General features: G+C 60.6%; 41 protein-coding genes. 21 read left to right on the top strand and 20 right to left on the bottom strand.

Annotated elements, in window-relative coordinates; all coding sequences use genetic code 11:
• Window positions 1-140 precede the first annotated feature (140 nt).
• Window positions 141-1,220, bottom strand: coding sequence for a class I SAM-dependent methyltransferase (locus Q0C28_RS09755; protein ID WP_293575230.1), 1,080 nt, complete (start codon window positions 1,218-1,220; stop codon window positions 141-143).
• Window positions 1,221-1,606: 386 nt separating this feature from the next.
• Between Q0C28_RS09755 and Q0C28_RS09750 the strand changes: the two genes are divergently transcribed.
• A complete protein-coding gene (locus tag Q0C28_RS09750; protein ID WP_293575228.1) occupies window positions 1,607-2,680 on the top strand; it encodes a PfkB family carbohydrate kinase in 1,074 nt (357 codons plus the stop codon).
• A 64-nt stretch (window positions 2,681-2,744) separates the two neighbouring features.
• Here the strand turns inward: Q0C28_RS09750 and eda are convergent, their stop codons facing one another.
• The 4 genes from eda to pgi all read right to left on the bottom strand — a co-directional run bounded on the left by eda (window position 2,745) and on the right by pgi (window position 8,392).
• On the bottom strand, window positions 2,745-3,392 hold the full coding sequence (gene eda, locus Q0C28_RS09745) for a bifunctional 4-hydroxy-2-oxoglutarate aldolase/2-dehydro-3-deoxy-phosphogluconate aldolase (RefSeq protein ID WP_293575226.1): 648 nt from the start codon (window positions 3,390-3,392) through the stop codon (window positions 2,745-2,747).
• 3 nt (window positions 3,393-3,395) lie between these two features.
• The gene (gene edd / locus Q0C28_RS09740; RefSeq protein WP_293575224.1) at window positions 3,396-5,207 is read right to left on the bottom strand and encodes a phosphogluconate dehydratase; all 1,812 of its coding nucleotides are present in this window, start codon (window positions 5,205-5,207) and stop codon (window positions 3,396-3,398) included.
• A gap of 61 nt (window positions 5,208-5,268) precedes the next feature.
• Window positions 5,269-6,729, bottom strand: coding sequence for a glucose-6-phosphate dehydrogenase (zwf, locus tag Q0C28_RS09735; RefSeq protein WP_293575222.1), 1,461 nt, complete (start codon window positions 6,727-6,729; stop codon window positions 5,269-5,271).
• 19 nt (window positions 6,730-6,748) lie between these two features.
• Entirely contained in the window at window positions 6,749-8,392 is a 1,644-nt protein-coding gene (pgi, locus tag Q0C28_RS09730; protein WP_293575220.1) for a glucose-6-phosphate isomerase, read from the bottom strand.
• A gap of 438 nt (window positions 8,393-8,830) precedes the next feature.
• Here pgi and Q0C28_RS09725 point away from each other — a divergent pair, with 438 nt between their 5' ends.
• The gene (locus Q0C28_RS09725; RefSeq protein WP_293575218.1) at window positions 8,831-9,961 is read left to right on the top strand and encodes a CaiB/BaiF CoA-transferase family protein; all 1,131 of its coding nucleotides are present in this window, start codon (window positions 8,831-8,833) and stop codon (window positions 9,959-9,961) included.
• Window positions 9,962-9,985: 24 nt separating this feature from the next.
• Here the strand turns inward: Q0C28_RS09725 and Q0C28_RS09720 are convergent, their stop codons facing one another.
• A complete protein-coding gene (locus Q0C28_RS09720) occupies window positions 9,986-10,771 on the bottom strand; it encodes a helix-turn-helix transcriptional regulator (RefSeq protein WP_293575217.1) in 786 nt (261 codons plus the stop codon).
• Window positions 10,772-10,928: 157 nt separating this feature from the next.
• Between Q0C28_RS09720 and Q0C28_RS09715 the strand changes: the two genes are divergently transcribed.
• The 5 genes from Q0C28_RS09715 to Q0C28_RS09695 all read left to right on the top strand — a co-directional run bounded on the left by Q0C28_RS09715 (window position 10,929) and on the right by Q0C28_RS09695 (window position 16,831).
• The gene (locus Q0C28_RS09715) at window positions 10,929-12,917 is read left to right on the top strand and encodes a CocE/NonD family hydrolase (RefSeq protein WP_293575216.1); all 1,989 of its coding nucleotides are present in this window, start codon (window positions 10,929-10,931) and stop codon (window positions 12,915-12,917) included.
• A 209-nt stretch (window positions 12,918-13,126) separates the two neighbouring features.
• The gene (locus Q0C28_RS09710) at window positions 13,127-14,161 is read left to right on the top strand and encodes a glycosyltransferase family 2 protein (RefSeq protein WP_293575215.1); all 1,035 of its coding nucleotides are present in this window, start codon (window positions 13,127-13,129) and stop codon (window positions 14,159-14,161) included.
• Window positions 14,158-14,559 carry a GtrA family protein gene (locus tag Q0C28_RS09705; protein ID WP_293575214.1) on the top strand — a complete coding sequence of 134 codons (402 nt, stop codon included), beginning with the start codon at window positions 14,158-14,160 and terminating at the stop codon, window positions 14,557-14,559. The genes Q0C28_RS09710 and Q0C28_RS09705 overlap by 4 nt, the downstream gene beginning before the upstream one ends.
• Before the next feature lie 17 nt (window positions 14,560-14,576).
• Entirely contained in the window at window positions 14,577-15,362 is a 786-nt protein-coding gene (locus Q0C28_RS09700; RefSeq protein ID WP_293575213.1) for a methyltransferase domain-containing protein, read from the top strand.
• Window positions 15,359-16,831 (top strand): hypothetical protein, encoded by a 1,473-nt coding sequence (locus Q0C28_RS09695; RefSeq protein WP_293575211.1) that lies wholly within the window; start codon window positions 15,359-15,361, stop codon window positions 16,829-16,831. The genes Q0C28_RS09700 and Q0C28_RS09695 overlap by 4 nt, the downstream gene beginning before the upstream one ends.
• Before the next feature lie 109 nt (window positions 16,832-16,940).
• Here Q0C28_RS09695 and nadC read toward each other — a convergent pair whose 3' ends face one another.
• The 3 genes from nadC to nadA all read right to left on the bottom strand — a co-directional run bounded on the left by nadC (window position 16,941) and on the right by nadA (window position 20,527).
• Window positions 16,941-17,795: a carboxylating nicotinate-nucleotide diphosphorylase gene (nadC, locus tag Q0C28_RS09690; protein ID WP_293575209.1), complete on the bottom strand. Its 855-nt coding sequence runs from the start codon at window positions 17,793-17,795 to the stop codon at window positions 16,941-16,943.
• Window positions 17,792-19,402 carry an L-aspartate oxidase gene (locus tag Q0C28_RS09685; RefSeq protein WP_293575207.1) on the bottom strand — a complete coding sequence of 537 codons (1,611 nt, stop codon included), beginning with the start codon at window positions 19,400-19,402 and terminating at the stop codon, window positions 17,792-17,794. The genes nadC and Q0C28_RS09685 overlap by 4 nt, the downstream gene beginning before the upstream one ends.
• A 72-nt stretch (window positions 19,403-19,474) precedes the next feature.
• Entirely contained in the window at window positions 19,475-20,527 is a 1,053-nt protein-coding gene (gene nadA / locus Q0C28_RS09680; protein ID WP_293575205.1) for a quinolinate synthase NadA, read from the bottom strand.
• Between the two features lie 399 nt (window positions 20,528-20,926).
• On the opposite strand from nadA, the gene Q0C28_RS09675 reads away from it, so the two are divergent.
• Genes Q0C28_RS09675 through Q0C28_RS09665 form a run of 3 tightly spaced genes read left to right on the top strand, consistent with a single transcriptional unit; the run spans window position 20,927 to window position 23,144 of the window.
• On the top strand, window positions 20,927-21,631 hold the full coding sequence (locus Q0C28_RS09675) for an ABC transporter permease (protein WP_293575204.1): 705 nt from the start codon (window positions 20,927-20,929) through the stop codon (window positions 21,629-21,631).
• Window positions 21,628-22,344: an ATP-binding cassette domain-containing protein gene (locus Q0C28_RS09670; RefSeq protein ID WP_293575203.1), complete on the top strand. Its 717-nt coding sequence runs from the start codon at window positions 21,628-21,630 to the stop codon at window positions 22,342-22,344. The genes Q0C28_RS09675 and Q0C28_RS09670 overlap by 4 nt, the downstream gene beginning before the upstream one ends.
• Window positions 22,341-23,144 (top strand): substrate-binding domain-containing protein, encoded by an 804-nt coding sequence (locus Q0C28_RS09665; RefSeq protein ID WP_293575202.1) that lies wholly within the window; start codon window positions 22,341-22,343, stop codon window positions 23,142-23,144. Before Q0C28_RS09670 ends, Q0C28_RS09665 begins: the two co-directional genes overlap by 4 nt.
• 127 nt (window positions 23,145-23,271) lie before the next feature.
• On the opposite strand, the gene Q0C28_RS09660 is transcribed toward Q0C28_RS09665, so the two are convergent.
• From Q0C28_RS09660 to Q0C28_RS09625, 8 genes are read right to left on the bottom strand one after another with little or no spacing between them, the layout of a single operon-like run.
• Window positions 23,272-24,006: an SDR family NAD(P)-dependent oxidoreductase gene (locus Q0C28_RS09660; protein WP_293575201.1), complete on the bottom strand. Its 735-nt coding sequence runs from the start codon at window positions 24,004-24,006 to the stop codon at window positions 23,272-23,274.
• On the bottom strand, window positions 24,003-24,734 hold the full coding sequence (locus tag Q0C28_RS09655) for an SDR family NAD(P)-dependent oxidoreductase (protein WP_293575200.1): 732 nt from the start codon (window positions 24,732-24,734) through the stop codon (window positions 24,003-24,005). Before Q0C28_RS09655 ends, Q0C28_RS09660 begins: the two co-directional genes overlap by 4 nt.
• 1 nt (window position 24,735) lies before the next feature.
• Window positions 24,736-25,284: a DUF3833 domain-containing protein gene (locus Q0C28_RS09650; protein ID WP_293575199.1), complete on the bottom strand. Its 549-nt coding sequence runs from the start codon at window positions 25,282-25,284 to the stop codon at window positions 24,736-24,738.
• The gene (locus tag Q0C28_RS09645; protein ID WP_293575198.1) at window positions 25,281-26,504 is read right to left on the bottom strand and encodes an MFS transporter; all 1,224 of its coding nucleotides are present in this window, start codon (window positions 26,502-26,504) and stop codon (window positions 25,281-25,283) included. Before Q0C28_RS09645 ends, Q0C28_RS09650 begins: the two co-directional genes overlap by 4 nt.
• Window positions 26,504-27,151, bottom strand: a complete 648-nt coding sequence (locus Q0C28_RS09640; RefSeq protein WP_293575195.1) for a chalcone isomerase family protein — start codon at window positions 27,149-27,151, stop codon at window positions 26,504-26,506. The genes Q0C28_RS09645 and Q0C28_RS09640 overlap by 1 nt, the downstream gene beginning before the upstream one ends.
• Window positions 27,144-28,301, bottom strand: coding sequence for a cyclopropane-fatty-acyl-phospholipid synthase family protein (locus Q0C28_RS09635; protein WP_293575194.1), 1,158 nt, complete (start codon window positions 28,299-28,301; stop codon window positions 27,144-27,146). The genes Q0C28_RS09640 and Q0C28_RS09635 overlap by 8 nt, the downstream gene beginning before the upstream one ends.
• Window positions 28,301-29,053 (bottom strand): DUF1365 domain-containing protein, encoded by a 753-nt coding sequence (locus Q0C28_RS09630; protein ID WP_293575192.1) that lies wholly within the window; start codon window positions 29,051-29,053, stop codon window positions 28,301-28,303. Before Q0C28_RS09630 ends, Q0C28_RS09635 begins: the two co-directional genes overlap by 1 nt.
• Window positions 29,050-30,339, bottom strand: coding sequence for an FAD-dependent oxidoreductase (locus tag Q0C28_RS09625; protein ID WP_293575190.1), 1,290 nt, complete (start codon window positions 30,337-30,339; stop codon window positions 29,050-29,052). Before Q0C28_RS09625 ends, Q0C28_RS09630 begins: the two co-directional genes overlap by 4 nt.
• A gap of 147 nt (window positions 30,340-30,486) precedes the next feature.
• Here Q0C28_RS09625 and Q0C28_RS09620 point away from each other — a divergent pair, with 147 nt between their 5' ends.
• Window positions 30,487-31,137 (top strand): sigma-70 family RNA polymerase sigma factor, encoded by a 651-nt coding sequence (locus Q0C28_RS09620; protein ID WP_293575231.1) that lies wholly within the window; start codon window positions 30,487-30,489, stop codon window positions 31,135-31,137.
• The gene (locus Q0C28_RS09615; RefSeq protein ID WP_293575188.1) at window positions 31,134-31,769 is read left to right on the top strand and encodes a ChrR family anti-sigma-E factor; all 636 of its coding nucleotides are present in this window, start codon (window positions 31,134-31,136) and stop codon (window positions 31,767-31,769) included. Before Q0C28_RS09620 ends, Q0C28_RS09615 begins: the two co-directional genes overlap by 4 nt.
• Before the next feature lie 97 nt (window positions 31,770-31,866).
• Here Q0C28_RS09615 and gap read toward each other — a convergent pair whose 3' ends face one another.
• Window positions 31,867-32,874: a type I glyceraldehyde-3-phosphate dehydrogenase gene (gap, locus tag Q0C28_RS09610; protein WP_293575186.1), complete on the bottom strand. Its 1,008-nt coding sequence runs from the start codon at window positions 32,872-32,874 to the stop codon at window positions 31,867-31,869.
• Between the two features lie 543 nt (window positions 32,875-33,417).
• On the opposite strand from gap, the gene Q0C28_RS09605 reads away from it, so the two are divergent.
• From Q0C28_RS09605 to Q0C28_RS09585, 5 genes are all read left to right on the top strand, one after another.
• Window positions 33,418-35,562: a methyl-accepting chemotaxis protein gene (locus Q0C28_RS09605; RefSeq protein ID WP_293575184.1), complete on the top strand. Its 2,145-nt coding sequence runs from the start codon at window positions 33,418-33,420 to the stop codon at window positions 35,560-35,562.
• A gap of 318 nt (window positions 35,563-35,880) precedes the next feature.
• Window positions 35,881-37,131, top strand: a complete 1,251-nt coding sequence (locus Q0C28_RS09600) for a sarcosine oxidase subunit beta family protein (RefSeq protein WP_293575182.1) — start codon at window positions 35,881-35,883, stop codon at window positions 37,129-37,131.
• Between the two features lie 12 nt (window positions 37,132-37,143).
• Window positions 37,144-37,452, top strand: coding sequence for a sarcosine oxidase subunit delta (locus Q0C28_RS09595; protein ID WP_293575181.1), 309 nt, complete (start codon window positions 37,144-37,146; stop codon window positions 37,450-37,452).
• Entirely contained in the window at window positions 37,449-40,418 is a 2,970-nt protein-coding gene (locus tag Q0C28_RS09590) for a sarcosine oxidase subunit alpha family protein (RefSeq protein WP_293575180.1), read from the top strand. Before Q0C28_RS09595 ends, Q0C28_RS09590 begins: the two co-directional genes overlap by 4 nt.
• Complete coding sequence (locus Q0C28_RS09585; protein ID WP_293575178.1) at window positions 40,411-40,974, top strand: sarcosine oxidase subunit gamma; 564 nt, start codon at window positions 40,411-40,413, stop codon at window positions 40,972-40,974. The genes Q0C28_RS09590 and Q0C28_RS09585 overlap by 8 nt, the downstream gene beginning before the upstream one ends.
• Window positions 40,975-41,138: 164 nt before the next feature.
• Here the strand turns inward: Q0C28_RS09585 and Q0C28_RS09580 are convergent, their stop codons facing one another.
• The gene (locus Q0C28_RS09580; RefSeq protein WP_293575176.1) at window positions 41,139-42,146 is read right to left on the bottom strand and encodes a helix-turn-helix domain-containing protein; all 1,008 of its coding nucleotides are present in this window, start codon (window positions 42,144-42,146) and stop codon (window positions 41,139-41,141) included.
• Complete coding sequence (locus Q0C28_RS09575) at window positions 42,143-43,039, bottom strand: LysR family transcriptional regulator (RefSeq protein ID WP_293575175.1); 897 nt, start codon at window positions 43,037-43,039, stop codon at window positions 42,143-42,145. Before Q0C28_RS09575 ends, Q0C28_RS09580 begins: the two co-directional genes overlap by 4 nt.
• Before the next feature lie 121 nt (window positions 43,040-43,160).
• Between Q0C28_RS09575 and Q0C28_RS09570 the strand changes: the two genes are divergently transcribed.
• The 4 genes from Q0C28_RS09570 to Q0C28_RS09555 all read left to right on the top strand — a co-directional run bounded on the left by Q0C28_RS09570 (window position 43,161) and on the right by Q0C28_RS09555 (window position 48,002).
• Window positions 43,161-44,612: an aldehyde dehydrogenase family protein gene (locus tag Q0C28_RS09570; protein WP_293575174.1), complete on the top strand. Its 1,452-nt coding sequence runs from the start codon at window positions 43,161-43,163 to the stop codon at window positions 44,610-44,612.
• Window positions 44,609-45,595, top strand: a complete 987-nt coding sequence (locus Q0C28_RS09565) for a membrane dipeptidase (RefSeq protein WP_293575173.1) — start codon at window positions 44,609-44,611, stop codon at window positions 45,593-45,595. Before Q0C28_RS09570 ends, Q0C28_RS09565 begins: the two co-directional genes overlap by 4 nt.
• Window positions 45,596-45,663: 68 nt before the next feature.
• Window positions 45,664-47,355: a hypothetical protein gene (locus Q0C28_RS09560; protein ID WP_293575172.1), complete on the top strand. Its 1,692-nt coding sequence runs from the start codon at window positions 45,664-45,666 to the stop codon at window positions 47,353-47,355.
• Window positions 47,352-48,002, top strand: a complete 651-nt coding sequence (locus tag Q0C28_RS09555) for a DUF3726 domain-containing protein (protein ID WP_293575171.1) — start codon at window positions 47,352-47,354, stop codon at window positions 48,000-48,002. The genes Q0C28_RS09560 and Q0C28_RS09555 overlap by 4 nt, the downstream gene beginning before the upstream one ends.
• Window positions 48,003-48,207: the final 205 nt, after the last annotated feature.

The following is a 48,207-nucleotide window of genomic DNA, read 5'->3' as shown; positions in this document are numbered from 1 at the left end:
GCGAATACACGTCTTCGAACTTCATAAGTCGAACTTCCTGTAACACTTCTGTCCGCTTCATAACGCCTCCTTTCGGAGACATGATAAAACCGGACAGATCGCATGTTACCTACACCGGACATATCGCTTGTTAGCGACAGTCAGATGCAACAGACCTTGACAAAGTCGAGCTCCCGCGCGGCCAACTGCGCGGTAATTTCGTTCTGGTAGGCCGGGTTTGCGATGGCCAGAACATCCCCAGGTTGGGCATCTTCAAAAAAGGCCTCTGGCGCGCGAATTGCAATTTTTGAGCCAGGCAGCCAGCGCCCTTGTTTTTTCGGATTGATATCGATTGCGTACGGCACGTGCCGACCGATTGAGCGCAGTCGGTCGGCATGCAGCAGGAACATGCATCCCTTGGTTGCAGCGCCCCACAGGAAACATCTGCCATTTTCGCCGACAGCCGCGGTCAGACTGTCGATCTGTGTTTCAAGTTGCGGGAACAGTTGATCAAAGCTGAGATCGCGCCATAGTTTGGCGTCATAGGCTGTCGGAAATTGCGATCCAAGATCGGATAAACTGGCAATAACAAACTGATACTGTTCATCAAAACATAGCTCAGCAGTTTTCACGGATTGATCAAAAAGCGCGGCAAGCGCATGCTGGCTGAAGTAGTTCACGTGTTCGTAGGTGATGTCGAAGAAGGTGTTGTTCTGCAGGATCCAGTCGAGGTTTGGGACCTCAATGTAGATATCTGCTGCACCAAATACCTGGGCCAGCATGGAGAGGAATTTATGCGGTTGCGGAATATGTTCGAGGACATGGCGCAAAACCACGATATCTGCAGTTTCCTTGTCCTGCGCGGTTAGGTAGCGTTTTTCTATGAATGGGGCAGAGCCATCATAGGTGGTGTCATAGCCCTTGCACTGAAAATGCCCGGCTGTTTGCGCGAGCTCAAGAAAATCGCCTTTGCCACAGCCAACTTCAACCAGCTTGCTGCCTGCAGGATAGCGCGCCTTCAGCGTATCGTGGACATGGGCCATATGCGCTAGGAACTGTTTGGAATGGGCCTGGCTGTTTTCATAGTTGGGATCATAATCCGTCGCACTGGGATCGAAGGCTGCGTTTTCGATGAAGTGCAAAGTTGTGTTTTCCCGCAGCTGCATTGGACCCATTGCATCATGCGCCTGTGCTGACACGAGCGGATTGTTCGGCGTTGTTGGCAAAAGCAGAGAGGTCATAAGGACGATTTCCTTTTCGGCGCGGGGCACGCGGGGGACGATGGGCCCAGCCTCTTCTGTTTGGTTCAATATTTCGTAAATCTGCACCGTTTTTCGCAGGGCTATTGAGTGGGCGGGCGGCCACCATGCGTCGCCTCAGGTCAGCTTAACGCCGACCTTGTGAGATGCTTCATGAACCGAAGGATTACGCGCGTTCAGTTTGGTTTGACGTGCGGCATTGTTAGACTGAGCCTTGGTCTGTGTTTGCTCAGTGGGTTGGCTTATTTTTTTGCTGATCCGGATGTCGCGCGGCTCAATTGCAGTATCTGCAGCTGGACGACCCTGTCTGCCACGGGATAAATCAGGGCAGTGTTTTGGGGCCTGAGACAGACGAAAGGACCGGTGGAATGATCCTGTGTTGTGGGGAAGCGTTGATCGATATGATACCTGTCGCGGTCGCTGGTTCGGCAGCGGTGGCGGGCCCTGCTGCGGCGCTGACATCTGCATCGGCAGAGAGTGGCGCGCAGATGGCGCCGACGCTGGGCTACCGGCCGCACTGTGGTGGTGCGGTGTTCAACACGGCCATTGCTCTGGCGCGATTGGGGCAGGGCGGGCGCTTGCAGGCTGGGTTGTTCACAGGTCTCTCGCGGGATCTGTTCGGTCAACACTTGGTGGCGGCGCTGGAGGCCTCATCGGTGGATCTCAGCCTTGCGGAGCGTTCCGATCTGCCGACGACATTGGCCTTTGTGCAGCTTACAGACGGGCACGCGACCTATCATTTCTATGATGAAAACACCGCAGGCCGCGCCTTGCGCGCGGATCGTCTGCCGGAGGTGCCGGATCATGTGCAGGCGTTGTTTTTTGGTGGCATTTCGCTCTGCAATGGCGCGGCGGCGCAGGCCTATGCCGCGTTGGCGCAAAGGGAGCGGGATCGCAGGCCCGTGATGATCGACCCGAATGTGCGACCTGGGTTTGCCCAGGACGAGGCAGGCTATCGCGCGCGGTTGGCTGGCATGGTTGCGGGCGCTGGTATCGTCAAAGTCTCTGATGAAGATCTGGATTGGATTTATCCCGGCGACGCCCCCATTGAGACCAAGATCCGGCGTCTGCTGGACGGCACGCTTGACGGTTCGCTTGACGGTTCGCTGGACGGCACGTCCGACGGGGTCGGGGGCAACGGCCCAGGGCTGGTGATCCTGACCATGGGCAGCGCCGGGGCGCGCGGGTTTCTGAAATCGGGCATGGAGGTTGCGGTGCCTGCGGTTCCGGCGGTCGTTGCAGATACTGTTGGCGCTGGGGATACGTTCAATGCGGGCTTTCTGGCCGCGGCCCATGCGGCGGGTGTCCTACAAGATGCCGCGCGCGGGGATATGGCGGAGGCGCAGCTGCGGGCCTGCCTGGAGTATGGCGCCAAGGCGGCGGCTGTCACGGTGTCGCGGGCCGGTGCGAACCCGCCGTGGTGCTCTGAGCTGGAGCGGTGAAGTGCAAACGCCGCCCTGCTGCGATCGGCAGGGCGGCGTTTTTCATGCTGTATCGGTGGTGGGTTCAGCGCGCCAGTTGGCTGGCGGCGTGGGCGAGATCGCGGATAGCGTCCCAATCTCCGGCCTCAACCAGTTTGCTTGGGGCGACCCAGCTGCCGCCGGCGCAGACCACATTGGACAGCGACAGGTAGCTCGCAGCATTGTCCGGGCTTACGCCGCCGGTCGGACAAAAGCTGATCTGGGGTAGGGGGGCGCCGATGGCTTTGAGCGCGGGGGCGCCGCCAGAGGCCTCGGCCGGGAAGAATTTCAGCATGTCATAGCCGCGCGCCAGCAGACGCATCGCCTCTGATGCGGTGGCGGCTCCGGGCAGCATCGGCAAACCGCCTGCTTCGCACGCATCCAAGAGATCATCGGTCGCACCGGGGGAGACACCAAACTGCGCGCCAGCAGCCATGGCGCGAGTGACATCATCGGGGGTCACCAATGTGCCAGCGCCAACAATGCCGCCTTCGACCTTGGCCATTTCGGCAATCACATCCAGCGCCGCGGGGGTGCGCAATGTGACCTCGAGCGCGGGCAGGCCGCCAGCGACCAGGGCCTCGGCCAGGGGGCGGGCATGGGCCACGTCATGGACCACGAGAACCGGCACGATCGGGGCGCGTTGGCAGATCTCGCGGGTGCGGATGCTGGCGTCTTGTGCAGTGATGGCCATGGTTCAGTCTCCGAATACGGTGGCGCCGGTGTCGGCGGAGGTGACGGATTTGCGGAACAGCGCGAACATCTCGCGCCCGGTGCCATGTTGATAGGCAGACAGATCCGCAACCGCAGGTGTGCGTTGCAGAAACGCGGGATCCAGCACCTCTAGCGTTCCGGTCAGGGCATCAACCCGCAGCAGATCGCCATCCTGGATCTTGGCGATCGGGCCGCCGTCCAGCGCTTCGGGCACCACATGGATGGCGGAGGGGATCTTGCCAGAGGCGCCGGACATGCGCCCATCGGTGACCAGTGCCACCTTCTGACCGCGCCCCTGCATGATGCCGAGGAACGGGGTCATGGAATGCAGCTCTGGCATACCGTTGGCCTTCGGGCCCTGGAAGCGGACAACGATGACCATATCGCCATCGTCCAGCTCGCCCGCTTTGAAGGCGGCCTTGGCCTCGTCCTGATCATGGAACACACGGGCGGGGGCCTCGACGACGCGGTGTTCTGGCGCGACGGCGGAAATCTTCATCACGCCGGTGCCCAGATTGCCGGTCAGCCGGGCCAGCCCGCCAGTTTCCTGGAAGGGATCAGAGGCGGGGCGCACGATTTTGTCGTTGAGCGTTTTGCGGCTGCCCTCGCGCCAGGTGAGGGTGCCATCCTTGAGGAAGGGTTCGCTGGTGTAGGCCGCAAGACCCTCGCCTGCGACTGTTTTGGTGTCGTCATGCAGGAAGCCAGCGTTCAGCAATTCGCCGATCATGAACCCCAGCCCGCCTGCGGCGTGGAAGTGGTTCACATCGGCCAGACCGTTTGGATAGACCCGCGCCAGCAGCGGGATGGTGTCGGACAGGTCCGCAAAGTCCTGCCAATCCAGGATGACGCCACCGGCCCGCGCCATGGCGATCAGATGGATCAGAAGATTGGTGGATCCGCCCGTGGCCATCAGGCCGACGATGCCGTTCACATAGGCCTTTTCATCGAGGATATCGCAAACCGGGGTGTAGTGATTGCCAAGCGCGGAGAGCGACAGCGCGCGTTTGCCGCCCTCGCGGGTCAGGGCATCGCGCAGATCTGTGCCGGGATTGACAAAGGAGGAGCCGGGCAGGTGCAGGCCCATGAACTCCATCAGCATCTGGTTGGTGTTGGCGGTGCCATAAAACGTGCAGGTGCCGGGGCCGTGGTAGGCGGCCATCTCGGATTTCAGCAGTTCATCGCGGCCAATTTCCCCGGCGGCAAATTTCTGCCGCACCTTGGCTTTCTCGTCGTTGGACAAGCCCGATGTCATGGGACCTGCGGGCAGGAAAACTGCAGGCAGGTGCCCAAAGACCTGTGCGCCAATCACCAGACCTGGGACGATCTTGTCGCAGACACCCAGATAGACGGTGGCGTCAAAGACATTGTGGCTGAGTGCCACGCCAGTGGCCATGGCAATGGTGTCGCGCGAAAACAGTGACAGTTCCATGCCCGCTTCGCCCTGGGTGATGCCGTCGCACATGGCGGGAACGCCGCCTGCAACCTGCGCGGTGCCACCGATGTCCCGCACGGCGTCCTTGATCGCGGCGGGATAGGTTTCAAACGGCTGATGGGCCGACAGCATGTCGTTATAGGCGGTGACAATGCCCAGGTGGCCTGCACTTTTGGTGGCCAGGTTGGTCTGGTCCTGGCCGGTGGCGGCATAGGCGTGGGCCTGACCGCTGCAGGACAGATGGGCGCGGGCCGGTCCCTGCGATGTGGCGGCAGCCATGCGGTCGAGATAGGCGCGGCGCGGTCCTGCGCTGCGGGCTATGATCCGGTCGGTGACGGCAGTCAGGGTCGGGTTCAATCGCATTGGGTGCCTCTTTCAGTCAGAAGGTGCCTTTGGGGCGAAACGAGCGGTGGGACAGGACACATCAATCGCCAATGCCGCGCCAGCGGCGGCCATCGCGATGCATCAGCAACAGCGCATCTTCGGGGCCGGAGCTGCCGGGATCATAGAGTTGCGGGATATCATGGCGGTCATCGCTCCAACCCGCAATGATGGGATCGGCCCAGGCCCAGGCGGCCTCGACCTCATCGCCGCGCATGAACAGGGTCTGGTTGCCGCGGATCACATCCATGATCAGCCGTTCATAGGCATCCTGCGGGCGTCCGGCTTCGGGCAGGCTGTCGGCGAAGGTCATGTCGAGATTGGCACCGGTCAGGCGCATCCCGCCGGGGCCCGGATCCTTGATCGTGGTGCGCAGCGTGATGCCTTCGTCCGGTTGCAGGCGGATGACCAGCACGTTGCCTTTGATGCCGCTGGCGCCCGTATCGGCGGCAAAGATGTTGTGTGGCGGGTCGCGAAAGAACACGGCGATTTCGGATTCCCGGGCACGCAGGCATTTGCCTGTGCGCAGATAGAACGGCGTGCCGGCCCATCGCCAGTTGGCGACCTCCACCTTCATCGCGATGAAGCTTTCGGTGGTGCTGTTGGGGTTGTTGGCATGATCCCGGTAGGCCTCTCCCGCCGGGCCGCGGTATTGGCCGCGGGCAATGTCGTCGGGAGCAACCGGGTTCAGCGCCTCGATCACCTTGACCTTTTCGTCGCGCACAGCGTTGGGGGTAAACCTGGCCGGGGGTTCCATCGCGGTGAGACACAAGAGCTGCATCAGGTGGTTTTGCACCATATCGCGCATGGCACCGGATTTGTCGTAATATTCGCCGCGCCCTTTGACACCGATGCTTTCGGCGACGGTGATCTGCACATGGTCGATGTGGGACGCGTTCCACAGCGGTTCAAACAGCGAATTGGCAAAGCGCAGAGCCATCAGGTTCTGGACGGTTTCTTTGCCTAGGTAGTGATCGATCCGGTAGATCTGCTGTTCTTCGAAATTGGCCTTGAGAGCGGCGTTCAGCGCCTGTGCCGAGGCCAGATCATGGCCAAAGGGTTTTTCCAGCACGATGCGGCTGTCGGGGGTCGCAATTCCGGTGGAGCGCAGGCGGGCGGCGATGTCGGGAAACAGGCTGGGGCCGACCGACAGGTAGAAGGCGCGCACCACATCGGGGCGCAGATGCGTGGCCAGTTCGTCCCATCCGGTGTCTCCCCGCGCATCGATGGGGGTGTAATGCAGCATGGTCTGGAAGGCGGCGATGTCGTCTTCGGTCAGATCGGGGCCCTGGGCGAACATGTGCAGGGCATCGGCCACCATGGTCTGGAACTCTGCCTGTGTCATGGCGCTGCGGGAGGCGCCGATGATGCGGCTGTCCTCGGAGAACTGGCCTATCTGAAACCGGTGGAACAGGCTTGGCAGGATCTTGCGGCGGGCAAGATCGCCGGTGGCCCCAAACAGGACGAGATCGAAGGATTGGACGGGAATGACGCGGGAAACCATGGTGTCCTCTCTGTCCGTGTCAGTTGGGGTGTTCGCGGCGGTTGTGCTGGGCCAGATGGGCCAGCAGGCCGCGGGTGGAGCCGTCTTTTTCGGCGTGAGCGGCGCTGTCGGCGGAGCCATCGACCAGCGGCAGCAGGCTTTGGGCCAGTTCTTTGCCCAGCTCGACCCCCCATTGATCAAAGGAGTTGATCCCCCAGATGGTGCCTTCGACAAAGACGCGGTGTTCATAGAGCGCAATCAACTGGCCCAGCACAAAAGGCGTGAGCTTGGGATAAGCCAGGGTGATGGAAGGCCGGTTGCCAGCAAACGTCAGATGAGCGGCCATCTGATCCAGATCGGTGCCGGTGAAGCCACGCGCGGCTGCGATGTGGCGGGCCTCGTCGGTTGTGCGCCCGCGCATCAGCGCTTCGGACTGGGCCAGGCAATTGGCGACCAGAAGATGGTGGTGATGTGCCAGATCGGCTTCGTGGCCTTCGGCGGCGATCAGGAACTCCGCAGGGACCACCTGGCTGCCCTGGTGGAGCAGCTGATAAAACGCATGTTGCCCATTGGTGCCGGGTTCGCCCCAGACAACTGGACCAGAGGCGCGCGTCAGGGCGCTGCCGTCCAGTGCCACGCTCTTGCCGTTGCTTTCCATGTCCAGCTGCTGGAGGTAGGCCGCAAAGCGCGAGAGGCGCTGATCGTAGGGCAGGATGGCCCGGCTGTCATAGCCGCAGATGTTGTTGTGCCAGATGCCCAGAATGGCCAGCAAAACCGGCAGGTTGTCCTGAAATGGGGCTGTGGCCGCGTGCTGGTCCATTGCGGCGGCACCCGCGAGAAACTGACAGAAGTGATCGGCACCAATGGCGATCATCAAGGGCAGTCCGACCGGTCCCCAAATCGAATAACGCCCGCCCACCCAATCGGCAAAACCGAACACGCGATCCGGATCTATGCCCAGAGCGGCGGTTTTGTCATGCGCGGTGGAGACCGCTGCGAGATGGGCGCTGACGTCGTCTCCCAGTGCCGTGCGCAGCCAGTCGATGGCTGTGGCCGCGTTGGTCATCGTCTCGATTGTGGTGAATGTCTTGGAGGCGATGATCACCAGGGTGGTGGCCGGGTTCAATGTTGCCAGCACATCGTGAACGTGGGCCCCGTCGACATTGGAGACGAAATGGCACCGCGGCCCATCGTGATAGGGGGCGAGCGCCAGCGTGGCCATGGCGGGGCCGAGATCCGAGCCGCCGATACCGATATTGACGACATCAGTGAACCGCGCGCCGTGTGCCGCGGTGATCTGGCCGCGGCGGATGGCCTCGGCAAAGCGCTCCATCCGTTTCAACGTGTCCTGCACCGCAGGCACCACATTGACGCCGTCCACCATGATTTCGGTGGTTGGGCTGGCGCGCAGGGCGGTGTGCAGCGCGGCGCGGTCCTCGGTGGTGTTGATTTTCTGCCCCGACATCATGGCGTCAAGCCGCGCCATCACGCCACGACTGTCGCAGAGCTGCTGCAACAGGGTCATGGCCGTGGCATCAACAGATGTTTTGGAGTAATCAAGCAGCAGGCCGTCTGTCTGGGCTGAAAACCGAGCAAAGCGATCTGGCGCATCAAACAGCGACTGTATCGCGGTGCTTTTGGTCTGGGCGCGATGCTGGGACAGCTGCTGCCAGATATCGGTCATTGGGTTTCTCCGTCGTCTGCTGCCGTCTGATGCGAATCACCTGGGGCTGCGTTGAGCATTAGTTAGCGCTAACACTTGTGTTTGTAACGCATTAATATCGCAGCCGCCATCATATGACAAAAAGAGATGTGCCCGAAGAGGCCACGGTGCTGGGTGATTTGGCTGCGGGCCTTGCGCTGTGGTGATGGGTGGTCTGGAAAATTGACCTGTTTCAGTTCGGCTGTGCCGTGCATTGCGGGGATCCGATCAATCTTTGAATTGCGATCAACTCCGAAGTTTTGATCAAAATGTTTGGCTTGCGTTTGTTTCTTTCGCTAAGGCTGGAGCAGCCGTGAGAGCCGCCACGAGAGCAGCCATGATAGGGGGCGCGGTGGCTGGACGTGGCTGGCCGCGGCGCAGGCATTGGTTTTTAGGCGTTGAATTTAGGGAGCAAACAGCATGACACCGCTATCGGGTTTGAAGGTTGTGGAACTGGCCCGCATTCTGGCAGGGCCCTGGATTGGCCAGTCGCTGGCGGATCTGGGCGCGGAGGTGACCAAGGTGGAGAGCCCCGAAGGCGATGACACCCGACGCTGGGGCCCACCTTTTGTTGAGCGTGATGGCGACCGGAGTGCGGCTTATTTCTATGCCGCCAACCGCGGTAAAACCTCTGTGATTGCGGATTTTCGCAAGGACGCAGACCGCGCCAGAGTGGTGGAGCTGATCCGGGACGCCGATATCCTGATTGAGAATTTCAAAGTGGGCGGGCTGAAGAAATACGGGCTGGATTACGATAGCCTCAGCGCGATCAATCCGCGGCTGATCTATTGTTCGGTGACCGGATTTGGCCAGGCCGGGCCTTATGCGGCGCGGGCCGGGTATGATTTTCTGTTGCAGGGCATGTCCGGTCTGATGTCCGTTACAGGGGCCGCCGATGGCGAGCCGCAGAAAGTGGGCGTGGCGATCACCGATATTGTCACCGGGCTTTACGGCACCATCGGCATCCTGGCTGCGGTGGAACAGCGCCATCGCACCGGGCGTGGCCAGCACATTGACATGTCGCTGCTGGATTGCGCCACAGCGATGTTGGCGAACCAGAACATGAACTATCTGGTCACCGGCACCAGCCCCAGCCGCATGGGCAATGCCCATCCCAATATCACCCCCTACCAGGTTATGGCGGTGCGCGATGGGCATGTGATCCTGGCGGTTGGCAATGATGGGCAGTTTGCTCGGCTCTGCGAGGTGCTGAACCTGACCTCTGTGGCGGCGGATCCGCGGTTCGGCTCCAACCAAAATCGGGTGGAACATCGCGATGCGTTGACACCGCTGCTGGAGGCGGCATTGGCGCAATGGTCCCAGGCTGATCTGTTGGCCGCGTTGGAGCAGGCGACGGTGCCCGCGGGTCCGATCAATTCTGTTGCCCAGGCCTTTGCCGATCCGCAAATCCAGCATCGTCAGATGAAGATCACACCCGAAGGCGTGCCCGGCGTGCGGGGTCCTTGGGTGTTTTCGGATGCGGAGCTGGCGCTGGACAGATCTGCGCCGCGGCTTGGGTCGTCCGAGGATCTGGCGACAGAGGATCGCTGACGGCGGTTTGCCCCTCTGCAGCGCCTATTCGGGCGCGGTGATGCTGAGCGGCAGGTCATTGCCCAGCAGGCGGCGCACTTTGGGGTCGAGCCTGGGGCTGTCGTCGCGGCAAAGACCGGTGGCAGCCAGGGCCTCCCGCAGGGTCGTGCGGTTGCTGATCCGCACCCAGACCGTCCGCGCCGCATAAGGCGGCTGATCCACCCGGGCAGAGATCCCCAGAACCAGACCCTGCACATAGGAGGTCTGCTGCGGATGCACGGGCATCAGCACTGTCTCAGACAGGAAGCCCTGGGTGTCGCGGGGGCTTTCATACATGCAGATGCGGTTGTTGTGATAGGCCACCCTGCCGCGATAGCGGGCGCGCTGGCGGATGCTGCCATCAGGTGTATTGGCGCGTTCGATGGTGTCTGATCGCACCTGATGGTCCTGCGCGCGCAGGCGGATCAATGTGCGCATGACATGGCCCGGCCAGGTCGGCGTGCGATAATAGCCGTGGTAGAAACCAAGAAACCGGCGCATGGGTTTGGCCTGGCCTGCAAACTGCGCGTCGAAATGCTGCGATTTGGCGATCGGGAGCGGGTCGGCCGCGCTGTGGCTCTGGCGAAAGTCGGCGTGGGGCAGAAACAGCGCGTCCTCGTCGATCTGGAAATAGCTCGCAATGCGATGCAGATTGTGGGCCGAGGGCAGGCCATGACCGTTCAGATAGCGGTTGAACTGCTGACGGTTGATCCCGATGGCGCGGCAGACCTTGGCGATGCTGCCGGTTTCAGCACAGAGCTTGCGCAGGTTGCGGGCAAAGTCATCATGCATGGCAGGGCTTTCGTTGCGGCGTTTCTTTCAGACTGCGTACAATCGCTTACAGGTGCGAACAAGTGCTGTCTTTCTTTCTGCGGCGGGTTTGGGAACAGTGGCGCAAAATGCACCGGGCCCGGCCCAGACGCCGCCCCAAAAAGATGAAGGATATCCCATGGCCGCAGCCGTCACCACATTGGAACATCTCTGGATCCCTCTGCCAGACGGTCGGCGGCTGGCCGCGCGGATGTGGCTGCCCGCGGGTGCCGGTCCACATCCCGCCATTCTGGAATATCTGCCCTATCGCAAACGCGACGGCACAGCGCCCAGAGATGCGACCACGCACCCCGTGTTTGCAGCCGCGGGATATGTCTGCCTGCGGGTGGATATTGCCGGAACCGGCGACAGCGAGGGGTTGTTTGATGATGAATATTCCGAACAGGAGCTGAGCGACGGTGAAGCGGTGTTGGCCTGGCTGGCGGCGCATCCGTCGTGCAATGGCCACGTTGGCATGATCGGTATTTCCTGGGGCGGCTTCAACGGTCTGCAACTGGCCGCCCGCCAGCCTGAGGCGCTGAAAGCGGTGGTCAGCGTGGCCTCCACCGTGGATCGATACGCCGATGACATCCATTTCATGGGGGGCTGTTTGCTGAGCGATAACGCCAATTGGAGCGCGCAGATGCATGCCTATCAGACCCGGCCCCTGGATCCTGCGCTGCGCCCGGATTGGCGTGAGGCCTGGATCGAACGGATTGAGACATTGCCGTTTATGGCTGCGGATTGGTTGCGCCATGGGCAGCGCGATGCCTTTTGGAAACACGGCTCGATCTGTGAGGATCTGTCGGCGATCACCGCACCGGTTCTGGCGATCACTGGCTGGGCCGATGCCTATGTCAACGCGCCCCCGGCTTTGGCCGCAGGACTTAACGCCCCCGCCAAGGCGCTGATCGGACCATGGGAGCATCGCTATGCGCATATCTCCAAACTGGAGGCCCATGATTTCCACGGTGAGGTGCTGCGCTGGTTTGATCGTTGGCTGAAGGCAGAAGAAAACGGTGCCGAGGCGCTGCCTGACTATCGCACCTACATGCAAGAACATTTCAACCCCACCAAAGAGAACAAGCCGCGGCAGGGACGCTGGATCGCGGAAACGGAGTGGCCGAGCCCGCAGGTAAAAGAAAGCCATCTCTATCCGGGCCTGAACGGCGCGCTGCAGTCCGCCGCAGCTGCGGGTGAGGTTCAGGTGTCAAACCCTGCCACCGTTGGTGCGGCGGGTGGCTATTTCTGCGCAGGCATGCGGATCGACAACGAATTGCCCGGTGATCAGGCCGAGGATGATGCGCTGTCGGTGTGTTTCGACACCGCAGTCCTGGAGGGGCCGCTGGAACTGCTTGGGCGCCCGCGGGTCCGGTTGGCGTTTACCGTGGACAAACCGGTGGCGCAGGTGGTTGCGCGGCTCTGCGATGTGGCTCCTGATGGGGTGGCGCAGCGGATCACCTACCGGGGGCGCAACCTGTGCCATGATGACAGTCATGAAACCGCCACGCCGCTGGTGCCCGGCACCCGCTATGAGGTGGAGTTCGAGCTGAACGAATGCGCCCATCATCTGCGTGCGGGCCACCGTTTGCGGCTTGCCTTGTCGACATCCTATTGGCCGATCATCTGGCCCAGCCCAGAGCCCGTCGCGCTGACACTGGATCTGGCGGGCTGTGCGTTGATCCTGCCGGAACGCCACGTGGCGCAGGAAAGCGAGGCCTGCGCGCCCGGGCCTGCGCGCGACTATCCCGGCTATGACGCAGAGATCCTTCGCGCTGCATCGGGCCGGTCCAACAGCTATGTGGAGGCTGATGGTACCCAGGTGCTTGAAACCTTCGATGACTATGGCGAGGCGGTTGATCCGGTGCATGGCATGCAGGTCGGCAGCCATGTGGCCATGCGCTACAGCGTGCACCCCGACGATCCGGCCACAGCGACGTTCAGCAGCCAGTGGCGGTTCACCTTTGCCCGGGGCGACTGGCAGGTGCAGATCGAGACCGACAATCTGATGTCCGGCGACAGGGAGAATTTTCACCTGTGGCGCAAGACCATCGCCCGGCAAGGGGCCGAAGAAACAGAGGTCTGTGTTAAGGAATGGCGAGAGACCGTGCCGCGGGATTGTTTGTGATTTCGCATCAAAACTAGCTAAAAATCGCTGTTTTTCCCCTCCTTGACCCCCAATTCGCCATGGTTTGGCCACGTTGTGTCTCCAAAAACGGAACAACGCGTTAACCATTTCGGGGGAAAATACAGCCCTGAAACTGTGAAAACGGCGTTGACGGCCGGGCGGATGGTCCCCCGGTCGCAAGCGGGCAAAACAGAATTGGGGCGAGGAAGGTGCATCTATCCGTTGTTGTACCCTGTTATAATGAGGAAGAGGCGATCCCCCTGTTGGTGGAGCGTCTGGTGCAGGCCATCAGCCCCTGGGCGGGCCGCGCGGAGATTATTCTGGTCGATGACGGCTCCTCCGACGAGACCTGGGCCGCGATGGAGGCCGCACATGCGCGCCATCCAGTGGTGCGTGGGGTGCGTTTGTCGGCAAACCGTGGCCATCAGGTTGCCCTGACAGCCGGGCTGGAGGCCGCCACTGGCGCGCGCATCTTCATGCTGGATGCGGATTTGCAGGACCCACCGGAAATTCTGCCCGACATGATGATGATGATGGACCGCGGCTATGACGTGGTCTATGGCCGCCGCGCTGAACGGCAGGGTGAAACCTGGTTCAAGAAAGCCAGCGCCTATATGTTTTATCGCACGCTGAACGCGCTGTCGGATGTGGACATCCCCAAAGACACCGGAGATTTCCGTCTGGTCAGCCGCCGGGCGCTGGATGCGGTGCTGCAGATGCCCGAACGGGCGCGGTTCATCCGCGGCATGTTTGCCTGGGCGGGGTTTCACCAGATCGGTTTGGAATATGTGCGCGAAGCACGCGTGGCGGGCGAGACGAAATACCCGCTGAAAGCGATGCTGCGTTTTGCCACCGATGCGCTGACCGGGTTTTCCACCAAACCGCTGAAGATGGCGACACGGCTCTCGTTTGTCAGTCTGTTGGTCACGGTATTGATGGCGATCTATGTTTTTGGCTCGCTGATCCTGTTCAACACGGTTGCTGGTTGGGCCTCGGTTCTGTTGGCGATTTCCTTCTTCTCGGCGATCCAGTTGCTGACGCTTGGTATTCTTGGCGAATATGTCGGCCGTCTCTACATGGAGAGCAAACAGCGCCCGCTGTATTTCCTGTCACAGGAAACCGGTCAGCCGATGGCGCATCCGGTGGAATTTGGCGGCGAGAGCCGTGGCGCTGCGGTGCAGGCTGCAGGCGAGATTGCAGGCGAGTTTGCAGGCCAGCCTGCGGGGCAGAAAGCGGCGTCATGATCGCCTGGTTGCTGGACAAGGACCCGGCGCATCTGCTGCGTTTTGCCTGCGTCGGGGTTGGCGTGGCTGGGTTGTATGTCCTTCTTTATGTTGGCTTTCTGGGCCAGGGGCTGGATGTTTGGTTGGCCAATGCGCTGGCTTTCGGTCTGGCGATTCTGGTGCAATACATCGGGCAGACCGCCTGGACCTTTCGCCAAAATCTGGTGGCGCCGCGCCAGGCGCTGCGGTTTGTGCTCACCATTTGTCTGGGCTTTGTCACCTCTGCGGTGCTGACCGGGCTGATCGCACCCGCGCTGGGCTGGTCACCATGGCTGGCAGCGGGCAGCGCCGCCGTGCTGCTGCCGGTGCAGAATTATCTCTTTTTTCGTCTTTGGGTTTACGCCGGTGTCGGCGCGTAAAACAGGAGCAGGCAGTCATGTCGCATGTCTATTCGAATGAATTCTACGACTATATCGATACCGGAGCCCGCAGTTCAGCACAGGCGTTGATCGCCGCCGTGCAGCCCTGGTTGGGGGCGCAAAGCGTCTTGGATCTTGGCAGTGGTCGCGGGGTTTGGCTCAGCGAATGGGCCAAGGCCGGGGTCGAGGATATCGCCGGGGTCGACGGCGACTATGTTGATCGCTCACGCCTGGCGATTGCGCCATCGCAGTTCCATCCTGCGGATCTCACTCAGGATTTTGATCTTGGGCGGCGGTTTGATCTGGCCCAAAGCCTGGAGGTCGGGGAGCATTTGCCGCAGGCGGCTTCGGTCAAATTGGTGGAGGGGCTGACGCGCCACGCTGATCGGGTTCTGTTTTCGGCGGCGGTGCCGGGGCAGGGCGGGGAGTTCCACATCAACGAACAGCCGTTGTCGTTCTGGCAAGATCTGTTTGCACAGCGTGGCTACCGGGCCTTTGATTGCGTGCGCCCGGCTCTGAAAACCGCTGATGGGGTGGAGCCGTGGTATCGCTATAACACTGTTTTGTATGTGAACGATGCTGGTCGCGATGGGCTGCCGCAAGAGGTCTTGGCGAGCGAACTGGCCGCGGGCCAGCCGGTGCCATTGGCCGGCAGTCTGGGTTGGCGTCTGCGGCGTGGGATTGTGTCCCTGATGCCGCGGCCGATGGTGACCAAGATCGCGCAGGCGCGCGCCGCCGTGATTGCGCGCCAGGCCCGCCATGCGGGGCAGACCACGACAGCGGCGCAGGGCGTGAAATCATGACATCTGTGGCCGCTGATCCTGCTGCCTTGGCCAATCGGTCAGAGCCCCGCGCTGCGGTGGCTTTGCTGGCAACCATTGCAGTGGCCTTTGTGGGTCTGCTGGTTGCAGCGGCCTTTCATCTGCCCGACCCGCTGATCCGCCATGATGACTATCCGGCGTTGTTTGGCGATGCAGAGACCTACTATGTCAAAACCCTGACAGAGGGGCGTTGGCTCAATTATCTGTGGCACATGCGGGAGCTGTTGCTGCCCAGCTGGGTCAATTATCTCATCTATAATGGGCTTTGGGCGATTGTGCTGGGCTGTCTGGCGCATAATGCGCTGGGGGCGCAGGCCGAGCTGTGGCGCAAGGGGGCTGTGGCCCTGATTGCCGGTCTGTCGGCACCGTCGTTGTTGATTGCCCTGTGGTTCAACACACTTATTCCCGGCATGGCAGTTCTGGCCATCTATGCGCTGGCCACAACGCAGCTGTCAGATCGTACCTGCCGCTGGTTGCTGGTGCCCTTTGTGCCGCTGGCGTTGATGGCCTACACGACTTTTCCGTTTTTCCTGCTGGCCTTTTGCCTGACACGGGCGGACACCCAGCGGTCTGCACGGGATTTGGCGCAGCTGCTTGGTCTGTTCATCCTGTGTTTTGCCCTGGCGATGGCCTCGATTTACACGCTGAACTATGTGTTCCATGGCGTCTTTGGCGTTCCGATGGCGGAGTGGCGGGTGCCCAACCCGGCCCATGACCTGGAGAGCCTGCTGACCAATATGGGCATGATCGGCTCGTTCCTTGTCGTTTCGGCATCGCTGATGTCCTTTCATTTCCTGCCATTGACCGTGTTTCAGCTGGTGCTGTTTGCCTGGGCGCTGCGGGTGATGGGACAGGACGACCGGTGGCGCGCGATCTACCCTGTGGCTGGGATCCTGTTGGGACTGGGATTGATTTTTGTTCAAACCATCAAGACCGGGATCATTCTGCCCGCGCGGGTGTCTGGTTTTGTCTGGCTGTACTATGCCGTTGTTTTGGGTGTGTTTTCACAGCTGATGGCGCAACGCAGCGCGACGGGTGAACGGCTTGGCCGCAACCTCCTGGCTTTTGTGGCGCTGATCTATGTGGCGTTCAGCGTGCTGCAGAGCCGGGATGTCACCGCCTGGCAGGCTGACAGCCGCGCCATGGCGGCGCAGATCACACCGACAGAAGGGCCGATCTATGTGACGGGCACCTATCTGTCGCTGCCGTCCGGGGAAAAATCCGGGCTGCAACATGATTTGGCGGTTGCGTTCCGCTTGACCCAATTGACGGGTCGCGAGGTTGTGATGTGTGCGCTGGACGCGGCCGCTTGCGCCGTGGTGCCGGAGGCGATGCAGCAAGGTGCGGCTGGTCCCGAGTATCAGGTGCGTAATCTCGATGGGATGAGCGTGGTGCTGCTGTCTGCCGATCCAATTCGCGAAGGGGCAGACAACATTCCTGCCGGTGGCTGATTGTTTGGTGGTCGCCTGCGCGGCAACAGCGCGTGGGCGATCAAAGCCATCATCGGCTGGCTTTGGCGCCTGGTTGCTACTGTCTGCGTGCTAACAGGCGCCAGAGCGCTCAGAAATCGAGACCCAGATCCAAAGTCTGCACCGAATGGGTCAGCGCACCGCTGGAGATATAATCGACGCCGGTCGCCGCCACTTCTGCGATCCGATCCAGCCGCATGTTTCCAGAGGCTTCGGTCACGACCTGACCTCTGGCCATGGCAACGGCCTCGCTCAGCGTTGCGGTGTCCATATTGTCCAAGAGCACAACATCAGCGCCACCGCTGGCCAGGACCTCCTCCAACTGGGCGAGGGTGTCGACCTCGATTTCGATCTTCATCATATGGCTGACATTGGTCTTTGCCGCCTGCAGCACAGCAGCAATGCCGCCCGCAGCAGCAATGTGGTTGTCCTTGATCAGGATCGCATCGGACAGCCCGTAACGGTGGTTGTAGCCACCGCCATGCAGGACTGCCTGTTTTTCGACCATACGCAGGCCCGGAGTGGTTTTGCGGGTGCAGGTGATGCGAGTCTGGGTGCCTTTGGTCTCTGCCACAAAGCTCTGGGTGAGGCTGGCAATCCCGGACATCCGCCCGGCAAAGTTCAGGGCCACCCGTTCGCCTGACAGGATCGAGGCCGCGGACCCTGAAATGGTCATCAGCGTCTGCCCTGGGGTGCAGGGGCTGCCATCCTGCAGTTGCGTTTCGATGTGCAGGGTCGGATCCACCAGATGAAAGGCGATCCGCGCGATCTGCATCCCCGATACGACACCGGCGTCGCGCGCATTGAGCCGCGCCTGATAGGTGGTGCCCGCAGGGATCACCGCTCGGGTGGTGATGTCGCCACTTTGGCCGAGATCTTCCAGCAGGGCCGCGCGGACCAGCGGTTCAACGATGAGATCGGGCAGAGTGGCAAAGGACGGTGTCATGTCAGTTCCTGTGCGGCCTCGGCGCGGATTGCGCAGGCCTGTGTCAAGGTGATGTGGGTGCGATGGGCCTGGTTCGGATCAGAGGCAGGGCAGTCGTCGCGGAAATGCCCACCGCGGCTTTCGCGCCGTTGCAGTGCGGCGGCGGCAATCAGCGTGGCGGTGGCGCACATATTGGCGAAGCTTTCGTCGTCGCCATGCTGTGCCAGCAGGGTTTCAATGGTGGCCAGCGCGCTTTTGAGCCCGGCGTCATCGCGGCGCACGCCGACATGGGCGGTCATCGTCTCGCGCAGCTTGGCGATTGCACTGGCCGGCGCGGTGGCGGTTAGGGGGCTGGCGTCAAAGGACAGCTGCAGATCAGACGTTGCGGCGGTGGGATCTGCGGCGGTTTGGGCCAGCTGTTGTGCGATATCGGTGGCAGCGTTGCGGGCGTAAACCAGTGCCTCCAGCAACCCGTTGGAAGCCAGACGGTTGGCCCCGTGCAATCCGGTTGAGGCTGCTTCGCCGCAGACCCACAGCTGATCGAGGCTTGACCGACCCTGCACATCGGTGTCGATCCCGCCCATATGATAGTGGGCTGCGACCGCGATTGGGATCGGCTCTGCCACCGGGTCGATGCCCGCCCGTGCGCAGGTTTCTGCAACGGTCGGAAACCGACTGATGACCTCTGCACCGAGCGCCGCTCGGGTGTCGAGCATTGGCCGTCGTCCAGCCTGTGTTTCGGCAAAAATGGCGCGGGCGACGATATCCCTTGGGGCCAATTCGCCGTCGGGATGCACGCTCTGCATGAAGCGGTCGCCATTGGCGTTGATCAAGATCGCACCATCACCGCGCAGCGCCTCGGTTGCCAGGGGGGCGGGATCCTCGCCAATGTCAAAGGCGGTTGGGTGAAACTGGACGAATTCCGGATCGGCAATCAATGCGCCTGCTCGGGCAGCCAGACCGATGACCTGGCCACGGATGCGCGGCGGATTGGTGGTGTGGGCAAAAAGACCGCCAGATCCGCCACCGGCCAGCAAAATAGCCGGGGCGCGCAGCAGCTGTGGGGCGCACCCGCCGGTGGCTGGGCTGATCCAGACCCCGGTGGCGGCCCCCTCGCAGACCTCCAGCCGCACGGCTTGCGTGCCCTCCAAAACCTGAACAGATGGGGTGGCGCGGACCGCTGCGATCAGGGTTTCCATGATCTGCTTGCCCGCCTGATCGCCCTTGACCCGCACGACGCGCGCCATGGAATGTGCGGCTTCGCGGCTCATGACAAAGCCACCATCAGGGGTGCGATCAAATGGGGTGCCCAGATCTGTCAGCTCATGAACATGGTCGCGGGCGAGGCGCGTGACCATGGCCGCGACCTCAGCGGCGACTGTTCCGGCGCCTGCGCGCTGCGTGTCGCGGGCGTGGGCAGCAGGGCTGTCGGCCTGATCCATCGCCGCAGCGATTCCGCCTTGCGCCCAGGCCGAGCTGGCCCCCTCGCCAAGCGGTTCGGGGGAGATCATCAGCACAGGGCGCGGCGCCAATTCCAGCGCCGCATAAAGCGCGGCCATGCCCGCACCCACAATCACGACCCGATGGGTGTTGTGGGTGGTTTCGCAGGATGGATGTGGCTTGGTCATGTCCTGCGCGGAGGACGTCCCGGGCGAATTGCTCTGCTGGAGCCTGTCTGTTGCGCCGGGACGGTTCACTGTTCAGATACCCAGTTTGCGGCTGAGATCGATCATCCGTTGCACCGCCACGCGGGCGCCTTCGGCGACCTTCGGATCGACTTCAACGGGTTCGCTCATGGTGTGCAGCGAGAAGAGGATTTTTTCCAGTGTAATCATCTTCATATAGGGGCACATGTTGCAGGGGCCGACAAAATCCACCTCCGGCAAGGCATCCGCGATATTGGAGGCCATCGAACATTCGGTGATCAGCAGTGCCTTTTCCGGCTTCTCATCCGTGACATATTTGATGATGCCGCTGGTCGAGCCGCTGAAATCCGCTTCGTTGACCACCTCTGGCGGGCATTCGGGATGAGCGATGAGGCGCGTATCGGGGTTCCACTCGCGGAAATCGCGCAGATCCTTGGCAGTATATTGCTCGTGCACGATGCAGGAGCCTTCCCACCAGACGATGTTTTTCTGTGGCACCTGCTGGGCGATGTTTTGCGCCAGATACTGGTCCGGCGTCATGATGATGGTGTCGCTGTCCAGCGCGGCAACGATTTGCGCCGCATTGGAGGAGGTGCAGCAGATGTCAGAGGCGGCTTTGACCTCGGCGGTGGTGTTCACATAGGTCACCACAGGCGCGCCGGGGTATTTTGCGCGCATTTCGGAAATGCCCTCGGCGGTGATGGATTCCGCAAGCGAGCAGCCTGCCTCCATATCCGGCATCAGCACGGTTTTGTCCGGGCTGAGGATTTTTGATGTCTCGGCCATGAAGTGAACGCCGCATTGCACGATCACATCCGCCTCTACCTTGGCCGCTTCGATGGCCAGCTGCAGGCTGTCGCCCACCACATCGGCAACCCCGTGATAGATTTCTGGGGTCATATAGTTGTGGGCCAGGATCACCGCGTTGCGTTCTGCTTTCAGGCGCTGGATGGCGGCGACATAAGGCGCATAGGTGGCCCAATCAATCGGACTGACAACGCGCTTCATCTGATCATAGGTGTCAGACATGGCCGCAGCGAGGTCCGGATTGGGGGCAAGGTCGTAGTGGTTGGCGAGTTGATCGCGCATGGTTTGCAGATCGAACATGGCATTTCCTCAAAGCTGCGGCTGTTATGGCACTTTGGTGCCGTGTTGTTTCATGTTCAAATATCGCACGCAAGCAAATGGGACTGCCAAATACCTGTTTTGCCGGAAAAACACCCAGAATTCTCCGGGCGGGTTCATGGTGGCGATAACAATTCTGAAACTGCTGGGACCGCCCAGCGATTTGACCGGGGCGCAGGGCTCCAAAACGGATCTGGCCGTTGCAGGGTGTCGTTCGAATTGGGCAGTATTACCGGCGGGCGATAGGTTGAAACAGGCTGCGGTTTTTGAACGCGCGGTGCATTTTCGACTTCTGGGTCCGCGCTGAATATGGTTTGGACAGGACGGAGACAGCTGCCGGAACGCTGGCGGTTCTGTCCAAAAGGAGAATGGCCGGGTCACATGTCTGATCTATGGGATGGATTGCTGCAAGCGGCCTGGTTGCTGCTGACACTGGATGCGGATCTGGTGGAGATCACGCTGCGCTCGCTGCGGGTCACGCTGACGGCTTTGCTCGTGGCTTGCCTGATCGCGCTGCCGCTGGCGGCCCTGTTGGCCGTGCGCCGGTTCCGCCTGCGCCGGGCCACCATTGCCATTCTGAACGCTCTGATGGGCCTGCCGCCAGTTGTGGTGGGGCTTGTGGTCTATGTCATGCTGTCGCGGGCGGGGCCGTTTGGGGTGCTTGGCCTGTTGTTCACACCGACCGCGATGATCATCGCGCAGGTCATCATTATCGTGCCGCTGGTTGCCTCAATCGCGCATCAATCCCTGCGGGATCTGTGGAGCGATTATCATGATTTGCTGATTTCGTTGAATGCCAGTCAGGTGCAGCGCATCTGCACCCTGCTTTGGGATGGGCGTCGGGCCTTGTTGACGGCGGCTCTGGCGGGGTTTGGCCGCGCCATCGGAGAAGTTGGGGCCATCATGATTGTCGGTGGCAACATCGATCACGCCACCCGGGTTCTGACCACGGCCATCGCGCTGGAGACTGGCAAGGGTGATTTCGCCATGGCCCTTGGCCTGGGGTTTGTGCTGATCGCGCTGGCGGTCGTGGTGAACCTGGCCATCCACTGGCTGGGCAAAACCGAAAGCGAGGGCCGGTGGTGACGGATCTGTTTCCTTTGACGGTGCAAGACGCATCCGTCCGGCGTCGCGGCAAGACACTGGTGGGGCCTGTCGATCTGACGCTGCAGGGCGCGGGCACGACCCTGGTGATTGGCCCAAACGGGTCCGGCAAGACGACGCTGTTGAAAATGCTGCACGGAATTCTGCGCCTAGCCGGTGGGCAGATCCGCTGGAATTGTGAAACGGAACAGGCCCAGCGGCATCAGGCCTTCGTGTTTCAGACGCCGGTGATGATGCGCCGTTCTGTGGTGGAAAATATTGCCTATCCTTTGACTTTGAACGGTGTTGGCCGCAAACAGGCGCTGGCGGAGGCCGCGGCCTCGGCAGAGCGTATCGGCCTGGGCGGGGATGCCCTGCAGCGATCTGCGCTGCTTTTGTCGGGGGGTGAACGGCAGAAACTGGCGCTGGCGCGGGCTTTGATCCGCAAGCCGCGGGTGTTGTTCCTCGATGAGCCCTGCGCCGCCTTGGATGGGCGCGCGACCCGCGAAATCGAAGACATCCTGCAAGAGGCAGCCAAGGGTGGCACCCGGCTGATCATGTCGACGCATGACATGGGACAGGCTCGCCGTCTTGCCGACGAAATACTGTTTGTGCTGCATGGGAAAGTGGCTGAATTTGCCCCGGCGGAGGCGTTTTTTGCAGGCCCCACCCATGACAAAGCACGGGCCTTTTTGAACGGAGATATTGTCGAATGATGCGGTTTATATGTGGGGCGATTGCGGCGCTTGCACTGGGCGGCGCCGCCAGTGCCGCCGAGCTGAAGATGGCGGTTACAACGTCGTTTCACAACTCGGGCCTTGCGCAGGTTCTGCTGCCGCAGATCCAGGCAGATCTGGGGTTGGATCTGCAATTGCTGGTGGTGGGTACCGGTCAGGCGATCCGCCTTGGCGAGGCGGGTGACGTCGATGCCATTCTGGTTCATTCCAAAGCCGCAGAAGAGGCGTTTGTGGCCGAGGGTCATGGCGCCCACCGGCGGGAGATCATGTATAATGATTTCGTGTTTGTTGGTCCGGTGACGGATCCGGCCGGGGTCGCGGCGTCGGGGTCGGCAGCGGAAGCCATGCAGAAACTGGCGGCCGAAACCCCCGTTTTTGTCAGCCGCGGCGACGACAGCGGCACCCATAAGAAAGAGCTGAGCCTCTGGGCCTCTGCGCAGCTGGTGCCGGAGACATTTGGCAGCTGGTACCGCGCCGTGGGCGCAGGCATGGGCGCGGCTTTGAACACGGCGGCTGGTCTGAATGGGTATGTGTTGTCAGATCGCGCGAGCTGGCTGAACTTTGCCAACCCCGGTGATTTGACGCTGCTGTTTGCTGGGGATCCGGTGCTGTTCAATCAATATACCTTCATCCCGGTAAATCCGGCCCGCCATCCGCATGTGCCTGCAGATCTGGTGGCACAATTGGAAGCCTGGCTGGTATCGGACACAGCAAAAATGCTGATCAATGACTATCAAATCGACGGCGAACAGCTGTTTGTGTTCAACGCCGCACCCTAAAGGGTCGTTTCCCGGGGGCGGCGTGATGCAATAAAGGAAGGCCGCGACAGATGCGCGGCCTTGCAGAACGTCTGGGGTCAATTGATCGGACCCGATCATAGTCGCGCTAGGCGCGTTGGCCGCGCCGTCAGGCAGGGATCTCGCGGCCCGCCCAATCAAACACCTTACCGCTTTGATCCGGGGTCAGCCCGTCGATCACATCGGTCAGATAGGCCGCGGCCTGATCCGGCTCGAAGAGTTTGTCCGGCGCGACATTGCCGGAGAAGGGGTTGGACAGCTCGGTGCGCACGGTACCGGGATGCAAACCAACGCAGATCATCTGTTCATGGGTGCGGCCCATTTCGATGGCATAGTTGCGCAACAGCATGTTGAGCGCGGTTTTGGAGGCGCGATAGGCATGCCAACCGCCAAGCCCGTTGTCGCTGATGGAACCGACACGGGCGGATAGGGCGGCAAAGACAGCGCGTTCTTTGCGGGGCATCAGCCCAAGAAAGTGCCGTGCAACCATCGCCGGGCCAAAGGTGTTGGTGGCAAAGACCTGTTCAAACGCCTCCATCGACTGCTGGCGGTAGCTTTTTTCCGGACGCAGGCCCGCGTCATCTGACAGCAAGCCAGTGGCCAGGATGACCAGATCCGGGCTGATCTTCTGGCTCTTGAGCTGTCCGGCCAGCGCCTCGATCTGATGAGGGTTGGTGATATCGGCCTGATGGTTGGTGATCCCGGCGCGGGCAGGCAACGCCCGGCGGGCCACAGCGTGGAGGCTTTCGATACCGGGCTGGCTGGCATAATGGGCAACCAGCGCCTGGCCGATCCCGCCGGACGCACCGAAAATGACCACATGTTTGGGGGTGTTGCGTGTCATTGACCGGCTCCCATCAGGCGCAGAAACATCCGACGTGGCAACAGTTTGCCAAGCGTGAAGACCCAGGCAAATGGGCTTGGGAAACTAACCGAGAAGCGGCGGCTTTTCATTGCGCGAAGCACGTTTTGTGCCGCCTGTTCAGGGGTTTGGATCATGGGCATCTGGAAACTGTTCTTTTCTGTCAATCGGGTCTTGATGAAGCCTGGGTTGATCACTTGGACCTTGACGTTGGAGCCAAAGAGATCGGCCTGAAGGTTCTCGCCCATATGCATAACTGCGCTTTTGGATGCGCCATATCCGGTTGCGCCAGGCAGTCCGGTGTGCCCGGCCAGAGATCCGATCAACACGATGTGGCCGGCATCCCGTTTGGCCATCTGCGGCACCACACGCCCCATGACCCGCATGGCACCCATGAAGTTGACGTCGCACATCTGTTCGACCTTTTCGGGATCCCATTGCTGGGCTGGCATCGGATCATAGGCGCCTGCGCAATAGATCACTCCGTCCAGATGCTCGATCTGATCGGCCGCAGCCTGAACAGAGGTTGCGCTGGTCACATCCACGGGCAGGGCGGTGCCGTGATGTAGCGCTGCTGCGAGTGTTTGCAGCCGATCTGCATTGCGGGCCGATACGATGACATGGGCGCCTGCGTCATCCAGAGCTTTGGCGATGGCACGTCCGAGCCCTTCGCTAGCGCCAACCAACCACCAGGTTTGTCCTGCAAACATCTCAGTTACCTTTGGGGCGGATGGTGGCGATCAGCTCGGCGACCTTGATGCCGAACTTGCGCATCTCCGAGCGGTTCATGATGGAGCCGTTGTCCATCAGATACATCCAATCGGTGACGTCCAGCACGTGGCCCCCGGCGCTTTCGGGCAGGCGGATGCGGTAGTGCAATTGCACGGTGGCCCCTGTTTGCTGGCCGATGCCGGTGCCAATGATGTCATCCGCTGTGGCGGTGAAGGCGCCGTTTTCGCCCATGGTCAGGAACCATTTGCGGTCCTGGCTGCCGCCACCGGCGTAGGAAAACTGTTCGGCGAGCGTGCCGGTGTCGCCATCCCATTCGCCGCTCATCGTGGCGACAAAGCGGGAGACCACTTTGCCCATCGGGTCGTAGATGATGCCTTCGGAGATCATTTCACCATTGAGATGGGTGCGAATGTCAAAAGCCGGGCCTGTGTCTTCATAGTGTTGGGGGCGCTGGCTGCGAAAGCCGATGCCGGGCCGCAAAATCGCCAGCAGCAGCACCGCAATGATAGCTACGAGCAGGAGTTTCATTGTGACAGTACCTTTCTGGGCAGTCGTAAAACCATCGCGATGGCGATGAGTTTGATGAGGCAGGGCACAACCGCATAGGACCACGTGAGTGTATCGAGCGCGGCGGTGCTGTTGTCGCCGCCGGGTTGGAACCCTGCAATGTCAAGGAGGGGCAGCAGCAGGACAGCGGCGGCTGCGAGCGCGATTTTCGCGGCGAAAGACCAAAGCCCGAACGCCTGTCCGGCCTGCAGTCCGGCGCGGGCCAGGGCTTTGGAAAAGAGGACGGGCAGGATTACCATATCCGCGCCCAATGCTGCGCCGGATCCGATGCAAATGGCAGCAAACCCCACGGCAGATCCCGGCGGCAGGATCGCCGCAGAGATGAACGACAGGATGGCCAGGAGCATCGCGGGAAACAGAACCTGCCGAGCGCCGAAACGGTCGGCTGCACGGCTCCAGAGCGGCACGGAAAGACCTGCAGCCAGGAAAAACAACACCAGGAATGGCCCGGCGAGATCTGCCAGCTGCAGCTTGTCTTCGACGAAGAAGAGAAACAGGGTGGAGGTCATCGCCACAGGCAGGCTGTTCACAAACGCCAGCGTCAGAAGTCTCAGGCCACCGGCGTCGCGCAGATCAGCGAGGGACAGCGGGGTTTCTGAGTGTCCGCCCCGGGTCCACATGCCGCGCGTGGCCAGCCACACCCCGATGCAGATGGCGGCAAGGATCCAGCCAAATGCGCTATAGCCACCGTCCGTCGCCCCCATGGCCACCAACAGGGTCGGCGCAAGCGCGGCCAGAATGATGCCACCAAGGGTGCCGACCTCGCGGTAGCTGGCCAAACGCAGCAGCCCATCGGCGCCGCCAGCAAGAGCTGTGCTTTGACCGTAAAACAAAACGGTCCCGAGGCTGTAGGCCGTGAACAGCAGCACCAGGGAGACGATGAGCCAGAGCACGACATCGCCAAATGCCGGGCGGATCGCGTAAAGCAGGACAAACCCTGCCGCCATGCCGAATGCGGCCAGCGCGGCAAACAGTGTGCGGTGCTGTGGCCAGCGATCTGTTATCCAGCCGAGGACCGGGTCCTGGACAAAATCAAGCACCCGAATTCCCGCCAATATAGCCGCCAATGTGCCGAGCCCCACACCCAGCTCCGAAGTCGCATACCGCGGGAGATGGATGTAGAGCGGCAGGCCGGCCGCAGCCAGCATCAGCGCAAAAAGGGAAATCCGGATGCCAGGCATTATTCGCCTCGCAGCTGGCGGGACAGCCGGGCAGAGCGGCTTTCGGGGGACAGCCAGATGTTGAGGAACCGTTTGCGCGCATCGGAATGGCGGACATCGCAGGTTTGCTGCCCATTGAGGTAGAGCGCCACCTGATTTGCGTTTGTCGAGGTCGCGACAAAGCGGTCTCCGGCGGCGACGTCACGGAAACAGCCGTCCAGTTTGGCGAAAAACTCCGCCTGATCGCCCCGTGGGCCCTCGATGCGTTCGATTTCATAGGCTGTTGCGCGCATCAGTTGGGCTTGCGAGAAGCTGCGCCGATACGACAGTTCCAGCGCGAGGGGGCGTTGCCAGTCGAACTCTGGTTGGCCGTCGGCAAACAGGCTCGCGTCATAGAGCGGGATGCCGAACCAGCGGAATGTGACCTCGCCCAGCTTTTGTGGCGTGCTGAGACCCGTTCCGCTTTGGGCCGCGGCGACGCTGCTGGTGGCAGAGACGAACAACCCCAGCATCAGGCCCATAGTGAGACCCATGGTCAAACCGGAGGCCCGAACCGGGCAGGCGATCTGCCGCAACAGGGTTTTGACCAAACGGGGCGTGCGTGCCTGGTGCCTGGATTTGCGGTCCGGCTGTGATTGGCGTTCATGTTTTGCTTGGCAGTCAGGCATGGCGTAACTCCACTTGAACAACATCGGTTTGGCCCACTTCGAAGGCGGCAGCGCAGGCTTCCAGGTAGTAGCGCCAGTTGCGCTGGAAGGCTTCGCCGTATCCAAGGCCACGAATTTTCGGGGTGACCTCGGCGAGGCGCTCTGCCCAGACCCGGCAGGTGCGGGCGTAGTCGGTGCCGAACGCAAAGCTGTTTGTCACTTTCAGCCCGGCGCTGCGGGCCTGATGTGAAATCACCGCATCCGACAGCAACATCCCACCGGGGAAGGTATATTGACGGATATGGTCCGAAGATTGGCGATAGATATCAAAATAGCTGTCTTGCACCGTGATCGCCTGCACCACAGCGCGCCCCTCATCGGACAGCCTGTCCTTGAGCGTGGCGAAATAGCTGGGCCAATACCGCTCGCCCACGGCCTCGACCATTTCGATGGAGACGATGTTGTCGAATTTGCCCTCCGATTTGCGGTAGTCGCACAAGCGGATGTCTGCACGCCCATCCAGGCGCGCATCGGCATAGCCGAACTGATTGGGTGAAATGGTCAGCCCGGTCACGCTGCGGCCCTGTTCGCTGGCCCGTTCGGCAAAGCCACCCCAGCCGCAGCCGATTTCGAGCACCCGCTCGCCCTCGTTCAGGCGGCCAAGAACCCGGTCGTATTTGCGCAGCTGGGCGCGCTGCAGATCATCATCGCCCGGCGTGTAGAGCGCCGAGGAATAGGTCATGCTGTCGTCAAGCCAGAGCTGGTAGAATTCATTGCCGACATCATAATGGGCCTTGATGTTGCGCGCCGCCCCTTTCAGCGAATTGGCCCGCATGATCCGGTCAACGACCCGGTACTTCAGACCGGCCCAGAAGCTGGGATAGGCGTAGTCGGAGAGCTGATCCAGATTGATCAGCGCCACTTTCAGGACGGTTTCGATGCTGGGCGTATCCCAGAGACCCGCAACATAGGCTTCGCCCAGTCCGATATCGCCACGGGCTGCCATGGAGGTAATCGCGCTCCAGTCATAGAGGTGGATTTCGGCCTCTGGTGCGCCCTGACCGAACACATGGACATCGCCTTCTGGGGTAGAAAGACGCAGGGTGCCGCTGCGGATGCGCGAGCAGCTGTCGAGAAAGTCATGTTTGACCCGTTTTGTGAGAAAGAGCATCAGCTGACCTCATGTTCTGGAGGGGTGGGTCGAGGGCGATAGCTGGCGCCCTTGATTTTGAGTTTGAGCGCTTGCCAGTAGATCAGAGCAATGGTGCGCAAAGTGCCTGCGGGACGGCGCAGGCAGGCCGCCAACAGGGACCGGTTGCTCAGCGGGGCGCGCTGGCCCGCAAGCGTTGCGATCACACCCTGGTCGCCATTGCGGTGATCGATGCGGATGGCGATTTTGCGCGGCGTGATATCGAAGTTGAACTGATAGCTGCCGGCAATGTCCTGAAACGGGGACACGTGAAAAATCTTCTGCGCCTGCAAGGTATCGCTGGGTGCGATGGCGGTGAAATCCGGCTTGTGACACAGATAGCTGTGGCGATCGCCAAAGGTGTTGTTCACCTCGGCGATGACCGCGTGCAGCACCGTGCCGCGAAACGCCAGCCAGAAACTGACAGGGTTGAAGACATAGCCCAGAAAACTGGGCTGGGTCAGCAGACGAACAGTGACACCTTCCATCGACAGCCCCGCCGCCGCAAAGGTCTGTTCCGCCCAGGGCAGACCCTGTCCGTCGTCGCGCGGACCACCATGGTTGCGGTCATGCACGGCGGCCAGATTGAACCGGTTGCGCGAAAACAGCATCGGACCATGGGATACACGGGGGTCGATCAGGACATAGTCCACGCCATAGCGGAAGCTGTTGGAGATCTCCCCGTGGCGGGCATGGAATGTGGTGCCCGCGATATGATCGGGCCAATGGGTCATGCGGGCACCTTTTCCTGCGCGGCAATGCCACGTGCAACGCGTACGGCGCTGGCGAACCCGTCTTCATGGAACCCATGCCGCAGGTAGGCGCCAGCGTACCAGGTTTTGTTTTGGCCCTGCATCTCGGCAACTTTGCTCTGGGCCTGGATGGCGGCTCTGTCGAAAACCGGGTGGCGGAAGGTTTTTTGATCATAGATCAGTTCTTCGCGCACTGGCGACACAGGGTTGAGCGAGACAAACAACGGGTCGTTTACGTCGATGTTCTGCAGCCGGTTCATCCAATAGGTCACGCCGATGGAGGTACGGTCGTCTTTGGTGTCGGCCTTGTAGACCCAGGACGACCAGCAGGCCCGCCGTTTTGGCATCTGGGCCGCGTCGTGATGCAGGATAATCTCGTTGTCCTGATACCGCATGACGCCCAAGGTGGCTTTTTCCTGCTCCGTTGGGTTGGTCAGCAGGCGAAGGCTGTCGTCGGAGTGGCAGGCCATCACCACCTGATCAAACAGTTCCGTGGTGCCATCGGGCAGGTGGATCTTGACGCTGTCTTCTGTGCGTTCAACGCCGCGCACCGGGGTGCCAGGGCGCAGCTGACAGCCCATCTGGTTCAGCCGCGCGGTGAGGCGATGCACATATTCGATGCTGCCACCTTTGACGGTCCACCACTGATGCTGTCCTGTGGCGCTCAGCAGCGCGTGATTGCGGAAGAACCGGACCAGAGACTGGGCGGGAAAATTGCGGATCTCTTCTGGTGGAGTGGACCAGATGGCGCCGCAGATTGGCATCAGGTAATAGCGCTGGAACCAATCGCCCAGTTTCAGGTCATTGACCAACTCACCAATGGTGATCCCGTCGCTTTGCGCCGCCTCATTGGCGTTGGCGTTAAAGCGCAGAATATCCCGCACCATGCGGTAAAACGCGGGCCGCGTAGCGTTGCGTCGCTGCCCCAACAGCGCACCAAGGCTCCGCAGCCCGTATTCCATTTCACCATCGCCGATGCTGGCGCCAAAGCTCATGTCGCTCTTGATCACGGGCACATCGAGATCGCGGAACATTGCGGTCAAATGGGGGTAATTGACGTAGTTGAAAACGATAAATCCGGTATCGACCGGCTGGTCTCCGTTGCGACCGGCCAACACCGTTCTGGCATGCCCACCAAGACGCGGTGACGCCTCAAACAGGGTGACATTGTGGGTCTTGGAAAGAAGCCAGGCGGAGGCCAATCCGGAGATCCCGCCACCGACGATGGCAATCCGTTGGCGGGCGGCTGAAATAGCATCAAACGACATACTTTCTCCATTTGTATTTTCAAACTGTTACGAGACCCTTTGGCGAGCGGATCAAAAATTCAGAGCATCAATTTTGTGCGCGGCGAGAAAAAACAAAAAACCGAAGAAAAAGGTGATCCAAAAGCGCCAAGCCACCGTAAACCCAATATGCTGACCTCGCTGAGCGATCAATTACTTGCAGCGGACGCCCCGCTCGCTACGGTAGACGGTGATACCGCCAACCAGCGGGAAGGGGAGTCGGTGGGACAAGAAAGTCTGACAGATCAGACGGTCTGGATGCTGGCGGTGCGCGATCATCGTGACCGACAGGCATTTGGGCGGCTGTTTGATTACTTTGCGCCGCGGCTCAAGGGTGTCATCTGCCGGTCTGGGCTGCCGCCCAGCCAGGCCGAGGATATTGTGCAGGACGTGATGCTGACGGTGTGGCGCAAAGCGGCCATGTTTGATCCGGAACGGGCGCAGGTTTCTGCCTGGATCTACCAGATCGCGCGCAACAAGCAGATTGACACTCTGCGCAAGGAAAAGCGGCCAGTTCCAGAGGAGCTGAAGCTGCCGGAAGAAACCCAGGAAGACGCCGCACAGGTGCTCGCCCTGGATCAAGAGACGCAGAAATTGCGCGTCGCGCTTGGGCGGCTTAAACCGGCCCAGCGTGAAATGGTCGAAAAGGCCTATTTGGGCGAGTTGACCCACGCGGACATTCGGGAACAGACCGGATTGCCGCTCGGAACGATCAAATCCCGCATCCGCCTCGGACTTGAGCGGTTGCGACATGAGTTAAAGGAACAAGGACTGACATGACCAGCGTGAGCCATCATATTCCCGACCATATCATGGTCGCCTATGTAGCCGGGAGCCTGCCGCACGCCTATTCGCTGGTCGTGGCGTCGCATTTGTCCATGTGTGATCGCTGCCGCACCCGGGTTGCGGCCCATGAGGCAGTTGGCGGGTCGGTCCTCGACAGCTACGCCACGCAGGATGTCTCCGGCGATTTGCGCCAGCGCGTGTTCGATCAGTTGGACGACCCTTTTGAAGAGGCGCCGCGGTTTGAACGGTCCGGTATTTTCCCGGCGCCAGTGATGGAAGCGCTCGGCGGTTTGCCACCGAAGTGGACACCGCTTGGCATGGGGGTGCGCCAGTCGATCCTGAGCGAGGATGATCAGGGCACCGTGCGTCTGTTGTATATCCCATCAGGGCAGGCGGTACCGGATCACGGCCACAACGGTCTGGAGCTGACATTGGTTCTGCAGGGCGCGTTCCGCGATGAAACCGGATACTTTGGCGTCGGCGACGTCGAAGTGGCAGATGATGACCTGGAACATACGCCCATCGCAGATGACGGTATGCCATGTATCTGCCTGGCGGCCACCGATGCAGCCCTGCGGTTCCGGTCTTTTGTACCGCGCTTGTTGCAGCCTATTTTCCGGATCTGACAGGTCGTACATCGGTATAAAACATGCAAAAGGCTGCCTCTCTAGGGCAGCCTTTGTTCGTTGGCCTTTTTCGTTGGCCTGTTTTGTTGGCCCCGGTTTAACCTTGCAACAGGGCACCCATGCAGCGGCCGGTGTCGACCATGCGATTGGCAAATCCCCATTCATTGTCATACCAGCTGACCACCCGGACTAGCCCATCAGCTGTCACCGCGGTTTGGGGCGCGGCGAAACAGGATGAATGGGAGTCGTGGTTGAAATCTGTCGACACAAGCGGATCCGTTTCATAGGAGAGGATGCCAGCGAGCGGGCCTTCTGAGGCGGCTTTGATGGCGGCGTTGATCGCCTCAACACTTGCGGGTTGGACCGGCACAAAGCTGAGATCCACAACAGATACATTTGGCGTCGGCACCCGGATGGCAGAGCCTTCCAAGCGACCTTTCAGCTGTGGCAGGACCTCGGCAATGGCGCGTGCGGCGCCTGTGGAGGTTGGGATCATCGACAAGGCTGCTGCCCGCGCGCGGTAAAGATCCTTGTGGCTGGTGTCATGTGTAGGCTGATCACCGGTGTAGGCGTGGATGGTGGTCATATACCCGGTTTTGATCCCAAAACTGTCGTCCAGCACCTTGGCCAGTGGTGCGAGGCAATTGGTGGTGCAGGACGCGTTCGAGACGATGACATCCGCTGCGGTCAGATCGCCATGGTTCACGCCGAATACGACGGTGCGGTCCGCATCTTTGCCCGGCGCTGAAATCAGCACGCGTTTGGAGCCGTTTTGCAGGTGTTTTGCGGCAGTATCCCGGCTGGTGAACAGGCCCGTGCATTCATAAGCGATGTCCACATCTTGCCAGGGCAGCTCCTCCGGGTTGCGGATTGCCGTCAGGCGGATGTTCTGGCGGCCTACCTTTAAGGTGTCGCCATCAATAGTCACCTTCGCAGTCAGGCGTCCATGCACGCTGTCGTATTTCAACAGATGGGCCAGGGTCTCTGCTGGGGCCAGATCATTGATGGCTACCACGGCGATGTCCGACGCATCCGCCTCAAGCAGGGCGCGCAATACGCCCCGGCCGATGCGTCCAAATCCGTTGATGGCAATGTTCAGGGTCATGGGGGCGCTCCCGCTTGTTGTTTTGGCGGACTGGTCGCGCGCCGCCGTCGGTGTTAGCGGCATCGTTATCGCTAACAAAGACGGAAATCAAGAGGACCGCTGTGAATGATCGGGCTGATCAGGCGCGTAATCTGCACGCCATACGTGTTTGGGCTATCCGACTGTGGGGTTATGTCTTGCGGCAGCCCTTGCAATGCTGCTGAACCTGGCTGAGTTGGTGTGTTGAATAAGTGAAAGAGCTCTGTTTTGCGTAAAAAGCTAAAATTATCGGGAATGATGGTTTTGTGAATCGAATGCCTGCGCTGTGGCTTTGACGGTTTGAGTGCGCGTTCCCTAGGTGTCTGATGTTGTGTGGTTAACGTAGGTTTCGGACGCTTCGGTCGTATGCGTTTCTATCGAAATCAACGGGTTCAATCGAAAAAGTGACATTTTAGATGTATCTGAAAAATAGAATGTGTTTTCACGCCAGATCGGCTTGGTCACAGAATGTAAATTAATAACGGATACCGTCTAGGTGGTATAGTACAAGTTATGGGGGTCACAATGCGACTTCGATTGATAATGCTGCTGGTGATTGGTCCGTTGTTTGGGCTGGTTGGCGCGTTCACCTATCTGGAGGTCAGTGCCCAGCGGTCCATTCACAGCAAAGCCATCAAAGCGGTGGCAAAAACCGTTGAAGAGGGGGTTCTGGGCGATCTCATTCATGAGTTGCAGAAGGAACGGGGATATTCTGCAGGGTTTTTGTCCTCCAAGGGGGCGGTGTTCAAAACCAACGTGCCAGAGCAGCGCGCATTGACCGACCAGGCCATCGCGGCTGTCAACGAGCAGGTCCAACTGATCCGGCAGGAGCGTGCTGGTCTGTTTGGCGAAATCGAAACGGCTCTGTCACAATTGTCAGAGATGCGGTTGAACGTGGATGGTATCGCGGTCAAAGTTCCTGAAATGGCCGGATTTTACACCAGCATGATCAATGATTTGCTGGCGCTGTCTCGTGATACGATCGCGATCACAGGGTCGAGCGATTTTCCCGCTCTTCAACAGACGCGTTTCTTGGTCAGCGCGGTGAAGGAACTGGCGGGGCTTGAACGCGCGATGGGCGCAGTCGGGATCGGGCGGGGGTTCGATCTGGCGCTGCACGATCGGTTTGTTTCGCTGTCAGGCGCCCAGCAGTCCATGCTGAGCGAGGCCGGACGCAGCCTGAAAGAGCCCCAGTGGTTGACCAATCTGCAGGCCTCTAACGAATATCAGACCCTGGAGGCTTTGCGCGAGCGGATGATCCTGGCCTATGCCGATAAAGATGTGTCGAAACTCTCTGGCCCACAGTGGTTCGCCACCTCCACGCAATGGATCGAGCTGTTGCGCAAACAAGAGGTCGCGCTGAGTGAGCGGGTTGTGTCCTATGCCAAGGAGGTGGAGCAGCGCAGCTACACGGCGCTGATGCAGGTGATGGGATGGTCAGCCGTGGCGTCGCTGATTGCGGTCGCCTTTGCGCTGTTCTGTTTCGAAGCCATGATCCGCCGGATCAAGGCGTTGACCGCAGCGGTCCATGCCTTTGCCAGCGGTGATTTTGATGTGACCATCGAGGGGCTGGAACGCAAGGACGAGCTGAGCCGGATGGCGCTTGCGATCCAGACCTTCAAAGATGAGTCCCTCGCCATGCGCACCTCTGCCTTGCGGCTTGAAGCCGAGCAGAAAGACCGCGAAGCAGCCCAGAATGAGGTGATGCAAACGCTCAGCGACCAGTTGGCGTCGCTGTCAAACGGGGATCTTTCGGTCAAGATCGGGGCGCAGTTTCCTGAGTCTTATGAACAGCTACGCAAGGATTTCAACAATACGGTGTCCTCGCTCAATGCGGCATTTATGACCATTGCGGACACCTCGGACAGCATTCGCAATGGTGCTGCGGAGATCAGCCAATCATCCGGTGATCTGTCCTATCGCACCGAAAGCCAAGCGGCCACGCTGGAACAAACCGCCGCCGCGCTGGAGGAGCTGACCGCCAGCGTGCGCTCTTCGGCGGATGGGGCCAGACGTGTGGAAACCACCATGTCGGAAACCCGCGCCGAAGCCGAAATGAGCGGCGAAGTGGTGCAGGGGGCTGTGGCGGCGATGACCGAAATCGAAAGCTCGTCGAACCACATTTCCAAGATCATCACGGTGATCGATGACATTGCGTTCCAGACCAATTTGTTGGCGCTGAATGCAGGCGTTGAAGCAGCCCGTGCCGGCGATGCGGGTCGTGGTTTTGCAGTGGTCGCCTCTGAGGTGCGGGCATTGGCGCAGCGTTCCTCTGATGCGGCGATGGAGATCAAAACCCTGATCGAAGAGAGCTCGCAGCATGTCGACCGGGGGGTCAACCAGGTTGGCAAGGCCGGTGGTGCTCTGACGAAAATCGTGGATCGCATCAATCATGTGTCCGAACTGATCTCTGGCATTGCCGAAGGCGCGTCAGAGCAGTCGACGGGGCTGAATGAAATCAACATCGGTGTCAGCCAGTTGGATCAGGTGACGCAGCAGAATGCCGCCATGGTTGAGGAGGCGACGGCGGCCAGCCAGTTGCTGGACGGCGATGCAAGAAAGCTGGCGGAGTTGATTTCAGGCTTCCGGTTTGATCAGACCTTTGCCGATGCAGCGACCGAGCCGACACTGGCCGATGAGGTCGCAGAGCCTTCATTGCGCAGCGCCTGAGGTATAGTGCCGCGCATGCAGTCGATAGACTGTCAGGCCAGAGATCAAGCGTATTGGGGCGTCCCGCTGGGGCGCCCTTTCGTGTTTGCCGCCTCCAGGTGCAGACCAGAACCCTGGCCCTTTGCGAGACGTCGTTTTGGCCAAACATCGCAACTGCATATGCGCTTTGCGGTTGGATGCAGCGTCGCATTGCAGGCGGACCTAGATTGGCGCTGGTTCTGGGTTTTGTCGATTTTGGCTACAAACTTGTCCGAAAGCGGCCATGTGCCCGAAGCCTGTTTTGGCGCATCACGTATCCTGAAAACAACAGGAGTCGTCATGCGGTATTCTGCGTTCAGATTGATCAAGGAAGCGCTGACTGGTCACAAGGGTTGGCGGCCACAATGGCGCGATCCCGAACCGCAGCCTCACTATGACTACGTCATTATCGGCGGCGGCGGTCATGGGCTTGCGACCGCTTATTATCTGGCCAAGGAATTCGAGGCGGCACGGATCGCTGTCCTGGAGAAGGGTTGGATCGGTGGCGGCAATGTCGGTCGCAACACCACGATCATTCGCTCCAACTACCTGTTGGACGGCAACGCGCCGTTTTATGAATTCTCGTTGAAACTGTGGGAGAACCTGGAGCAGGATCTCAACTACAATGCCATGGTCAGCCAGCGTGGCATTCTGAACCTCGTTCATACCGATGCCCAACGCGACGCCGCCCGTCGTCGTGGCAACGCCATGATCCTGCATGGGTCGGATGCCGAACTGCTGGATCCCGCGGGTGTGCGCGCGCTCTATCCGTTTCTCAATTTCGATGATGCACGTTTCCCCATCAAAGGCGGGCTGTTGCATCGGCGTGGCGGCACTGTGCGGCATGATGCCGTCGCCTGGGGATATGCTCGCGGCGCTGACATGCGCGGCGTGGATATCCTGCAAAACTGTGAGGTCACCGGCCTGCGCATCGAAGATGGCAAAGTGCTCGGCGTCGACACCACACGCGGCTACATCTCCGCGGGCAAGGTGGGCGTGTCGGTGGCCGGTAATTCCAGCCGCGTGATGGGGCTGGCCGGCATGCGGCTGCCGATCGAAAGCCATGTTTTGCAGGCTTTCGTCTCCGAGGGGCTGAAACCGTTCATCCCCGGTGTGATCACCTTTGGGGCCGGGCATTTCTATTGCAGCCAATCGGACAAGGGCGGTCTGGTGTTTGGCGGTGATATCGACATGTACAATTCCTATGCGCAGCGCGGCAATCTGCCGGTTGTCGAAGATGTCGTGGAAAGCGGCATGGCGTTGATCCCGGCCCTGGGTCGTGCGCGTCTTTTGCGCAGTTGGGGCGGCATTATGGACATGTCCATGGATGGCTCGCCCTTCATCGACAAGACCCATATCGACGGTCTCTATTTCAATGGTGGCTGGTGCTATGGCGGGTTCAAGGCAACGCCCGCTGCGGGCTACTGCTTTGCGCATCTGCTGCACACGGATCGCCCGCATGACACAGCTGCCGCCTATCGTCTGGACCGGTTTATGAGCGGTCACATGATTGATGAAAAGGGCCAGGGTGCCCAACCGAACCTGCACTGAGGGATTGACGCGATGATCATCAACCACCCGCTTCTGGGGCCGCGCGATGCGCAGGAGTTCACCTATCTTGGCGATGCAGAGCTGTTGAACCGGCCTTACTGGCTGTCCGAAACGGCTTTGCAGCAATTTCACGAGTATCTCTATCTGCGGGATAATCCGGCTGGAACCCATCGTGAGTTGTGGTTTCACGAGCAGGGTGATCGGTCCTGGCTTGTCGTGACCCGCGACACGGGCACCCATGAAATCCAGAACGTCGAATTGGCGCGCGACGTGGCCTTGGCCCGCCGCGCGGCGCGCACAGCCGGGGAGACACGCGGATGACTGTGGCTGGAGCGCCTTTGCGCAATCGTCTGACGGGCGGGTTGATTGACCGCGACCAGACGCTGAATTTTCAGTTCGATGGCAAGACTTTCCAGGGCCACGCCGGGGACACGCTGGCCTCCGCGCTGATGGCAAATGGCGTGCAGCTGATGGGGCGGTCGTTCAAATATCATCGCCCCCGGGGACTGCTGAGTGCGGGTAGTGAAGAGCCCAACGCCCTGGTGGAGCTGCGCCGTGACGGTCGCCAGGAGCCAAACACCCGCGCTACGGTGGCAGAGCTGTATGACGGGCTGGAGGCCCAGTCACAGAACCGCTGGCCGTCACTGCGCCACGACATGATGGCGATCAACGATCGGTTTTCGACGTTTTTGACCGCGGGGTTTTACTACAAGACCTTCATGTGGCCGAAAGCGTTCTGGGAAAAACTCTATGAGCCGATAATCCGCAAGGCCGCCGGGCTGGGCAGTCTGACGGGGCAGGATGACCCAGACGCCTATGACAAAGGGTTTTTGCATTGTGACCTATTGGTCATTGGTGCCGGTCCGGCCGGGTTGTCGGCGGCGTTGACGGCGGGGCGCGCGGGCGCGCAGGTCATCTTGGCAGACGAAGATTTCCGTTTCGGTGGTCGCCTGCTGAGCGAGACACAAGCGCTGTCCGATCTGTCCGGTGCCGACTGGACGGCGCAGGTTCTGGCGGAATTGGACAGCCTGCCGAATGTCCGCACAATGATGCGAACAACCGTGTTCGGGGCCTATGATCACGGGATCTACGGCGCGGTTGAGCGTAACGCCGATCATCTGGTGGCACCTGCGGCGGGTAAACCCCGGCAGACCTTGTGGCGCATTTATTCCAAACGAGCGGTGGTCGCGGCGGGCGCGATCGAGCGTCCAATTGCCTTTGAAAACAATGACCGCCCTGGGGTGATGCTGGCTGGTGCGGTGCGCGCCTACGCCAACCGCTGGGCCGCGACACCGGCGGCGTCTGTTGTGGTTTTTGCCAACAATGACGATGCCCATCAAACCGCGCGAGACCTGCGCGCGAAGGGTGTTGCGGTGCCCGCAGTCGTTGATGTACGCCCCGACGCGCCACGCATTGATGGGATCGAGGTGCTGGCAGGCGCGCGCATCGTCAACACGCGGGGTCGGCTTGGTCTTGGATCAGTGACCGTGCAGTTGGCAAATGGCCAGACGCGGGAGATCGCCTGCGGTGGTCTGGCCATGTCTGGGGGGTGGAACCCGAACCTCGGCCTGACCTGTCACCAACGCGGCAGACCGGTGTGGAACGAGGACATCCACGCCTTTGTGCCCGGCGGCAACCTGCCTGCGGGTCAATATGTGGCCGGAGCGGCGGCTGGGGAGCTGTCGACGGCGGCGGCGTTGCGCTCTGGGGCAGCGCAGGCGATTGCGGCACTGGCGGATTTGGGCATGGCTGCTGCCGCGCCGGAGCTGCCCGAAGCGGAAGACGCGGCCGTCGCGATCACGCCATTCTGGCAGGTCGCCGGGGAAAAGCGGGCGTGGCTTGATTTCCAGAACGATGTCACCGTGAAGGATGTCAAACTGGCCCATCAGGAAAACTTCACCGCGGTGGAGCATCTGAAACGCTACACGACCCTCGGTATGGCCACGGATCAGGGTAAAACCTCCAACGTCGGAGCGCTCGCCGTTATGGCGGAGTTGACCGGCAAATCGATTGCGCAGACGGGTACGACGATCTTTCGTCCGCCTTATACGCCGGTTTCCATGGGCGCGCTTGCGGGCCGTGCTGTGGGCCAGGCGTTTCATCCCACCCGCTTGACCCCAAGCCATACGTGGGCGGAGGAGCAGGGCGCGGTCTTTGTCGAGGTTGGCAATTGGCTGCGCGCGCAATGGTTTCCCAAACCGGGAGAGACCCATTGGCGCCAGAGCGTTGACCGAGAGGTGACCCAGACGCGGAAATCTGTAGGCGTTTGTGATGTGACCACCCTGGGCAAGATTGATGTGCAGGGCACGGATGCGGCGGCTTTTTTGAACATGATCTATGCCAATGGGTTTGCCGGCTTACCGGTTGGCAAAGTGCGCTATGGCGTCATGCTGCGCGAAGATGGTGTAGCCTATGATGATGGCACGGCGGCGCGTCTGGCAGAGGATCATTTCGTCGTCACCACCACCACGGCCAATGCGGCCCTTGTCTATCAGAACATGGAGTTCGTGCGGCAGTGTCTTTGCCCGGAGATGGATGTGCAACTGATCTCCACAACCGAGGCCTGGGCGCAATACGCGGTCGCCGGACCCAACGCGCGCAAGCTGCTACAGAAGATTGTTGACCCGGACTATGACCTGTCCAATGAGGCGTTTCCCTTCATGGCCTGCGGTGAGGTCACTGTTTGTGGTGGCTGTCCGGCGCGGTTGTTTCGGATCTCGTTTTCGGGGGAGCTGGCGTATGAAATTGCGGTGCCCACCCGGTATGGCGACGCGCTGATGCGGGAGCTGATGGACGCGGGCCAGGCCTTTGATGTCAGGCCTTATGGCACCGAGGCGCTGGGGGTGATGCGCATCGAAAAGGGCCATGCGGCGGGCAACGAGCTGAACGGCACCACCAGTGCGGCGAACCTCGGTCTTGGTCGCATGCTGTCGAGCAAGAAGGACTATATCGGGCATGTTCTGAGCCAACGCCCTGGTCTGGCGGCTGAGGATGGGTTGCGTCTGGTTGGTCTGAAGCCTGTCACACCGGTGCAAAGCTTGCCTGCCGGGGGCCATCTGATGGCGGCTGGCGGACCCGTGGATGCGGCGCATGATCAGGGATATGTGACCTCGGCGGCCTATTCACCGACCCTTGGGACAGCAATTGCGCTGGGGTTTGTCAAACGGGGCGCAGAGCGCATGGGGGAACAGCTGCGTCTGGTCAACCCGCTTGAACGTCAGGAACTGCTGGTTGAGATCGTCAGCAGCCATTTTGTTGATCCAGAAGGGGAGAAGCTCCGTGCATAGGTTGCAGTCGCGCACGCCACTGGGAGCCGCTGCCGCGCGCAGCGACACGATTGGCACCCTCACCATCGCGGAAATCACCGATGTGGCGTTGGTATCAGTGTCCGCGCGCAATGATCAGGAGCCAGCCTTGCGCGCGGCCTTGGCCACGGCCGTTGGTCTGGATCTGCCAGAGGTTGGCCAGTCTGCCACAGCTGATGATCTGTCTGCGTTTTGGACCGGGCCGTCGCAATGGATGTGCGCAGCCCCCTATGAGGGCGGCGAGGTGCTGTGCCGACAGATCAAGCATCACGTGGGCGCATCGGCATCGGTGGTGGATCAGACCGATGCCTGGTGCCGGTTTGATGTGTCTGGCGCGCAGGTGTTTGATCTGTTCGAACGGCTCACCAAGGCGCCGGTGCGCAGTATGGCTCCGGGCGCTGCGTGCCGTACCGGGGTGGAGCATCTGGGCGTCTATCTGTGGTGCCAGAGTGCGACGCATTGGGCGGTCATCGGCCCGCGCTCGTCGGCGGGATCTTTGCATCATGCCCTGATGGCCGCTGCACGGTCTATTTGCTGACAGGCCGCTTGAGAGCTAGCCAAGGGCAGAGCTGACTGTAGGCGCGCGCCGTCGCAAGGCCTGTGTGGCTGGTGGTCTTCTGCGCCCGTGCTGTGTTCTTTCTGCCCGAAATCGTTGAAAACCCAGGGCTGTCGCGCAGACGTCCCTGGGTTTAGTTGTTCGTGTCAGCCCGCTGGCAGGGCATCGCCGCTTTTGACCCGGAGTGAGTTTTTCGCCCGGCGGTCATTGATAGGCGTGATGCCAAAGGTCTCGCGGTAAATCCGCAGAAACGCGCCGGGTGTGGCGTAGCCAACCATATAGGCGATTTCGATCACCGAGGTGCTGGAATAGAGCACCAGCTGCCGGGCCTGGTTCATCCGCATCATGCGGTAATACTTCAGCGGACTTTGGCCCGTGGCGTCCTTGAAACTGCGCTCCAGCGACCGGGGCGAGACGCCGATCGCATCCGCCACCTCGCTGATTTGGATCGGGCTTTCGATGTGTTCTGCAAAATGCTCAATCGCCTGGGCCACTTTCTTGGGCATGAGATCGATGCTCTTTGCGGTCGAAAACGCTGGGGTTTTCTGGGCGGAGGTCGCACTGCGCACATATGGATGCTGAAACCAGCAGGCGACTTCTGCCATGATGGCGCCGTTCAAATGCTCTTCGATGAGCGTGAGCATGTGATCAAACACCGCTGAGGCACCAGAGATGGTCAGGAATTCGCCTTCGTCGCAAATCACTGTGCTGCGCGTCTCCAGTTCGGGGAATTCCGCGTCAAAGGCGGCTTCATAGCACCAGTGAACCGAAAGCGGATTGTCCCCAACCAGTTTGGTCCGAGCCAACGGGAAAATGCCACCGCTGAACGCGCCCAGTCGGGTGTTGTTGCGGATCAGCCGTTGCAAGGCCGCATTGGCGCGCGAGGGGTGATCAAACTGCGCGTTCGGCCCGGCTGTGAAGACCAGATAGTCATGTGCTGCCAGATCGGACAGTTTGGCGTCCGGCGCAAAGGTCACCCCAGAGGATGAGGCGACGGGTTGATCTGTTTCGGCCACCACCGTCCAGCGAAACGCCTCTTGGCCGGAAATTTCATTGGCGGCGCGCAGTGGCTCGATGCAGGAGGTCAGACAGGCCATCGGGAAGCCCGGGAAGATCAGGATTGCGAGAGAGAGAGGGGCAGGCGTGTCGGTCATGCTGCGGATCCTTGCATCATGTCAGCGGTGCAGGTGACGATATGGTGTTCAATCATACGGGCCGCCGGAGAGAGGGCTGCATCGCGTTTGCGCAGCAGGTGGATTTGTCGTTTGGCCAGGGTATCGGCCAAGGGGCGGAACACCAGACCGGTTGCATTGGCGGCGCGGGCGGCCATTTCCGGCAGGATCGTGATGCCGATTTCGGCGTGAACCATTGCAATGATCGATGTGAGGTTCTGTGCCGTCAGCAGCGCGCGGTCGTGGAGCGCTTTGGAGGCGGGCGCGGTGATCCCTGCAGACAGGCTGTTGGCGATCAGCCGGGCGTCCTGCAACTCGGCCCAGGCCACAGGGCCGCTGTCATTGGCCAGCGGGTGCGATGGGGCGCAGATCACGCCAAAGGCGTCTGACAACAGGTGCCTGCTATAGAGACCAGCGCTGTTTTCGCCCATGGTGGCGATCCCGATGTCGATCCGGTTTCTCGACAGCTCATGCAGGATGGAATTGGAATCCATATCGCGCAGTTCGATGTCGATGTTGCTGAGGTCGGTGATGTATTTCGACACGACCAGCGGCATGATGGATCCTGCGACCGACGGCACGGTTGCGATTCGCACGTGGCCGTGGGTGGCATTGGCATAGCCTTCGATGGCTTTCACCATATTGTCGAATTGCTGCAGCTCGCGCTCTGCCTGCTCCAGCACATAGGCGCCCAGAGCCGTCAGCTTGTTTTTACGGTCGGTTTCAAACAGCGGCTCGCCCAGATGCGCTTCGAGCTGTTTGAGCATCATCGACACTGCCGAAGGTGTGCGGCCCAGAATATCTGCGGCATCACTGAGATTGCCGCTGCGGGCCACCACGGCAAAACCACGGAGCAGTTCGATTTTGAGTGCCATTGATCAGCGCGCGTGCCCATCTTCAGAATTACTGAAATCAGCTTCAATAATTTTAGTTTGATTGAATAGTGCGTAAGTGTCCATACCGGAACAAACGAAAACAGCCAGAAGCGATGCCCGAATGTCTGATCTTGGAAAAAACCTCATTGCCGGAGACTGGCACGCGGGTGATAGCGAAATCGAAAACCGCAATCCCTCCGATCTGAGTGATCTGGTCGGTCGCTTCGCTCAGGCGACCCCGGATCAGCTGGAGGCAACGCTGGATCAGGCACGGCGCGCCCAGGCCGAATGGGCCGCCTATGGCTTGGAACGCAAACAGGCCGTGCTGATGAACATTGGCAATGAGCTGATGGAGCGGGCAGAGGAACTTGGCCGTCTGCTGAGCCGCGAAGAGGGTAAGCCGCTGGCGGAGGGCAAGGGCGAGGTTTACCGCGCGGGCCAGTTTTTCACCTATTATGCAGCGGAATGTCTGCGCCAGCTGGGTGAGAACGCAGATTCCGTGCGCCCCGGTGTGGAAATCGACGTGCGGCGAGAGCCCGTTGGCGTGGTGGCGGTGATTTCGCCATGGAATTTCCCGACAGCCACCGCATCCTGGAAGATTGCACCTGCGCTGTGCTACGGCAACGCCGTGGTCTGGAAACCGGCCAATGTGACCCCTGCCTCTGCAGTTGCGCTCACCGAGATTATTGCCCGTCAGGACATTCCCAAAGGGCTCTTTTCGCTGGTGATGGGCGCGGGTCGCTCCATCGGACAGCGGCTGGCGGAAAGCCATAAGGTCGATGCGATTTCCTTCACCGGCTCGGTGCCGGTTGGCAAGGGCATTGCCGCCGCGGCTATCCCACAGCTGACCAAGGTTCAGATGGAAATGGGATCAAAGAACGCCTTGGCTGTCATGGATGATGCTGATCTTGATTTGGCGGCCACCCTGGCTCTTGGCGGTGCTTTTGGTGGGGCGGGTCAAAAATGCACGGCCTCCTCGCGCCTGGTGGTTCACGCTGCGGTCTATGACGCGTTTGTCGAAAAACTCGTGGCCGGAACCAAGGCGATCAAAGTGGGTCATGCCCTGGCCGAGGGCACACAGATGGGCCCAGTGGTCAGCGAACAGCAATTGCTGGAGAACCTGGCCTATGTTGATCTGGGCAAATCCGAAGGTGCAGAACTGGCCTGTGGCGGTCAGCGACTGGAGATGCCGCAGCAGGGGTATTACATGTCGCCCGGTGTGTTTTTGAACACGACCAACGACATGCGCATCAACCACGAAGAGATGTTCGCGCCGCTGACCAGCGTGATCAAAGTCGACAGCTATGACGAGGCGCTGTCGGTGGTGAATGACACCAATTTTGGTCTGACGTCGGGCATTGTTACCCAATCGTTGGCGCGTGCCACCCATTTCCGTCGCCATGCGCGTACGGGTGTTGTTACCGTCAATCTTCCGACCGCGGGAACCGACTATCACGTGCCATTTGGTGGCCGTGGCGACAGTTCTTACGGGCCAAGAGAGCAGGGCAAAGCGGCAGCAGAATTCTACACCACCGTCAAAACCGCCTACATCAGTGCAGGTCCGGTCGGATGACAGGGGGCGTGCTGATCGACGGGCTGCAATATGCCAATTGGTCGGAAAAGATCTTTCGCCAATTGCGCGAAGGTGGGGTGGATGCGATCCACGTCACCATCGCCTATCACGAGAATTTCCGCGAAACCGTATTGAATTTCGAACGGTGGAACCGCTGGTTCGAAGAGTATCCCGACCTGATCATGAAGGGGCTCTGGGCGTCTGATATCGATGCGGCGCGTGCATCTGGGCGCACGGCGGTGTTCTTCGGATTTCAAAACCCCAGCCCGATTGAGGATGATATCGGGTTGGTCGAAATCCTGCACACCCTCGGCGCGCGATTCATGCAGCTCACGTACAACAATCAGTCGTTGCTCGCGACCGGATGCTATGAGCAGGAAGACACGGGCCTCACCCGGATGGGCAAACAGGTGGTCCGGGAAATGAACCGTGTGGGTTTGGTCGTCGACATGAGCCATTCCGGCGACCGTTCAACCATCGACGCGGCGGAGTATTCAGAGCGCCCCATCGCAATCACCCATGCCAATCCGTATGAGTGGTCGCCTGCGCTGCGCAACAAGAAAGAGGATGTGATCCGGGCGGTCACCTCGAATGGTGGGATGCTTGGCTTTTCGGTCTATCCCCATCACCTCAAGGGCAAATCGGACTGCACGTTGCAGAGTTTCTGCGAAATGGTTGCCCGCACCGCCGATCAATTTGGTGTTGAACATTTGGGGATCGGGACCGACCTGTGCCAGGATCAACCCGACTCTGTTGTGGAATGGATGCGGGTTGGGCGCTGGAGCAAAGAGATCGACTATGGCGAAGGGTCCAAATCTGACCCAGGGTTCCCGCCGATGCCGACCTGGTTTCAGGACAATCGCGACTTTGGCAACATCCGTGAGGGTTTGCGGTCCGTCGGCATGGCAGAGCATGAAGTTGCAGGTGTGATGGGCGAGAACTGGTACCGGTTCTTTGCCGACAACTTTGGTCCACAAGGGTGATGCCGCTGTCGAGATACGGGGCGGGCCTTTGGGAGCTGATCTGATTATGCCAGCGGAGGTGTCTGAAAATGACTGAAATTCCACTGCGGGATCCAAAAATGGTGATGCGGTTGGCGCGTTTGGGGTCTTTCCACCAGTCTCGTCTGTCGTTCATGCGGGTTCTGTTGCGGCGCATCGCACGCGAAGGCTGGCGGTTTGAAAAGTCGCGCTTTGAGATTGATGCCAAGGGCGAGGGCACGGCGGTGTTGACAGCACATGGGCCGGACCGGACCTATTCTCTCATTGCTTTTGCTCATGATTTGCCAGCGGAACTGCGCTCCGATCGGGTCATTGCGACCGCTTGGGATGCCACCTTTACCCTGTTTGATGGCGTCCCAACTGCGGATGATATCGCGCGGCTGCGTGGCAATATCCCGCTCCAGGAAGCAGGTCGTGTCAGCGAAAAAGAGCTCTCAGTCTCGCGGGCGAACCGATCCGTTCGGCTGTGGGAACATGTGGTGGATCAGCTGTCAAAAGGCCAGCAGCCCGATGCGCAAAAGATGCAGGATGTTGGATATCTGATGCGCACAACTGCAGTGTATGGATCCGGCAAACTGGGGGCCGCTGACCGAGAAATGGTGGCCCAACGCGCCGAATTTGCGGTGCCGTTTCAGGTTGAAATGTTGTCAGTCTATCTAACACGCTGGTTTGTGCTAGAGTTGGTGCAACATATGGCGGATTTGCGGGCGGCAGAAACCGGGCAGACCGCGGCACGGTTGGACCCTGCATTGGCGCGTTCTATCGGCATGGGCAACTCGACCGGGCTGGGCATGGCGCCGTTTCTGCTGAACCATCCGGTTTTGTTCAACAACTGGATTTCGGCGAGGGAACGCGCGCTGCAAGCCGTGCGCGGCCAGGCGGATGTATCCGATGCTGCGAGGGAAGTGTTTTTGGCGCTGGTTCAGCGAAGCGCCGCGGCCATCGCGGGCTGGCAATCCCAACATCCCATTCAAATCGAAAAACTGGCGCAGCTTCGCACTGATGTGGCCCAGGTGACAGATCATCTGACGCAGGATCCTCTGCAGGGCTCACATCCCTGGAACGCGCTTTATGCCTGGGCCGAGCGCACGCTGAGTGTAGAAGGTCAGGAGTGGCTGGTGTCTTTGATGCTGGAACCTTTTGGAGAGGTGGTGGATGACCTGTCGCAGCAGATGGCTGCGGACAATACGGCTTTGTTCCGGATCGCCGGGGCCATGACGGTGGCAGATCTGCGCGGTCTGCTGCAAGAGATCTATGGTTGGGCGATTGAAACGGACTGGGACCAGCCCGACAGCACAGCGCGCGCCTGGTATGTGTCTGAGGAAAAGCTGGAACCACGGCTTGGCCAGCGCTTTGAGGAGCCGATCGAAGCCTATGAGCAGCCGCTGGCGCCGGGGCGCGATGCTGCCATGCTCTATGCTGCGCTTCGTCATTGGCCTGCCGACAGGCAGGTGGCGGATTTCCTGTTGCGCCATCCCGAACACCGCCATGTGGTGCGCCGGGTGCAGATCGCTGGGCGCGCACCCTATGCCGAAATCCGCGACAACACCATTTCTGCGGAGCTGCTGCCGATTGATATGCTGCGCTGCAAACTGTCGTTTTTTGGTGCAACCGAGTTTGATCCCCGTTCTGACCGTTGGGTGCGGATCTGCATGTATCGGGGCGCGCCGCTGCCGCCAGAACTGACTGCCGAGAACGCAGAGTTCTGGGTCTATCCCGAGCAAGAGACCACCGCCGCATGAGCCATTCTCTCAATGAAATCGAAGCGATGGCCAAACGCGCGGCGCGCGGGGCTGGCCTGTCCTGGGGGCTGGCCGAGGAGGCCGCCAAAGGCACGCGCTGGCTGGCGTCATTTGGTCTGCCGGGCACCGAGATGCTGGCCAGGTTGCTCACCGTCAATGACCGCGTGCCTGCGATTGATGTGTCGCCTGTGTCTCTGCGGGCGCAGGTCTGGCACGCGCCATCCTATCGCATGAGCCCGTTGATCGCGGGCGCCGCTCTCAGTGATTGTGCGGTTCGGCTGATGGACCGCGGCAGTATCGAAATGGCCTCGGTCACGTTGCCCTTGCTGGCCGTGCCTTTCATGGCGGGCGCGGCGCTGCGCCTGGGGCAGCCGGTGTCCGCCACCTGGCATGGCGCGCAGCTGACCACCGATGGGCGTTGCCTATGCGTGAGCGGGGATCCTGAAACCCTGCGCCTGGAACAGGCCGATCACGTCAGCTTTTGCGCCCCTGCGCAGATGACTGGCCCCAAGGAGCCGATGATGCGGGCGGAGGTCTGCGCCACCAGCTGGGCGCAACTTGAGGCGTTTGCACAGCGCACATTTGCGCCCGCGACAGAGGAAAGCCGCCGTCTGGGTGCCGGAGCAGGGCTGACCGACAACGACTGATCATTTCGCCGCGCGCGACATAACGTGACAGGATTGGAAAGACATATGACGACCGAAACCCTTACCCCCAAGTTCGACAGTTAATCGCGTAAGTATTTGATATTTTTCACCCGGAAGTGGCGTTTGTGTGACGACAACAGGCTGTCAGGCCGGTTTTGGCAGGTTCAGGGTTGCGAAGAGGTCGAGTTGCTCCGGAGTGATTTTG

This window comes from Phaeobacter sp., assembly GCF_022825805.1.
GTDB lineage: Bacteria > Pseudomonadota > Alphaproteobacteria > Rhodobacterales > Rhodobacteraceae > Phaeobacter.
This window is presented reverse-complemented; position numbering and strand designations above follow the sequence as displayed.

What these genes read in the sequence shown, in the direction of transcription:
- Q0C28_RS09665 (WP_293575202.1), top strand. Translation starts at nt 22,341, where the DNA reads ATGATGCGGTTTATATGTGGGGCGATTGCGGCGCTTGCACTGGGCGGC.
- Q0C28_RS09600 (WP_293575182.1), top strand. Translation starts at nt 35,881, where the DNA reads ATGCGGTATTCTGCGTTCAGATTGATCAAGGAAGCGCTGACTGGTCAC.
- Q0C28_RS09615 (WP_293575188.1), top strand. Translation starts at nt 31,134, where the DNA reads ATGACCAGCGTGAGCCATCATATTCCCGACCATATCATGGTCGCCTAT.
- Q0C28_RS09660 (WP_293575201.1), bottom strand. Translation starts at nt 24,006, where the DNA reads ATGACACGCAACACCCCCAAACATGTGGTCATTTTCGGTGCGTCCGGC.
- Q0C28_RS09605 (WP_293575184.1), top strand. Translation starts at nt 33,418, where the DNA reads ATGCGACTTCGATTGATAATGCTGCTGGTGATTGGTCCGTTGTTTGGG.
- Q0C28_RS09560 (WP_293575172.1), top strand. Translation starts at nt 45,664, where the DNA reads ATGACTGAAATTCCACTGCGGGATCCAAAAATGGTGATGCGGTTGGCG.
- Q0C28_RS09570 (WP_293575174.1), top strand. Translation starts at nt 43,161, where the DNA reads ATGTCTGATCTTGGAAAAAACCTCATTGCCGGAGACTGGCACGCGGGT.
- nadA (WP_293575205.1), bottom strand. Translation starts at nt 20,527, where the DNA reads ATGTTCGATCTGCAAACCATGCGCGATCAACTCGCCAACCACTACGAC.
- Q0C28_RS09750 (WP_293575228.1), top strand. Translation starts at nt 1,607, where the DNA reads ATGATCCTGTGTTGTGGGGAAGCGTTGATCGATATGATACCTGTCGCG.
- Q0C28_RS09640 (WP_293575195.1), bottom strand. Translation starts at nt 27,151, where the DNA reads ATGCCTGACTGCCAAGCAAAACATGAACGCCAATCACAGCCGGACCGC.
- Q0C28_RS09555 (WP_293575171.1), top strand. Translation starts at nt 47,352, where the DNA reads ATGAGCCATTCTCTCAATGAAATCGAAGCGATGGCCAAACGCGCGGCG.
- gap (WP_293575186.1), bottom strand. Translation starts at nt 32,874, where the DNA reads ATGACCCTGAACATTGCCATCAACGGATTTGGACGCATCGGCCGGGGC.
- Q0C28_RS09650 (WP_293575199.1), bottom strand. Translation starts at nt 25,284, where the DNA reads ATGAAACTCCTGCTCGTAGCTATCATTGCGGTGCTGCTGCTGGCGATT.
- Q0C28_RS09755 (WP_293575230.1), bottom strand. Translation starts at nt 1,220, where the DNA reads ATGACCTCTCTGCTTTTGCCAACAACGCCGAACAATCCGCTCGTGTCA.
- Q0C28_RS09705 (WP_293575214.1), top strand. Translation starts at nt 14,158, where the DNA reads ATGATCGCCTGGTTGCTGGACAAGGACCCGGCGCATCTGCTGCGTTTT.
- Q0C28_RS09620 (WP_293575231.1), top strand. Translation starts at nt 30,487, where the DNA reads ATGCTGACCTCGCTGAGCGATCAATTACTTGCAGCGGACGCCCCGCTC.
- Q0C28_RS09580 (WP_293575176.1), bottom strand. Translation starts at nt 42,146, where the DNA reads ATGACCGACACGCCTGCCCCTCTCTCTCTCGCAATCCTGATCTTCCCG.
- Q0C28_RS09625 (WP_293575190.1), bottom strand. Translation starts at nt 30,339, where the DNA reads ATGTCGTTTGATGCTATTTCAGCCGCCCGCCAACGGATTGCCATCGTC.
- Q0C28_RS09720 (WP_293575217.1), bottom strand. Translation starts at nt 10,771, where the DNA reads ATGCATGATGACTTTGCCCGCAACCTGCGCAAGCTCTGTGCTGAAACC.
- Q0C28_RS09645 (WP_293575198.1), bottom strand. Translation starts at nt 26,504, where the DNA reads ATGCCTGGCATCCGGATTTCCCTTTTTGCGCTGATGCTGGCTGCGGCC.
- Q0C28_RS09655 (WP_293575200.1), bottom strand. Translation starts at nt 24,734, where the DNA reads ATGTTTGCAGGACAAACCTGGTGGTTGGTTGGCGCTAGCGAAGGGCTC.
- Q0C28_RS09695 (WP_293575211.1), top strand. Translation starts at nt 15,359, where the DNA reads ATGACATCTGTGGCCGCTGATCCTGCTGCCTTGGCCAATCGGTCAGAG.
- Q0C28_RS09715 (WP_293575216.1), top strand. Translation starts at nt 10,929, where the DNA reads ATGGCCGCAGCCGTCACCACATTGGAACATCTCTGGATCCCTCTGCCA.
- nadC (WP_293575209.1), bottom strand. Translation starts at nt 17,795, where the DNA reads ATGACACCGTCCTTTGCCACTCTGCCCGATCTCATCGTTGAACCGCTG.
- Q0C28_RS09575 (WP_293575175.1), bottom strand. Translation starts at nt 43,039, where the DNA reads ATGGCACTCAAAATCGAACTGCTCCGTGGTTTTGCCGTGGTGGCCCGC.
- zwf (WP_293575222.1), bottom strand. Translation starts at nt 6,729, where the DNA reads ATGGTTTCCCGCGTCATTCCCGTCCAATCCTTCGATCTCGTCCTGTTT.
- Q0C28_RS09590 (WP_293575180.1), top strand. Translation starts at nt 37,449, where the DNA reads ATGACTGTGGCTGGAGCGCCTTTGCGCAATCGTCTGACGGGCGGGTTG.
- Q0C28_RS09685 (WP_293575207.1), bottom strand. Translation starts at nt 19,402, where the DNA reads ATGACCAAGCCACATCCATCCTGCGAAACCACCCACAACACCCATCGG.
- Q0C28_RS09595 (WP_293575181.1), top strand. Translation starts at nt 37,144, where the DNA reads ATGATCATCAACCACCCGCTTCTGGGGCCGCGCGATGCGCAGGAGTTC.
- edd (WP_293575224.1), bottom strand. Translation starts at nt 5,207, where the DNA reads ATGCGATTGAACCCGACCCTGACTGCCGTCACCGACCGGATCATAGCC.
- pgi (WP_293575220.1), bottom strand. Translation starts at nt 8,392, where the DNA reads ATGACCGATATCTGGCAGCAGCTGTCCCAGCATCGCGCCCAGACCAAA.
- Q0C28_RS09565 (WP_293575173.1), top strand. Translation starts at nt 44,609, where the DNA reads ATGACAGGGGGCGTGCTGATCGACGGGCTGCAATATGCCAATTGGTCG.
- Q0C28_RS09700 (WP_293575213.1), top strand. Translation starts at nt 14,577, where the DNA reads ATGTCGCATGTCTATTCGAATGAATTCTACGACTATATCGATACCGGA.
- Q0C28_RS09635 (WP_293575194.1), bottom strand. Translation starts at nt 28,301, where the DNA reads ATGCTCTTTCTCACAAAACGGGTCAAACATGACTTTCTCGACAGCTGC.
- Q0C28_RS09630 (WP_293575192.1), bottom strand. Translation starts at nt 29,053, where the DNA reads ATGACCCATTGGCCCGATCATATCGCGGGCACCACATTCCATGCCCGC.
- Q0C28_RS09725 (WP_293575218.1), top strand. Translation starts at nt 8,831, where the DNA reads ATGACACCGCTATCGGGTTTGAAGGTTGTGGAACTGGCCCGCATTCTG.
- eda (WP_293575226.1), bottom strand. Translation starts at nt 3,392, where the DNA reads ATGGCCATCACTGCACAAGACGCCAGCATCCGCACCCGCGAGATCTGC.
- Q0C28_RS09675 (WP_293575204.1), top strand. Translation starts at nt 20,927, where the DNA reads ATGTCTGATCTATGGGATGGATTGCTGCAAGCGGCCTGGTTGCTGCTG.